At 31.7% G+C, this 57,026-nt stretch carries 48 protein-coding genes, 1 tRNA gene and 1 pseudogene; 16 read left to right on the forward strand and 34 right to left on the reverse strand.

Going from position 1 to position 57,026, the window contains the following annotated elements; all coding sequences use genetic code 11:
- The 5 genes from FLACHUCJ7_RS09055 to FLACHUCJ7_RS09075 all read right to left on the reverse strand — a co-directional run.
- Window positions 1-2,123, reverse strand: a 2,123-nt coding sequence (locus tag FLACHUCJ7_RS09055) for a PorP/SprF family type IX secretion system membrane protein (protein WP_180908678.1), incomplete at its 3' end; no start/stop codon positions are given.
- Window position 2,124: 1 nt separating this feature from the next.
- Window positions 2,125-3,594: a gliding motility protein SprC gene (gene sprC, locus FLACHUCJ7_RS09060; RefSeq protein WP_180908679.1), complete on the reverse strand. Its 1,470-nt coding sequence runs from the start codon at window positions 3,592-3,594 to the stop codon at window positions 2,125-2,127.
- Window positions 3,591-4,013, reverse strand: a complete 423-nt coding sequence (locus FLACHUCJ7_RS09065) for a hypothetical protein (RefSeq protein ID WP_180908680.1) — start codon at window positions 4,011-4,013, stop codon at window positions 3,591-3,593. Before FLACHUCJ7_RS09065 ends, sprC begins: the two co-directional genes overlap by 4 nt.
- A gap of 104 nt (window positions 4,014-4,117) precedes the next feature.
- Window positions 4,118-5,410, reverse strand: a complete 1,293-nt coding sequence (locus FLACHUCJ7_RS09070) for a hypothetical protein (protein WP_078226714.1) — start codon at window positions 5,408-5,410, stop codon at window positions 4,118-4,120.
- A 188-nt stretch (window positions 5,411-5,598) separates the two neighbouring features.
- The gene (locus tag FLACHUCJ7_RS09075; protein ID WP_180908681.1) at window positions 5,599-6,051 is read right to left on the reverse strand and encodes a hypothetical protein; all 453 of its coding nucleotides are present in this window, start codon (window positions 6,049-6,051) and stop codon (window positions 5,599-5,601) included.
- Window positions 6,052-6,499: 448 nt separating this feature from the next.
- On the opposite strand from FLACHUCJ7_RS09075, the gene FLACHUCJ7_RS09080 reads away from it, so the two are divergent.
- The 4 genes from FLACHUCJ7_RS09080 to recA all read left to right on the forward strand — a co-directional run bounded on the left by FLACHUCJ7_RS09080 (window position 6,500) and on the right by recA (window position 9,765).
- Window positions 6,500-7,648: a DNA polymerase III subunit gene (locus tag FLACHUCJ7_RS09080; protein ID WP_180908682.1), complete on the forward strand. Its 1,149-nt coding sequence runs from the start codon at window positions 6,500-6,502 to the stop codon at window positions 7,646-7,648.
- Between the two features lie 7 nt (window positions 7,649-7,655).
- On the forward strand, window positions 7,656-8,039 hold the full coding sequence (locus FLACHUCJ7_RS09085; RefSeq protein WP_031453803.1) for a hypothetical protein: 384 nt from the start codon (window positions 7,656-7,658) through the stop codon (window positions 8,037-8,039).
- 35 nt (window positions 8,040-8,074) lie between these two features.
- The gene (locus FLACHUCJ7_RS09090) at window positions 8,075-8,587 is read left to right on the forward strand and encodes an acyl-CoA thioesterase (protein ID WP_031453804.1); all 513 of its coding nucleotides are present in this window, start codon (window positions 8,075-8,077) and stop codon (window positions 8,585-8,587) included.
- 170 nt (window positions 8,588-8,757) lie between these two features.
- Window positions 8,758-9,765 carry a recombinase RecA gene (gene recA / locus FLACHUCJ7_RS09095; protein WP_031453805.1) on the forward strand — a complete coding sequence of 336 codons (1,008 nt, stop codon included), beginning with the start codon at window positions 8,758-8,760 and terminating at the stop codon, window positions 9,763-9,765.
- Between the two features lie 450 nt (window positions 9,766-10,215).
- Here recA and FLACHUCJ7_RS09100 read toward each other — a convergent pair whose 3' ends face one another.
- Window positions 10,216-10,968, reverse strand: coding sequence for a lysophospholipid acyltransferase family protein (locus tag FLACHUCJ7_RS09100; RefSeq protein ID WP_078226717.1), 753 nt, complete (start codon window positions 10,966-10,968; stop codon window positions 10,216-10,218).
- A 200-nt stretch (window positions 10,969-11,168) separates the two neighbouring features.
- Between FLACHUCJ7_RS09100 and trpS the strand changes: the two genes are divergently transcribed.
- Window positions 11,169-12,143, forward strand: a complete 975-nt coding sequence (gene trpS, locus FLACHUCJ7_RS09105) for a tryptophan--tRNA ligase (protein WP_078227928.1) — start codon at window positions 11,169-11,171, stop codon at window positions 12,141-12,143.
- Between the two features lie 476 nt (window positions 12,144-12,619).
- Here the strand turns inward: trpS and dprA are convergent, their stop codons facing one another.
- From dprA to FLACHUCJ7_RS09130, 5 genes are all read right to left on the reverse strand, one after another.
- Entirely contained in the window at window positions 12,620-13,720 is a 1,101-nt protein-coding gene (gene dprA, locus FLACHUCJ7_RS09110; RefSeq protein WP_078226719.1) for a DNA-processing protein DprA, read from the reverse strand.
- A gap of 204 nt (window positions 13,721-13,924) precedes the next feature.
- Window positions 13,925-14,947 (reverse strand): hypothetical protein, encoded by a 1,023-nt coding sequence (locus tag FLACHUCJ7_RS09115; RefSeq protein WP_078226720.1) that lies wholly within the window; start codon window positions 14,945-14,947, stop codon window positions 13,925-13,927.
- 172 nt (window positions 14,948-15,119) lie between these two features.
- Window positions 15,120-15,731, reverse strand: a complete 612-nt coding sequence (locus FLACHUCJ7_RS09120; protein WP_180908683.1) for a response regulator transcription factor — start codon at window positions 15,729-15,731, stop codon at window positions 15,120-15,122.
- Window positions 15,728-17,470 (reverse strand): tetratricopeptide repeat-containing sensor histidine kinase, encoded by a 1,743-nt coding sequence (locus FLACHUCJ7_RS09125; protein ID WP_078226722.1) that lies wholly within the window; start codon window positions 17,468-17,470, stop codon window positions 15,728-15,730. The genes FLACHUCJ7_RS09120 and FLACHUCJ7_RS09125 overlap by 4 nt, the downstream gene beginning before the upstream one ends.
- Window positions 17,471-17,516: 46 nt before the next feature.
- Window positions 17,517-17,912, reverse strand: coding sequence for a hypothetical protein (locus FLACHUCJ7_RS09130; protein WP_180908684.1), 396 nt, complete (start codon window positions 17,910-17,912; stop codon window positions 17,517-17,519).
- Between the two features lie 270 nt (window positions 17,913-18,182).
- Between FLACHUCJ7_RS09130 and FLACHUCJ7_RS09135 the strand changes: the two genes are divergently transcribed.
- Together FLACHUCJ7_RS09135 and FLACHUCJ7_RS09140 are read left to right on the forward strand one after the other, a co-directional pair.
- Window positions 18,183-19,145 (forward strand): HU domain-containing protein, encoded by a 963-nt coding sequence (locus FLACHUCJ7_RS09135; protein WP_078226724.1) that lies wholly within the window; start codon window positions 18,183-18,185, stop codon window positions 19,143-19,145.
- Between the two features lie 97 nt (window positions 19,146-19,242).
- Entirely contained in the window at window positions 19,243-19,602 is a 360-nt protein-coding gene (locus tag FLACHUCJ7_RS09140; RefSeq protein WP_078226725.1) for a hypothetical protein, read from the forward strand.
- 40 nt (window positions 19,603-19,642) lie between these two features.
- Here the strand turns inward: FLACHUCJ7_RS09140 and FLACHUCJ7_RS09145 are convergent, their stop codons facing one another.
- The 8 genes from FLACHUCJ7_RS09145 to FLACHUCJ7_RS09180 form a co-directional block, all read right to left on the reverse strand.
- Window positions 19,643-20,407, reverse strand: a complete 765-nt coding sequence (locus FLACHUCJ7_RS09145; protein WP_078226726.1) for a hypothetical protein — start codon at window positions 20,405-20,407, stop codon at window positions 19,643-19,645.
- Between the two features lie 47 nt (window positions 20,408-20,454).
- Entirely contained in the window at window positions 20,455-22,734 is a 2,280-nt protein-coding gene (locus tag FLACHUCJ7_RS09150; RefSeq protein WP_078226727.1) for a helix-turn-helix domain-containing protein, read from the reverse strand.
- Between the two features lie 102 nt (window positions 22,735-22,836).
- Window positions 22,837-23,412 (reverse strand): OmpH family outer membrane protein, encoded by a 576-nt coding sequence (locus FLACHUCJ7_RS09155; RefSeq protein ID WP_078226728.1) that lies wholly within the window; start codon window positions 23,410-23,412, stop codon window positions 22,837-22,839.
- Window positions 23,413-23,657: 245 nt separating this feature from the next.
- Window positions 23,658-24,506, reverse strand: a complete 849-nt coding sequence (locus tag FLACHUCJ7_RS09160; RefSeq protein ID WP_078227929.1) for a class I SAM-dependent methyltransferase — start codon at window positions 24,504-24,506, stop codon at window positions 23,658-23,660.
- A 98-nt stretch (window positions 24,507-24,604) separates the two neighbouring features.
- Window positions 24,605-24,985 carry a GNAT family N-acetyltransferase gene (locus FLACHUCJ7_RS09165; RefSeq protein WP_223255402.1) on the reverse strand — a complete coding sequence of 127 codons (381 nt, stop codon included), beginning with the start codon at window positions 24,983-24,985 and terminating at the stop codon, window positions 24,605-24,607.
- A gap of 177 nt (window positions 24,986-25,162) precedes the next feature.
- On the reverse strand, window positions 25,163-27,034 hold the full coding sequence (gene mnmG, locus FLACHUCJ7_RS09170; protein WP_180908685.1) for a tRNA uridine-5-carboxymethylaminomethyl(34) synthesis enzyme MnmG: 1,872 nt from the start codon (window positions 27,032-27,034) through the stop codon (window positions 25,163-25,165).
- A 409-nt stretch (window positions 27,035-27,443) separates the two neighbouring features.
- Complete coding sequence (gene ybeY / locus FLACHUCJ7_RS09175) at window positions 27,444-27,863, reverse strand: rRNA maturation RNase YbeY (protein WP_180908686.1); 420 nt, start codon at window positions 27,861-27,863, stop codon at window positions 27,444-27,446.
- The gene (locus FLACHUCJ7_RS09180; RefSeq protein WP_180908687.1) at window positions 27,860-31,255 is read right to left on the reverse strand and encodes a DUF4175 family protein; all 3,396 of its coding nucleotides are present in this window, start codon (window positions 31,253-31,255) and stop codon (window positions 27,860-27,862) included. Before FLACHUCJ7_RS09180 ends, ybeY begins: the two co-directional genes overlap by 4 nt.
- 162 nt (window positions 31,256-31,417) lie before the next feature.
- On the opposite strand from FLACHUCJ7_RS09180, the gene gltX reads away from it, so the two are divergent.
- The gene (gltX, locus tag FLACHUCJ7_RS09185) at window positions 31,418-32,923 is read left to right on the forward strand and encodes a glutamate--tRNA ligase (protein ID WP_180908688.1); all 1,506 of its coding nucleotides are present in this window, start codon (window positions 31,418-31,420) and stop codon (window positions 32,921-32,923) included.
- 124 nt (window positions 32,924-33,047) lie between these two features.
- Window positions 33,048-34,025, forward strand: a complete 978-nt coding sequence (locus FLACHUCJ7_RS09190) for an SPFH domain-containing protein (protein WP_180908689.1) — start codon at window positions 33,048-33,050, stop codon at window positions 34,023-34,025.
- Between the two features lie 25 nt (window positions 34,026-34,050).
- Here the strand turns inward: FLACHUCJ7_RS09190 and FLACHUCJ7_RS09195 are convergent, their stop codons facing one another.
- The 4 genes from FLACHUCJ7_RS09195 to FLACHUCJ7_RS09210 form a co-directional block, all read right to left on the reverse strand.
- The gene (locus tag FLACHUCJ7_RS09195) at window positions 34,051-34,305 is read right to left on the reverse strand and encodes a DUF6327 family protein (RefSeq protein ID WP_180908690.1); all 255 of its coding nucleotides are present in this window, start codon (window positions 34,303-34,305) and stop codon (window positions 34,051-34,053) included.
- A 3-nt stretch (window positions 34,306-34,308) separates the two neighbouring features.
- On the reverse strand, window positions 34,309-34,659 hold the full coding sequence (locus FLACHUCJ7_RS09200; RefSeq protein WP_078227931.1) for a competence protein: 351 nt from the start codon (window positions 34,657-34,659) through the stop codon (window positions 34,309-34,311).
- Between the two features lie 117 nt (window positions 34,660-34,776).
- Window positions 34,777-35,103, reverse strand: coding sequence for a YtxH domain-containing protein (locus FLACHUCJ7_RS09205; RefSeq protein WP_031453825.1), 327 nt, complete (start codon window positions 35,101-35,103; stop codon window positions 34,777-34,779).
- Window positions 35,104-36,042: 939 nt separating this feature from the next.
- Window positions 36,043-38,175, reverse strand: coding sequence for a glutamine--tRNA ligase/YqeY domain fusion protein (locus FLACHUCJ7_RS09210; RefSeq protein WP_078226734.1), 2,133 nt, complete (start codon window positions 38,173-38,175; stop codon window positions 36,043-36,045).
- 106 nt (window positions 38,176-38,281) lie between these two features.
- Between FLACHUCJ7_RS09210 and folB the strand changes: the two genes are divergently transcribed.
- The gene (gene folB / locus FLACHUCJ7_RS09215) at window positions 38,282-38,641 is read left to right on the forward strand and encodes a dihydroneopterin aldolase (RefSeq protein ID WP_031453827.1); all 360 of its coding nucleotides are present in this window, start codon (window positions 38,282-38,284) and stop codon (window positions 38,639-38,641) included.
- Window positions 38,642-38,735: 94 nt separating this feature from the next.
- Window positions 38,736-38,806: transfer RNA gene (locus FLACHUCJ7_RS09220), tRNA-Cys, on the forward strand.
- Between the two features lie 218 nt (window positions 38,807-39,024).
- Here the strand turns inward: FLACHUCJ7_RS09220 and FLACHUCJ7_RS09225 are convergent.
- Genes FLACHUCJ7_RS09225 through rnr form a run of 4 tightly spaced genes read right to left on the reverse strand, consistent with a single transcriptional unit; the run spans window position 39,025 to window position 43,369 of the window.
- Window positions 39,025-39,792 (reverse strand): GldM family protein, encoded by a 768-nt coding sequence (locus tag FLACHUCJ7_RS09225; RefSeq protein WP_180908691.1) that lies wholly within the window; start codon window positions 39,790-39,792, stop codon window positions 39,025-39,027.
- 10 nt (window positions 39,793-39,802) lie between these two features.
- Window positions 39,803-40,480, reverse strand: a complete 678-nt coding sequence (locus FLACHUCJ7_RS09230; protein WP_078226736.1) for a LysE family translocator — start codon at window positions 40,478-40,480, stop codon at window positions 39,803-39,805.
- Window positions 40,481-40,495: 15 nt separating this feature from the next.
- The gene (locus tag FLACHUCJ7_RS09235; protein WP_078227932.1) at window positions 40,496-41,164 is read right to left on the reverse strand and encodes a head GIN domain-containing protein; all 669 of its coding nucleotides are present in this window, start codon (window positions 41,162-41,164) and stop codon (window positions 40,496-40,498) included.
- 24 nt (window positions 41,165-41,188) lie between these two features.
- Window positions 41,189-43,369: a ribonuclease R gene (rnr, locus tag FLACHUCJ7_RS09240; RefSeq protein ID WP_180908692.1), complete on the reverse strand. Its 2,181-nt coding sequence runs from the start codon at window positions 43,367-43,369 to the stop codon at window positions 41,189-41,191.
- 196 nt (window positions 43,370-43,565) lie between these two features.
- Here rnr and FLACHUCJ7_RS09245 point away from each other — a divergent pair, with 196 nt between their 5' ends.
- Window positions 43,566-43,799, forward strand: a complete 234-nt coding sequence (locus tag FLACHUCJ7_RS09245; protein ID WP_180908693.1) for a putative signal transducing protein — start codon at window positions 43,566-43,568, stop codon at window positions 43,797-43,799.
- 56 nt (window positions 43,800-43,855) lie between these two features.
- Here the strand turns inward: FLACHUCJ7_RS09245 and FLACHUCJ7_RS09250 are convergent, their stop codons facing one another.
- Window positions 43,856-45,292: a T9SS type A sorting domain-containing protein gene (locus FLACHUCJ7_RS09250; protein ID WP_078226739.1), complete on the reverse strand. Its 1,437-nt coding sequence runs from the start codon at window positions 45,290-45,292 to the stop codon at window positions 43,856-43,858.
- Between the two features lie 956 nt (window positions 45,293-46,248).
- On the opposite strand from FLACHUCJ7_RS09250, the gene rpiB reads away from it, so the two are divergent.
- Entirely contained in the window at window positions 46,249-46,680 is a 432-nt protein-coding gene (gene rpiB, locus FLACHUCJ7_RS09255; protein WP_078226741.1) for a ribose 5-phosphate isomerase B, read from the forward strand.
- Between the two features lie 138 nt (window positions 46,681-46,818).
- Here the strand turns inward: rpiB and FLACHUCJ7_RS09260 are convergent, their stop codons facing one another.
- A complete protein-coding gene (locus tag FLACHUCJ7_RS09260; RefSeq protein ID WP_180908694.1) occupies window positions 46,819-47,088 on the reverse strand; it encodes a DUF1294 domain-containing protein in 270 nt (89 codons plus the stop codon).
- Between the two features lie 116 nt (window positions 47,089-47,204).
- Here FLACHUCJ7_RS09260 and FLACHUCJ7_RS09265 point away from each other — a divergent pair, with 116 nt between their 5' ends.
- The gene (locus FLACHUCJ7_RS09265) at window positions 47,205-49,328 is read left to right on the forward strand and encodes a Tex family protein (protein ID WP_180908695.1); all 2,124 of its coding nucleotides are present in this window, start codon (window positions 47,205-47,207) and stop codon (window positions 49,326-49,328) included.
- Window positions 49,329-49,365: 37 nt separating this feature from the next.
- Here the strand turns inward: FLACHUCJ7_RS09265 and FLACHUCJ7_RS09270 are convergent, their stop codons facing one another.
- From FLACHUCJ7_RS09270 to FLACHUCJ7_RS09280, 3 genes are all read right to left on the reverse strand, one after another.
- Complete coding sequence (locus tag FLACHUCJ7_RS09270) at window positions 49,366-50,709, reverse strand: alpha/beta hydrolase family protein (RefSeq protein WP_180908696.1); 1,344 nt, start codon at window positions 50,707-50,709, stop codon at window positions 49,366-49,368.
- Between the two features lie 105 nt (window positions 50,710-50,814).
- Window positions 50,815-51,402, reverse strand: coding sequence for a YIP1 family protein (locus FLACHUCJ7_RS09275; protein WP_180908697.1), 588 nt, complete (start codon window positions 51,400-51,402; stop codon window positions 50,815-50,817).
- Window positions 51,403-51,404: 2 nt separating this feature from the next.
- Window positions 51,405-51,671 carry a DUF2089 family protein gene (locus FLACHUCJ7_RS09280; protein WP_078226746.1) on the reverse strand — a complete coding sequence of 89 codons (267 nt, stop codon included), beginning with the start codon at window positions 51,669-51,671 and terminating at the stop codon, window positions 51,405-51,407.
- 115 nt (window positions 51,672-51,786) lie between these two features.
- Here FLACHUCJ7_RS09280 and FLACHUCJ7_RS09285 point away from each other — a divergent pair.
- Window positions 51,787-51,981, forward strand: a pseudogene (locus tag FLACHUCJ7_RS09285) (S1 RNA-binding domain-containing protein); the annotation flags it as partial.
- Window positions 51,982-52,075: 94 nt separating this feature from the next.
- Here the strand turns inward: FLACHUCJ7_RS09285 and FLACHUCJ7_RS09290 are convergent.
- On the reverse strand, window positions 52,076-54,595 hold the full coding sequence (locus FLACHUCJ7_RS09290) for a T9SS type A sorting domain-containing protein (RefSeq protein ID WP_180908698.1): 2,520 nt from the start codon (window positions 54,593-54,595) through the stop codon (window positions 52,076-52,078).
- Between the two features lie 163 nt (window positions 54,596-54,758).
- Here FLACHUCJ7_RS09290 and FLACHUCJ7_RS09295 point away from each other — a divergent pair, with 163 nt between their 5' ends.
- On the forward strand, window positions 54,759-55,403 hold the full coding sequence (locus tag FLACHUCJ7_RS09295; protein WP_078226748.1) for a hypothetical protein: 645 nt from the start codon (window positions 54,759-54,761) through the stop codon (window positions 55,401-55,403).
- A gap of 62 nt (window positions 55,404-55,465) precedes the next feature.
- On the opposite strand, the gene FLACHUCJ7_RS09300 is transcribed toward FLACHUCJ7_RS09295, so the two are convergent.
- Window positions 55,466-56,860, reverse strand: a complete 1,395-nt coding sequence (locus FLACHUCJ7_RS09300) for a glycosyl hydrolase family 8 (RefSeq protein ID WP_180908699.1) — start codon at window positions 56,858-56,860, stop codon at window positions 55,466-55,468.
- Between the last annotated feature and the right edge of the window lie 166 nt (window positions 56,861-57,026).

The raw sequence follows: 57,026 nt of genomic DNA on the forward strand, positions 1-57,026 counted from the left end.
TCTGCTGCTAATTTCGCTTTAAGAGCTTCTGCATCAGCTTTTGCTTTAGCGTCTGCTGCAAGTTTGGCCTGAAGGGCTTCTGCATCAGCTTTAGCTTTCGCATCTGCTGCAAGTTTGGCCTGAAGAGCTTCTGCATCAGCTTTTGCTTTAGCGTCTGCTGCTAATTTCGCTTTAAGAGCTTCTGCATCAGCTTTTGCTTTAGCGTCTGCTGCAAGTTTGGCCTGAAGGGCTTCTGCATCAGCTTTCGCTTTAGCTTTTGCTTCCTCAGCTAATTTTAACTGTTTTGCTTCTTGTTCTGCTTTTGCTTTATTAGTTGCTTCTGCATCAGCTTTAACTTTAGCATCAGCAAGTAATTTCGCTTGTAATGCTTCCATATCAGCTTTTGCTTTGGCATCAGCAACAAGTTTAGCCTGTAACGCTTCTGCATCGGCTTTCGCTTTAGCATCGGCTGCAAGTTTTATTTTAAGGGCTTCTGCATCAGCTTTTGCTTTAGCATCAGCAACAAGTTTGGCCTGTAACGCTTCAGCATCAGCCTTTGCCTTGGCTTCTGCAGCAATTCTGGCTTGTCTCTCTTCTGCATCTACTTTTAATTTAGCTTCAGCAGCTAATCTTTCCTTTTCTGCTAATAATGCAGCTGTTCTGGCTTTAGCATCAGCAGCAGCCTTAGCTTTGATTGCTGCATCTTTCGCAGCTTTTGTTTTAGCTTCAGCCGCAGCTTTAGCTTTTGATTCTGCAGCTATTCTGGCTTGTAATGCATCTGAATCGGCTTTTGCTTTAGCATCAGCAGCTATGATAGATTGCAAATCTGCAGCTTCTGTTTTTGCCTTGGCTTCTGCTTTACGTTTAGCCTCTTCTGCATCAGCTTTGGCTCTGGCTTCTGCTAATAATTTCGATTTAGTAGCCTCTGCATCGGCTTTAATTTTGTTTTCTGCTGCTAATTTGATTTTTAATGCTTCTGCATCGGCTTTAGCCTTATTATCAGCATCTAATTTTGCTTTTGCTGCTGCTTCTGCATCTGCCTTAACTTTTTCTGCAGCAGCTAATCTAACTTTCTGTGCCTCAGCATCAGCTTTTGCTTTTGCTTCTGCAGCTAATTTTGCTTTTGTAGCACCATCTACTCTTGTAACAGTAGGAGTCGATTTTTTTGCTATTACAGGTTTTGGTTTTGAAGTATCTATTAAAGAACCTTCTTCATCATCTCCATAATAGTATCTTGTATTTTTAAATTTGTACGCAATAACAAATTCATGAGAAGCTCCTAAATTTGTGAAATTACCTAAACCTCTTTCATAATTGTATTCAATTGCGATATTAGCTGTTATGTTAACTCCTAATCCACCGGAAAGACCATATAGAGTATTATAACCTACTTGTGCCCAAATTCCCTGAGGCATAGTAAGCATGGCAAGTCCAGAAATAATCGTATTGTCTTTTTTAATTTCTGTTTTTACAATTCCTGAAAATTTACTTTGATCAAAAAATCCGTAACTGTCTATGTAGCCTGTGTACATAGCATGCAGTTGAATGGCTTTTTCAGGATCGTCTTTTACCATTCCAGAACCAAAATTATACAGTACCAAATTATTCATGGATAATCCGAAATCAAGAAAAGCAGTTCCGTAATTAATACCTGGATTTATAGCAATTAAAGTATTTGATGGATAATCAGTATCTAATACTACATCATCAGATATTATTTTTCCTTTGTCTAAACCACTTTGATAAGCACCAACGTTTAATCCAAAAGTTAAATTACTGTCTTCCTGTAGAACAATATTATGGGCAAAATTGACAACTCCTCCAAAAACGGTCATTAAACCGTAATTTTGCTGAAACAAACCTATAGCATAACCATCATTTTCTTTTAAACGTCCTGAATAATTAAAAAGGTAAGTATTAGGTGCATCATCAAATTGTACGTATTGTCTTTTATTATAAAAACTTACCATTGGGTTTTGCTCACGAACAAAACTGAATGTTGGGTTGATTAAATATCTATTAAACTTTAATGAATTTCGGACAGGTAATGAAAACGAAACAACTCCATTCTCATTTGTATCCTGAGAATAGAGTAAATGTGATGTACCGCATAATAAAGTTAAGAATAGTAAAAATTTCTTCATATTATTTCAGCACCGTTATTGATCCTTTTTTTTCACCTGCATCGCCTTTAATAACATAGTAATATACCGGATTTACATTTTTAATATCTAATCCTGTCTGTGGCCAATCACCCTGATAATTGACAACGTCCAGAACCTTTTCGCCACTTGAGCTTATAATTATAACCTTTGTGCTTTCATTTCTATAAACATCAGGAATATTCCAATATGGAGAATCACTTAGCTTAATGATATTTGGAATTACTGTAGCATTACCCGCTGGTCCGTTAACTTTAAAACTAAATTCTTTTGTAGAAATACACCCACCTGCCTGAGAAACTTTTACTTTATATTTTCCTCTAAAAGATATTAAATAAGTATCAGTAGTTGCTCCTGCAATAAGATTACCATTCAAATACCATTCATAAGTTGGGTTTGAAGCATCATCTGTTACAGTGACACTTAAAGTTTCACCTTCGTCGATAGATGTTTCATCAGCAACATCAATACTAGCATCGAAACTATTCCGTATCAGATTTATACTTCCTGAACCCGAACAGCCGCCAAAATTAATATCTACTGTATAAACTCCTGATTCAATAGTACTGTATGTCCTGCTAGTTGCTCCTGCAATTACAGAACCATCTTTTTTCCATATATAGCTATTTCCACCACCAGTAGCAGTCAGGATAGTGTTACTTCCGTTTGCACAAAAAGGATTTCCTAAACTGGAGCTAATAGTTGTAGATGAACCTGATCCGGATGCGCTCGTTACAGTAACACGATTAGAACTAAAATTAACATCTGAGCATACTCCATAATCCAACTCCGCATAATAGCTTCCAGTAGCATTAACAGTCAAAATTTTATCACTTTGTCCTGAAATTAATACGTCATCTTTATACCATTTGTATTTAAGGTTTGGATAATTTGCCGGAGATGAATTAGTTGTATTTGGTGTCGGATTATCAACAGAAAGAGTCAGGCTTCCTCCTGAACAAAATGTTGCAGAAGTGCCTTGATTATTAATTGTAAATGCTTTTACATAATCTTTGTAGTATACTGCAAAAGAAGTTGCGTTAGCAAAATTTCTAATTCTTGTACTATTTATTCCTTTGTTACTTCTAACTCTTATGCTATAATTATTAGATCCTTTGATTCCGGCAGGAATAGCAAATTTTATTGTTTGCTGAGTTACAGAAGGATTAGTTACATCTAATTTTGTAGCAAGAATTGGAGTCGAAGTTACAAATACTCCGTTCTCATCACTTAATTCTACATCAAAAACGACATCTGAAGAGAAATCGCTATATGTTAAGGTCACATTATACTCATTAAAGGGTATGCCGCTTACTATATCTCCTGCGCAAATATTTACAAAATCAAACTTACTGGCTGAAATTGTTTGCGCATTAGAATGGTAAACGGTAAATAAAAATACTCCTGAAAAAAGTAATGTTTTTATCAGAGAAAGAGTAGTTTTTTGCATCATATAGTACGAATTCTTGCTAAGTCTATATCTTCAAAAAACAAAATGTCTATAAAAGTTTCAGAAAAGTCATATTTATAATTCTCAATAATATCTTTTGCAAGAACAGAATAAGATGAGATTTTTTTTGATTCTTTTTCTGAATTGACAGCTCTATTTGTTTTGTCAATTCTTTCAGCTTCTACAGCAAAGCTACCCTTGGGGATGGATAGCTCTACTATAAACTGTTTAGAATACTCTAAATCAATTACAGATGTAATTTCCGTTATTTGGTTTAAATTTTTTAAAGTATGATCTTGTTGACCAACAGCAACATTTGAATTTATAGGTTTTTCAATTTTGCATTGGGCATATAAACTTAACGATAAAGGGGAAACCAAAAATATTGTATATATAAAATACTTTTTAATACTTGGGGCCATATTCTATTTGATCTTTATTTGGGTCCTGTCTTAAGACATATACATAAATTGTCTGGGGACTTTTATTAATAAAATTTACGCTTTGAAATAAAAATCTAAATCTATTATCTATTACCGCTTGAAGCAGTAATTTTTCCTAATTGAAGTCTGAAATCTGGTTTTTTTGGATTAAAAATATCTATAAAAGTTTCTTTGTTATCACTTTGAGAGTATACGTTAAAAAACACACTGTTACCATACCAACTCTCTAAATCTTCATTGTTAGAATTGAATTCTGTAAATATATTACCTTTACATAGGTTGAAAAACATTTCTTCAAATTTAATTTTCTTGAGATTAGCATCGTTAATTTCTGTTTTACTATCTAATAAAACTGCAGGATTAAAACCTGAAATTACACTACGTTTTATTTCCAATGAAGCATTTTCAGCAATATATACAGCTTCTTTTACTAAACCTGACTGAATATCTGCATTTATATTTTCACTATCATTAAGCATTGTAATGTTTGATGCTACAACTAAAGTTTGTTTTTTAGTAAAATCTGTTTCACTCTTTTTCTCATATGAAGCAACTTCTAAACAACGGGATCCATCTTTGTTACTTGATAAGTAAGAAGATCTTACTGCAAGTGAGTTATGCAAACGACATTGAACTCCTTGAGTAAACTTATAATCATCATTGATAGATTTATAAGAAACTAATTTAGTAGCATTAAGATCTCCTCCAAAAAATCCAAATGAATCTCCTGCAGAATAACTTACCATTACATTTTCTAAGATTGTTTTATTTCCAACACCAGCAAGTGTTAGACCATTGAAAGTTCCTGAACCTTTTACTTTTTTACCGGCAAATTCAATTCTTACAAATCTTAATATCCCTGAGTTTCCTGCAACATTATCACCACCATAAGTAGTTTTTGTAGGATCAAGATCTAAATTATAAGAACCAACATTTCCAAATTTATTAATCGGAGCATCGCCAAGAATCACAATACCTCCCCAGTCACCAGCTTTTTTCTGACTTCTGTTAGAAGTAAATACAATTGGGTCAGTCTCTAAACCGTCTGCAATAATTGATGCACCTTTTGTGACTACCAATGTTCCTTTTGTTTCGAAATCACCGATAATTAATGTTCCCGGCTCAATTGATAAAACAGCATTGTTAGTAATATAAACATTTCCCTGCAAAACATAAATGTTTTTCTTAAGCAGTTTTGTGTTTGTTGAAATGTTTCCAGCTAAAATTTGGTTGGCTTCACCGTATTCAACTTTGTTAGGCTTAAATTCGGTCCAGTTATTCAACCAATTGTTGTAGCCCATAATTCCTTTTTCTTGTTGAGCACTCATACTTGCAACTGTCAAAAGAACGCAGATAATTTGAGTAAATTTTTTCATGATAAGGGGGTATTAGGGTTAATAATAAATTTGGGTATGCGTAAATTATAAAAACTCATCCCGCGTTTTCCAAAAAAATCAGAATACATCGAGAACGAGCTGTTTTTAATACCCTTTTTAAAATGCTAAATGAAATTTAATCCATTTACGTAAACATTTTAAAAAGGGTTTCAAAAATATTTAAAAAATTACATTTCGTTCAATTCGTTGAATTCATGTAAAGATTTCAATGTTCCTTCGTAAAATAAAATTGCTGCTATTAAATTTGCCTTGTCTGAATAAGGCATCATTTTTCTTTGAAAATCTACAGTAGTATCTAAAAATGCACTAGTTCCTAAAGCTTGATTTTCTAAAGATTTTTTGTGTTCATTATCGTCTGGTATACCTAAGTCTGCCATAGTAACACCAGGTTTGGTAACCAAAGCAATGTAAGGAAGTGTTTTTACTAAAACTTTAATACGCTCAATATACAACTCTAATAATTCTCCTTTTTGCATTCCACTCAATTCCTTTTGATCGTGATATTTACGAATAAGAGCTGTAGTACTAATGATACTGCGAGGAGCATTTTTAGCCTGGGCATTTATAGCCCCTGTAGTAAATAAAAAAAATGCACTTAAAAAAATAATTTTCCCTTTCATAGATTCTTATTAAAAGTTCGTTGTTGATGAAAACAAAAATATATAAATTAACTTAATCTGCAACTTTAATATTTTTTTTTTTAAAAAAAAGACTTAAAAAAAACTTAAAATCATGTTTTTATATCAGTAAAATATGCCCTTAACGTCTATTACTGTTTCATTATATCAAGGCCTTTTTATGTAAGATTTTTATTTGGATTTAGAAAAAAATGATGTTTGTATGTTGAACAAAATATCAAAAAAAAACATGATTTGATCTTGGATCTGAAAAAACTATTAACAAAAAATTCTTAATATCTCTTCGAAATAACATCAATGTTAACAAAACTTAAGAGAATAAAAATTAACAATTAAGTTAAAAACAAATTACACAACTAGAAATTAAATGAATAAATAAAGTTTAATTTATAATTTTTTTGACTCTCTCATTTTCTTATATCTTTGCTCTATGCAATTTTCAGAAATTTTAGGTCAGGATTATATCAAAAGCCACTTAATAAAAAGTGCTTCTTCAGGGAGAATTCCTCATGCACAACTCTTCATTGGGCCAGAAGGAAGTGGTACATTATCGACTGCTATTGCTTATGCCCAATACATTTTATGCAATAACAAAGGGAATGAAAATTCAAATGGGAATGATTCCTGCAATCTAAAATTTCAAAACATTTCTCATCCCGATTTACATTTTATCTATCCAACAGTAACAACTGAAGATGTTAAAACAAAACCCAAAAGTTTAGATTTCATTCAGGATTGGAGAAATTTTATTCAGGAAATGCCATATGGTGGCTTATTTGACTGGTATAAAATTTTGGGTGTACAAAACAAACAAGGTGAGATACGTGTAGAAGATGCTCAGGAAGTTTTAAAATCACTTTCGTTAAAATCATACGAAGGAGGATACAAAATCATGATTATCTGGATGGCCGATAAAATGAATATTGCAGCATCAAATAAACTTTTGAAACTGCTGGAAGAACCATCTGATAAGACCATTTTTATTCTCATTTCTGAAAATGAAGAAGATATAATACAAACCATTCGATCACGTTGTCAGGTAATTCACTTTAATGGCTTGCCTGAAAGAGTAATTTCTGAAGCGTTAATTTCTCAGGAAAATATAGATCAGAACTTAGCTAAAAAAATTGCACATCAGGCTCAGGGAAATTTCAATAAAGCTATTTCTATCTTAAAAGAAGATGATTCCGAATATCCTTTTGAGCAATGGTTTGTCAATTGGGTCCGTGCTGCGTTCAGAGCTAAAGGAAATGCTGCCGCTATTCAGGACTTAATTTCCTGGAGTGAAGAAATTGCAGCTTTAGGTCGTGAAAGCCAGAAAAAATTCATTCATTTTTGTATTGAAATGTTTCGTCAGGCTCTTTTATTGAATTATGAAGCTCCGGATTTAGTTTATATTGAACCAAAAGTGGACAAATTTAAACTGGAAAATTTTGCTCCTTTTGTAAACGGAAACAACATCCACGATATTTTCAAAGAACTTTCAGATGCGATGTATCACATTGAAAGAAACGGAAATTCAAAAATAATTTTAACTGATTTATCTATAAAACTGACTCGTTTAATTCATAAAAAATAATTTCCGTATGAATAATGTTGCATCCATTTTACTATTAGCCTTTTTAGCCTTAACTTTTTTACAATCAGGTTATGAGAAAATTTTTTACTGGAAAGATAATGTTAGCTGGCTCACAGAGCATTTTGCAAAAACAATATTAAAAAAACAAGTACCACTCGCCTTACTTCATCTTTTAGTTTTAGAATTAATTTCCGGTGTTCTATGCGTGGTTGGTGCTATACAATTGTTAACAAACAGTGGTCGGGAATTTGGTTTTTATGGAGCTATCTTTTCCTGTATTTGTTTATTAATGATGCTTTTCGGACAACGATTAGCAAAAGATTATGATGGTGCAAGAACTATTGTAATCTATTTTATTCCAGCCGTTATGGCTGTTTATTGGTTGAACTAAATCAACACAATTATTTTAAATTTTATATCAAAAAAATGAATCCAAAACATCCTTCAGAATCTTTGACAATATTAACCGACTTAGTTTTACCTAGCGAAACAAATCCTTTAAATAATCTTTTTGGAGGTGAATTATTAGCACGTATGGATCGTGCTGCCAGTATTGCCGCAAGAAGACATTCACGAAGGATTACTGTTACCGCATCTGTGAACCATGTAGCTTTTAATAGAGCAATTCCATTAGGAAGTGTTGTAACTGTTGAAGCTAAAGTGTCCAGATCATTCAAAAGTTCTATGGAAATTTTTATTGATGTCTGGGTAGAAGATCGAGAATCCGGACTTAGAACAAAAGCCAACGAAGCCATATATACTTTTGTCGCTGTTGATGATACCGGCAGACCTGTAGAAGTAGCACCAATTGAACCAGAAACAGAAATTGAAAAACAACGTTTTGATGCTGCATTACGTCGCAAGCAATTAAGTTTATTATTAGCAGGAAAAATAAAACCCGAAGATGCTACAGAATTGAAGGCTTTATTTATATCTTAAAAATCTTACTTTTTAAGGTGTCATATTTGATTGCTACTTCAAAAAAAAGAAGTATTTTTACAAAATTACAAGCCATATAAATATAAATCAGAAGGTTATTGATTTTCTGATAGTATGTTTGAAAGAGAAGAATTATAAAAATTTAGATGAAAGAAAAAGAAAAAAAAGAGATGAGTTCAGAGAAAGATGCCAAATTAAAAGCGCTACAACTTACGCTTGATAAATTAGATAAAACTTACGGAAAAGGAACCGTAATGAAAATGGGGGACAAAGCCATTGTAGAAGTTGAAACAATTTCTTCAGGTTCTCTGGGTGTTGATTTAGCACTTGGAGTAAATGGCTATCCAAAAGGAAGAATAATTGAAATATACGGTCCGGAATCTTCAGGTAAAACTACATTAACTCTACATGCGATTGCAGAAGCTCAAAAAGCTGGAGGAATTGCAGCTTTTATAGATGCTGAGCATGCTTTTGACAGAAATTATGCTGAAAAATTAGGTGTTGATATAGAAAACCTGATCATTTCTCAGCCAGATAATGGTGAACAAGCTTTAGAAATCGCAGAAAACCTTATTCGCTCAGGAGCAATTGATATAGTTGTAATTGACTCTGTTGCAGCCTTAACTCCAAAAAGTGAAATTGAAGGTGAAATGGGAGATTCTAAAATGGGTCTTCACGCACGTTTGATGTCTCAGGCTTTAAGAAAACTTACCGGGACTATCAGTAAGACAAACTGTACTGTATTCTTTATCAACCAATTGAGAGAAAAAATTGGTGTTATGTTTGGTAACCCTGAAACTACAACTGGTGGTAATGCATTGAAATTTTACGCTTCTGTTCGTTTAGATATTCGCCGTTCTTCACAAATAAAAGATGGAGAAAATGTGATTGGAAACAGAACGAAAGTTAAGATTGTAAAAAATAAAGTGGCTCCGCCTTTTAAGACTGCAGAATTCGACATCATGTATGGGGAAGGAGTTTCTAAAACAGGAGAAATTTTAGACTTAGCGGTAGAATTCGAAATAGTTAAAAAAGCGGGATCATGGTTTAGTTATGGAGAAACAAAATTAGGACAAGGACGCGATGCTGTTAAATCATTAATCAAAGACAATCCTGAATTAGCTGATGAATTAGAAGTAAAAATTAAAGCACATATTAAAGAATCTGCTAATGCTTAATCTTTAAAAATCTGCAAATTACATACTTTATAAAACCCGACAAATTTAACTTGTCGGGTTTTTTATTTAAAAGTAAAACTAAAGACGCAACCTTTTATAAATTTTACCATCTTATTAGTAACGTACAATTTCGAATGGTGTTTGTTAAAATACTTTCGAAACTTTTTAGAATAAATTGGGTTGGTTATTTCAATAAAAATCCGTTAGTTTTTTTGTTTTGGTTACTAGCGGGTTTTTATTATTTTGAAGATTTTTATCGATTTTTAATTTTTAATCATCTAAAAATCGGTCAATATTTGTAATCGAAAAAGAAAAACATTCCTAAAATTAAAAAGACATACGCTTTATTTCTTAGAAATAAATTTACAGATAAAATTTTTGAATATAAAAGGGGTTTTAATTCAAAAAGAAAACCCGACAGAAACTAAAAATTTTGTCGGGTTTATTAATTTATTTAAATTCTTCTTTCTTAAATTCAAGTAAACCTTTATAAATCAATTGTCTGGTCTGATCCCTCAGGTCTTTTCTATTGTCACTTGTTAAAGATTTTGTTTCGATAAAAGGAAGTATTTTGACTCTCATTTTTCCGGGACTTCCACTTAAAAAAGTATAAGAAAACCGTTCTTTATTATCGGCAAAAACAATTGGCACAATTGGAATTTGATGGTCTATTGCCAATCGAAAGGCTCCATCTTTAAACTCATCGAGTAAAATTGATTCATCGTCAGGAACTCCTCCCTCGGGAAAAATACAAATACTAAGTCCCTGATTCAATCTGTCCTGAGCTCTTTTGAAAACTTCATTTTTGCTTTTTGAAGAATTTCTATCGACTAAAATACAAGTTCTTTTATAGAAAAACCCAAATAAAGGTATCTTGGCCAACTCTTTTTTACCAACAAAAACAAATGGATTACGTACCACTGCCAACATCAGCATAATGTCTGTCATTGAAGTATGATTAGCAACAATCATATAGCTTTTTCCTTTTTCAAGCTTTTGAAGACGTTCAATTTTATAATAAAAACCCATCCCAAAAAGAATGAACTTTGCCCAAATACGAGCCATTTTAAAGAAATAGGGATAACCTTTTTCAGTTATAATTGAAGCCAACAAAAACGGCAGCATGATTAATATTGGAATCGCCATTACAATATAAAACCAAATACGCCAAATAATCCAAAAAACAATTTTAATTCCTTTCATAGCTTCAAATGTAAGAAAACCGATGTAAATTTAGATTTTAGACCATTAGATTTTTAGAATATTTAAATTTTTCTGAAAATAAAAGCTGAAATCTCAGAGAACTTTTAGAAAACTTTTTTAATTTTTGCAGAAGAAAAAAATAAACCTTGCATCCTTTGCAAAAAAGTTTGCGAACTTTGCAATTAGAAATAAGAACCAGAATGGCAAAAATACTTACCGGTGTTCAGAGTACCGGAACCCCACACTTAGGCAATTTATTGGGAGCAATTATTCCCGCAATCGAATTATCAAATAATCCGGCAAACGAATCTTATTTGTTTATAGCCGATTTACATTCGATTACTCAAATAAAAGACGGGAAAACATTAAGAGAAAACACCTATAGTACTGCAGCAGCATGGCTTGCATGTGGTTTAAACCCCGATAAAGTTACATTCTACAGACAATCTGATGTGGCGCAGACAGCTGAATTGACGTGGTATTTAAGTTGCTTTTTTCCATACCAGCGTTTGACTTTAGCACATTCATTTAAAGATAAATCTGATCGTTTAAGTGATGTCAATGCCGGGCTTTTTACCTACCCGATGTTAATGGCTGCAGATATTTTATTATATGATGCTGAATTTGTTCCAGTTGGAAAAGATCAAAAACAACATATAGAAATCACGCGTGATGTCGCTTCAAGCTTTAATCGTCAAATGGGAGAAACATTCGTACTTCCGGAAGCTATAATTCAGGAAGAAGGCAAATTGATTCCAGGAACTAATGGCGGGAAAATGAGTAAATCTGCAAATAATATTATCAATATTTTCCTTGATGATAAAGTTTTGCGTAAACAAATTATGAGTATCGAAACTGACAGTACTCCGCTTGAAGATCCTAAAAATCCAGATACCTGTAATGCGTTTGCTATTTATTCTTTATTGGCAAATGAAACTCAAATAGCCGAAATGAGAGCCAATTATCTTGGAGGAAATTATGGTTATGGTCATGCCAAACAAGCGCTGTTTGAATTGATTACCGAAAAATTTAAAACTGAAAGAGAAAAATACAATTACTACATAAACAACCTTGAGGAAGTAGATGCGCTTTTGAAAAAAGGTGCTGAAAAAGCTTCTGTTGTTGCTGATGGCGTTTTGGCCAGAGTTCGTGAAGTGCTCGGATTTGAAAAATAATTAAAATATTAAAACCCGGCAGGATTGTGAAAACTTGTTGGGTAATATTGAAAATTTTAACTCATTGGGTCAAATTTATTAAGCAAAATGCTGAAAAAAATATTTACAAAATACCTGTTTTTTCTCTTAATATTGCTTTTCGGATTTGGATTTATACTGGCTTATCTATTTGGATATGAGCAATCTTATGGAATAAATAAAACCGTGGGATGGGCATATGATATATCCAATCAGGTTTTCTTCACTTCATTAATTTTTACCCTTTCTCAAATTCTTTTTATCATTGGATATTTGATCATTTTCCTTATTCGGCGAAAGACTAACTATTATCTTTCTATTGTTCATTTCGAGATTATTATCCTCACATTAGTATTTTTAGAAAATTTTATAGTGAATGCAATTTTTTCTCTTCTCTCAATGATCCTATTTTTTACAAATGCTTTCAAGTCACATAAATAAATTATGATCTTTTAAAATCAAATCGCCTCAAACAACTTTCCTGGCAAAGGTCTAATAACGCCTTTTAGCTCCATATTCAATAACATCCCGGAAATTTTATAGATTGGAAATTCACAGTGAAGCGCAATTATATCCAACAATTCTTTTCCATTTTTAAGCAGGTAATCGTAAATTTTTTGCTCGTCTGATTCTAAATCTACAAACAATTGTTTTTGTACCGGTTTTGACTTGTTTTCGATATCCCAGTTGAGCATATAAACCAAATCGGCAGCATTAGTGAGTACATTTGCTTTTTGTGTTTTAATCAATTGATTACAGCCCTGACTATATTTATCTGTGACACGGCCAGGAACAGCAAAAACATCCCGATTGTAGTCATTGGCCAGATTTGCTGTGATAAGCGAACCACCCCTATCAGCAGACTCTATAACGATTGTTGCTTCGCTCATGCCTGCAACTATTCGATTGCGTCGTACAAAATTTTCTTTATCAGGATTGGTAGAACTCCAAAATTCGGTAATGAAACCGCCATTTTGTTCCATCTTTGTCATGTATTTTTTATGCGTTTTCGGGTAAATTTGATTTAATCCATGCGCCAGAACTCCAATAGTTTGTAACTCATTTTCCATCGCTAACTGATGTGCCACGATATCAACTCCATACGCAAAACCACTAACAATTATAGGATCAAGCGGAGCCAAATCTTCTATCAGTTTTTTACAGAATTCCGTTCCGTAAGAGGTTATTTGGCGTGTACCCACAATACTTATTATTCGTTTGTTTTCTAAATTGATATTTCCTGCCGAAAAAATTAAAACCGGGGCATCAATGCAATGCTTCAACCTTTCCGGATATTTATCGTCCTTAAAAAAAGAAGTTTGAATGTTATTTTCCTTAATAAATTCCAGTTCCTGATTCGCCTTTTCAAAAACAGATTTATCTTTTAAATTTTTTAGTAATGCTGATCCAACACCATCAATAGCTACAATTTTATTGGATTTTGTTTTGAAAATTTCTTCAGCGCTTCCAAAATTTGATAGTAATTTTTTAGCCATAATATCTCCTACACCTTCAACCCTGAGTAAGGCTAATAAATAAAATAAATCTTGTTCTGTCATGGCTTGTATAATTTTAGAAGGATGGATAATTTGAAAAACAGGTTTAGTTTTTCAAGATGGCAAATATATGAATTAGAAGTAAATTCTTTCAAAAATAAAATACAAATAAAAACAGTTACAAGAAGTTCCTGTAACTGTTATCATGATAATTTAGATTGATAATCTAGCAAACTTAAATGTTGCTAAACAGCAGTTATATAAATTTTAGACGGCTAAATATTCATTCAGAGTTTTCTTTTCTGTTACATTTAATTCATTAATTGCATTATCGATACTGATTAAAGCCTCTTTTTCCTTGTCTACTAATTGCCTTTTTAACTCTAGAAGATTAACTGTTTGACCATCAGATGACTTCAGATTTGAGGGATCAAAACCATTCGTATTTAATTGTTCTATGTTCAAATCAATTTCCTTAATTGAATTTAAAAAACTATTCGTTAACTCATCTCTTTTTATTAAAAGATTATTTCGTTGGCATTGAAAATTTCCTGAAATTGCAGTAGCAAAATCTTTTTTTTGTTCCCCTATCAAATCTTGGCTGTAATTCTTCAATTCTTCAGTTTCTTTTTCCATTTGTTTGGTTTCTGCCTTCACATTTTTTATGGTTATGCTAGGTAAATTCATTTTAATATCCTGTCTTACCATCTTAAACTCAGGAATAGCGGTAATAAATTCAGTTATTGCCATTTTAAATTTTGGTAAATTTGTTTTTATTTCGACCGTTCTTGTGTGAACTTCTGGAACCTCAGTCAAAATATCTTTCCAAATAGTTGTACACTTTGGAACCCCTTTAGTTTTACCGCCAAATGGGAGGTGTATCCACGTGTCTTTACAATGGATTTGAGGATATTGCCCTGTTTTTTTTAAAACCATTTTTGTATAAACCTCATCGAATTTTATAGATTTCATTTCCATTGTAATTTGAGGTATTCCAAAAGATATTTTCTTGTCTTTCATTGTAATTGAAACTAAATCTAGGGCAAAATGCTGTTCTTTCATTTCAACTACAAAATCAGTTTGAATTGATTGTTCTGCGATATTAGGACTTGGTGCATCATCCTTAATATCTTCAGCTTTTTTTTCAACATCTTTGTACTTAGATTCATATTTAAGTTTAATTGCATCTAATTCAACTTGGTTTCCTTCGCATTGGCTAAATGAAAATTCTGTATTTATTAATGAAAAAAATGTCATTAATGCTGCTAAGTAAGTAATTTTTGTTTTCATAATTTTCTATAATTTTGGTTCGCCTACTCTAATTCCCCTTTTCGGCTAACTGGTTGATTATTAAATCAAAATTCCAAATTACAGCGCACAAAAAAATCCCTACAAATGGGGATTATTTGGAAAAAACTATTTTGATTTAATTTACAAATGGAAAGCTGAGTAAAAATAAAACTCAAAAATCATACTTGCGTTCTACTGCAAAACGTATTAAGTCTGTTTTGCCATAGAGATTCATTTTTTTGAGGATGTTTTTGCGGTGGGTATCAACAGTGCTTTTACTGATAAAAAGTAGATCGGCAATTTCGTTAGATGTTTTTCCTTCACCAATAAGTCTAAGGATTTCTTTCTCACGATTGCTTAAAAGGATGTTTTGTTTAGTTAATTCATCTTTTACAATAATAGCGTCGTCAAAAAAAGTTTCGTTGCTTAAAATAGCTCTAATAGCTTCAATCAATTTCTTGAGCGGGGAGTTTTTCATAATATACCCTGATGCCCCTGCTTCTTTCATTTGCTGAATAGCTTCAGACTGGTCAAACATACTAAAAGCGATGACCTTAATCTCGGGAAATTCTTTCTTAATAATTTTGGTAGCAGAAATTCCATCACATTTTGGCATTCGAATGTCTGTAATAACAACCTGTGGTCTTTTTTTTCGAACCAATTGTATTAGCTCATCCCCATCATTGGCTTCTCCTACAACGGTAATGTCACCTTCAAATTCCAAAGAAAGTTTGATACCGTCAATAAGAGACTGATGGTCTTCGGCAATGATTATTGTGATCATAATGGTAAGTCTATAATGATGGATGTTCCTTTGGTCAAAATTGAATCTATCGTAAATGTCCCGCCCATTTGTTCTACTTTTTTCTCCATATTTTTGAGACCAATTCCCGATTTACTCACAATGATTTTCGGATCAAAACCTTTACCGTTATCTTCTATAATAATATTAATTTCAGCAGGTGCCCCCTGAGTTAAATAGATATTAACTTCGGTTGCTTCAGAATGTTTTATGATGTTAGTGCACAGTTCCTGAATCATTCGGAATAAAGTAACTTCTATAGTATTTTCTAATCTTTCTGTTAGACCAAACGGAATAACATTAATTTTTAAATGTTCTAAAACACTCATTTTATCCGCCATTTTATTAACCGCAACCAACAATCCCTCACTACCAATAACACCCAGATTTTTAAGGTGTGCAATATTGCGTACTTTTTGATATGCTTCTTCTAATAAAGCATCAGTTTTATCGTAAAGCTTATTTTCTTGTTGATTTGTAGTCGCATTTTGATGTTTCAGATTTTGAAAATTTAGTTTTAATGTGGCCAGCATACTCCCCAAATTATCATGTAATTCGTTAGCTATATTTTGACGTTCCTTTTCCTGGCTTTCAAGCATTAAATCAATTTCATTAAGCTCTTGATCTTTAAGCATTTTTTCGATTTTTTGTATCCCGATTAGTTTTTCCTGTTCAGCAATTTTTTTCTTTTTAGTAATGTTTTTATATCCTAAAACACTTACTACCAATACAATAATCAATATGCTTAAAATCAGATATAAAATAATATTATTTATTTTAATGTTTGTTTTTAATTCAAGATTTTCGAGTTCTTTTTCCTGAGTTTTGTATTTGGTATCAAAATTATTGATGGCAATATTTTGCTGTTCCGTATTTAGAGAGTCGTGATATTTATTTGCAATTTCTAGATGGAGCAATGCCTTATCCATGTTTTTAGCATCTTTGTAATTTAAGTAAAGGAAATTATTGATGTTCTCTTTATTAACCTTCTTGTACTCAATTAGTTTTATTTTATCAGCCTGATGTAATAAAGCAATTGCCTTATCATATTGACGAAGCTGTGAATAGTTAGAAGCCTGATTCATCAAATTATAACAGATGTAGTTTGAATTTGGTGTTTTTTCCTGATGCAAAAGCAAATTATCTTTATGGAGATAATACAAACTGGAATCTGGTTTATATAATACATCACTAAAAAGAACTGCAAGATTATTATAGATTTTACTTTCCAGTTTTTTATCCTTGACGATTTTGTTTAAAGCTATTGCCTTTCTAAAATAAAGCAAACTTTCCTCAGCTTCTTTTTTATTTATTTTTAAAGAAGCTATTTGAACATATCCCTTAAGAATTTTAGCATCATTGTTTGTTGCTACGGCATAATCCATATATTCTTTGAGATAGAACTGGTGCTTTTGTGTATTGTCTTTGTAACTAACTAATAATGAAGCAATATTGAGATTAATTTCCATTGCTTTCTCTACAACTTTGGCTTTTAAATATTGCTTTTTAGCTGTTAAATAATTTTCAATCGCTTTTACATCGTTGTTTTCTTTACTATAACTTTTTGCTGTCAGAAAATAATAATACCCCAAATCTTCCGGTAAAAAAGCAGTTGTGTTTATTAGAGAAAGTTGTTTTAGTGCCTCTTTTGATTTCCCTTTTTCAATATTCTTATCGATCGTACTGAGGACTTTATTTTGCCCAAAACAAATGCTCACCATACAAAGTAAAATGAGCAGAAAACTAATGGTTTTATGTAATCTTTTTTTATACACTTTCACGAATTGTTCCTCTTCCTGTAGTGTCTGGAATAAATGGACCACTATATTTATCCGTATATATTCTTTGAGGAGTTCTCGTTAATTCATTATTTTGATGATGAAAAGCAACTTTAATTTGTTTAGTAAAATCAATTTCTAAAATTCCGTTTTTTTCAGTTTCATTCAAATCAATTATAAACGATACAAAATCACCGCCATCCCCTGTAAAATCTTTTCCTAAAAAATCTTTAAAATGAATTACAATTTTATTTCCTTCCTCATCCGAAATATTATAGATTTTGTATATTCCATACATATTATTCCTTGCCGGTTCAGGTAATGCTACTGCTATAACTGCTTTTTTACCTTCTAAAAGAATACCTTTTACATCATAATTTTTCATAATTTTATTTTATTGGTTTGTAATATTCAAATCTATGGATTTATGAAAGAAAAAGAATACCTACAAATGGGTATTTATTAGAATATCATTAAATTAGATTTAATAATCATACGTTCAAAAGTAACTCAAAAATAAATTTTTAAAGATATTTTATAATATTATAAAAACAAAAAAAATACTTAATCCTTTAAAAATCAAATACATACAGATTGTTAATAAAAATTGTGAATAAAATTTTGATAACTATATTGGAGTTATAACTTTGTTACTATGAAAATCGAAACTTACATCGCGCAGTTATTATATCGTTATCAGTGTGTAACGGTTCCAGGATTCGGAGCTTTTTTAACCGAAATTCAGTCGGCACAGCTTAATGAAAGCACAAATTCGTTTTTTCCACCGAAGAAAATGGTCTCTTTTAACAGTCAAATCAAAAACAATGATGGTTTACTGGCAAATCATATAGCTAATTCAGAAAAAACATCTTATGGTTTTGCTGTTAGTGCCATTGCTTTTGAAATTTTAAATTGGAAAAAAACCTTAGAAGAGGATGGAATTTTACATTTAAAAAATATTGGTGAAATTCGTCTCAATAGTGATAACAACTTCGTTTTCAGTCCAAACCAAGAAAATAATTATTTAACAAGTTCATTTGGATTGAGCCCTTTTGTTTCACCTTTGGTAAAAAGAGAAAATTTCGAGAAAGAAATTCAAAGAATCGAGAAAAAAGAACCTGCAACTCTATACGCAGACGAAGAAAGAAAATCTTCAAATTCGTATTTAAAATATGCGGCCATATTTGTGTTGGGTCTTGGAATTACAGGAAGTATTGGCTATCCGCTGTATGAACAAGAAATTGCAACACAAACCCTAGTTGTTGAAAGTACTGTTCAGAAAAAGGTGCAGAACAAAATTCAGGAAGCTACCTTTATGATTCAAAATCCTTTACCTGCAGTAACGCTATCTATAGATACTTCAAAAACAGAAGCAGTAGATAAAACAATGCCATATCACATTATTGCAGGGGCTTTTAGAAGTGAGCAAAACGCTAAAAAAGCATATAACCAATTAATAAAAAATGGCTACGAAGCCAGAATGCTTGGCGAAAATAAACACGGATTATTCCCTGTGTTATATGGAAGTTACGCTACCATGTCTGAAGCTGAAAAAGCACAAAGAGAAATTCGTAAAGCTGAAAATCCTGACGCCTGGATTTTAATCGAAAATTTATAAAGCTTAGAGAGAAAAATTCATTTGTTTTATTATTCACTTTAGAACTACAAAGATTATGAAGTTTACCATTAGACTATTTATTATTATATGCCTTCTTATGACGTCACAATCTTTTTTTGCACAGGAGACCAGCGTTCCTTCAGAAAAAGCGATTCAGGAGGCTAAAACAGCGGAAGAGCATCAAAATAAAATAAATAAAGAGCAGAAAAAAATTGAGAAGCATCAGCGGGAGGTTAATAGCGCAGAAAAATCTATTAAGAAAACACAAAAGAAAATAGAAAAACAAAAAGCTGCAAATCAAAAAACTGACAGTCAAATTGCAAGCAGCAAAAATTCTGAAGAAGAAATTCAGAAATTAAAAATAAAGTCAACTAAGCAAAAACTTGAAATTGATAAACTGGAGCTCAAACTATTACAACAGAAAAAAGAATTAGACGAAATTAGAGCCTCTTTTTAATATATAAAAAATCCTATTCTGAACGAATAGGATTTTTTGTTTAACGTGGAACAATTTCAGCGTCCTGAGAAAGAATTATTTTTTTGTTTTGGTAAATAGTCAATCCTGCCGGAGCAGTGCCATTTTCTCGTAGAGGTGATATATGACATTCGTAAATATATTGTCCTTTTTTAAATTCAAATCGATGATTTCCACCATTTCCATCCAAAATCACTTTTCCTTTAGAAATCACCAGATCAGGTTCTTCAGTCATTTTCTTTTTCAAAGACCAGGAAGCATAACGATAGTTATTATTTCCTAAATCATCTATTCTAATCCTGAATTTACTAGTTTCTAATATACATTCAGGCACTTTAAACTTAGCTATTGAAGTATGTAATTTCGTTTTCTCTTTAGCGATTATATTATTTTTAAGATCCTTTTCGAATTTGGACTGATAATTTATCGAAATCAGGCGACCGTCAGTATCAATCCATATTGTACCCTGATTGAGCATAATACCTCTCCAGCCCATTTCTGACCAGTCTTTAGCAGGATCCGATTTTATGATTTCATTCTTCAAAGTAGCATCAAAAATTTCAGAATATCGTTTTACAAACTCTTCTTTACTTTTAATTTCCGGAATTGGATATTCTCTTTTGAACGGATACGAAATCATAGCAGCAAGAGCTTGCTTTTTATCATTTTTTACATTCGAAATAAAGGTTTTAATAAACTTTTGATATTCCGGTTTCAAATCCTGGCTTTTAACTAAATTAATTGTAAGTACTGATAGAAACAGGCATATAATTTTTATCTTTTTCATAATCTGTATTGTCTATGTTTTACGTGGAACATTAATTTTAAAGATACTTAATTAATACTGGCTTTAAACATTTTTAACTCATCCCAGGTGAATTCATCACCGTGTTTTTCTTTTAATCCGTTAAGAGATTCCTCCTGATAAAATTCGAAAGCATCTCGCAGTGCCAATATCTTATCATAGGGTAAAACATCCGAGATTTCGATTTTTTTTGCCTGAATCAATTTAACTAAATGCATTTCAATAGTCTGTATCGTAAGTTTTCGAAGTCGGGCAATATCAGCAATTGAATTTTTCTCAATCCACAAATCATATGTCTCTTCAACGGTGGTTTTCTTAATTGCTTTTGGCTCGTTCTTATCTAATTTTTTCGAGGTATAGCGTACAATTGGCTCATCTAACTTGAAAATATCGGTATTGCTCATTTTAAACTCGTCACGAATTTTCGAAATCTTATCTGATTTGTAATTTTTAATCGTTGAGGACGTTAATTTTTCCTTACAAATGGTTTCACCCGCAACAACTATTTCGATCAATAATTTGGCCTTCATTAAGCGTAAAACAGTCTTTGTTTGCAGATCGTCCAATAAAGCTAATTCTTCATAAAATTCTTTTACTTTTTTGAATTTCTGAATTTCGGCCATTTTCTGCAGAAGATCTGTAACCAGTTTATCCATCGGTTTAAAAAAATACTCATAGGCAGCCACTACCCTTTCCTGGACGAAAAATAAATCAACAGTTTCTTTACTAAAAATTTTATTGAGCTGATGCACAAACTTTTGCGAAGGATCTATTAGCAATTCAATTGTTTCAAGACGCTTATGTGCCCAAACAGAATGTTTTGATTTTTCGGAATTAGCAGCATTTTCGTTGTAACTAAATCTGTGATTGCGCCATTCCTGAGCTAAATCTATCCAGTTAAAACTGTTAATCAAATAGTTATGAATAAAATTTTTGGTTTCAAAATGCAAATGTTTTTCCAGAACGTCTTCGGTTGCTTTATTCAAAGCATAATCCATTACCTCCTGATCGTTTGAAATACCATTCATTTGAAGCGGAGAAAGCAAAATAAGCCCTTTTAAGGAAGTTAAACGTGATAATGCAACATACGCTTGTCCTGGCAAAAAAACTTGCGATACATCAAGCGCAGCTTTCTCAAAAGTTAGACCCTGACTTTTATGTACTGTAATTGCCCACGCCAATTTTAGCGGATAATGCGCAAAAGTCCCTAAAACCTCCTCTTCTATTTCTTTCGTAAGCTCATTTATCTTATACCGGATGTTTTTCCACTCGTATTTTTCAACCTCAATCGTTTTGTTCTCTTCCGGAAAATGCACAAAGATTTCTTCTGGTGAAAGTGATTTTACAACACCCATTTTTCCGTTAAAATACCTTTTATCAAAAGATAAATCGTTTTTAACAAACATCACCTGTGCTCCTACCTTTAGTTTCAGATTTTCTTCAACCGGAAATATTTTTTCGGGAAAATCGCCAACAATAAAAGGCTGATAGGTATATTCATTTCCTGCCAAATCACCAATTGCCTGTTCATTGATCGAATCAGCCTTTGCATTGTGTGTTGTGAGCGTAATATAGCCGGGATTATTTTTCAAATCAAAATCAGGTTTAACATATTCGTTTAAAATCTGAATATCCTGAGGCGTAATCTGATTGTTTCGAAGATTGTTCAAAACCGAGATAAAAGAATCATCAGTCTGTCGATAAATCTTAGATAATTCAATGTAAAGCGGTGGATTTTGCTGAATTACATGCGAATGAAAAAAGAATTTTCCTTTGTAATAATTGCGTAAAGTTCGCCATTCTTCATCCCGAATGACTGGCGGTAATTGCAGTAAATCTCCAATAAAAAGTACCTGAACACCACCAAAAGCCTGAGAATTTTTGCGAACCGTCTGCATCATAAAATCTATGGCGTCCAGCAAATCAGAACGTAACATACTTACTTCATCAATAATCAGCAATTCCATGTTACGGATCACATTACGTTTTACATTATTCATTTTGAAATGCCTTCGTAAAGTTTCCTTATTTTCAAATTTTACAGTCTCAGTGAATTGGGAATTGTCATCATACGAAGGAATAAAAGCCGAAAATGGCAATTGAAACATCGAATGAATGGTTACTCCGCCAGCATTCAAGGCGGCGATTCCTGTTGGTGCCACAACCACCGTATTTTTATGTGTAGTAGCGATAATTTCACGTAAAAGTGTAGTCTTTCCTGTTCCGGCTTTGCCTGTCAGGAATATCGATTTTTGCGTTTGATTGATAAATTGTAAAGTATAAGCAGCTGCTTCTGAAACGTTTTGCATTGGGCGTATATTGAAGACTAAAAGTATCGCATTTTTATAAAATAAAAAAACCTAAATCTGTTAATTAGATTTAGGTTTTAGAATAGTTAGTTATTTTAGTTGTTATTTCTTTGCCTCTTCTTTAGTTGGAGCTTTTTCATCTGTTTTTGGCTCCGCTTTGTATTTATCGTTCAAAGCTTTAATAATTTCTTTTGTAATGTCGTATTTATCTTGTGCATATAAAACAGTTGCAGCATCACCTGTACCGTAGATATAGGAATATCCGTTTTTCTTTCCGTAATCTTTAATGAATTTTTTCACACCGCTTACAAGAGAATCCATTTCAACTCCGCTTTCTTGTTGCAATTGCTGCGCTAATTGTTGTTGAGCATAACCCAATTGTTGTTCTCTTTTTTGTAATTCAGCACCTCTTTGTTGTGCCCAGGCCTGACCGTTTGCCTGTGCCTGACTTTGAAAATTAGCAGCATCTTGTTTGAAACGATTTATCTCAGCTTGAAGTTGTCTTCCTTTTTCTTCTGATTGTGCTTTGTATTTTGCTTCAAGGTCTTTTGCTTCAGTGTACTCTTTCATTAAAACCGAAGTATCTACGTAAGCTGTTTTTACTTCCTTTACTTCAGCCGCTTTCTCACATGAAACAACTAAAACCGAAAGCGCGATAATTACTAATGCTTTTTTCATTTTCTGAATTTTCTATTTTTTATGTATGAAAGACAAAAATATAAAAAAATAAATAGCATCGACATAAAGTTCAAAAAATGCTATAATTTTATCATATTAGTTTTATTTATGGACAAAAAATCAACGATAAGATATCACTATTAAAAGTGGCTTTCATATCTTTTATTAGAGCTGTTTTCTTAAAAAAGACAACACAAACCCTCGTTTTACTTAAAAACATGCCGTAAATAAGCTTATTTTACGTTTTAGCTGTTTTTTAAGACATAAATGTGCGATGAATACTCTTTTGTTGAAGACGCTTTTAAATTTGATCGTAAACCGATAAAAAAAGCACGAATAAAATTCATTTTTCCGGTTTTATATTTTTCGGACAAAAGACTCACATAAAAAGAATCAAATTTCATCGGAAGAACTTTTTCCAATTTCATGTCTACTTTTTCGAACAGCGATTTTATTGCTTTTTTCGAGAAATGCCAAAAATGAATCGGTACATCAAAAGCTGCCCAAAATTCTCCGTAATGTTTTGCATCGAAAGATTTGAAATTTGGAACCGCAACAATTAATGTTCCAGTTGGCTTTAATAAACGCTTCAATTCCTGGATTTGTAATTCTAAATTTGGAACGTGTTCCAAAACGTGCCACATTGTAATTACGTCAAAAAAATTATTTTCCAATTCGCTGATTTGCTCCACAAATGAAATTCCTTTTTTCTTTGCAATTTCTTTTGCTCTTTCGCTTGGTTCTACTCCAAAAGTTTCCCAACCGTCATTTTTTGCCGTTAATAAAAAATCTCCGGTTCCGGCACCAATGTCTAAAATTTTCCCTTTTTGAGTTTGTTCTGAATTGATCAGATTCAGTTTGTTTTTTAAAGCAATATTTTTTACAAAATGATACGCTTTTTCAAAAACGGAACGTTTATTATCTGTGTGCGAGATATAATCTTCGCTTTCGTAATATCTTCCAAGATTTTCTAAATCCGGTTGGGGAGATGTAATTAGCATATCTAGATTTTCATCATAATACAAATCGAAAATTTCTTTTGAAACTGAATGGTCTTTTACAGTCAGAAAATGTTTTTTGTTTAAAACGTCCATTTTTAAATTATAGGTATTTTGGTTTAATTTCATAGTAAACCCTAAAAGTGGAATTTTTACTTTTAGGGTTTGTCTCTTTTAATATTTATATTTTGAATTCAGCCCTTCCAATTAATTTTAACAGCTGATAATTTTTCATTTTCAATTCGTATTTCCGGGATAATTGTAAAACCATTTTTGAGATAAAACTGCATTGGAGATTTATAAAAAGACTCGTTTTGTTTAACTTCTTTTTCGCCATCACTTGCCCATCCATTCAAGCTATTATTTTTGCTTTTAATTAAATTAATCAAAAGAGAACCGTTTCCTTTCCCCTGAAATTTATGATTCAAAATTAATCTAAACCAATCTTCATTTTCTCTTAAAAAAGTATAAGCCCAACCATTGATTTTGTTTTCATCATCAAGCAGCAAATAATGTTTTGTATTTAAAAGTCCGTTTAAATAAATATCAAATTCTTCGGCTGTTTTATATATCAATCTTACTGATATTCTACATTCCAAATCTCTCGTAAAACTTCTTTTTCCTCAAAAGATAAAATTTCTTTTTCAACTATTTTAATAAATTTTGAGAATACGTTTCACGTGGAACAATTTTTAAATTTGTTTCAGGTTTCAAGTTTCAAATTGCAACAAAAGTTGAAACCTAAAAAAAAATTATCTACCCATATAAATCAAAAGCACAGAAATATCACTCGGAGAAACTCCGCTGATTCTTGATGCCTGTGAAATTGTTACAGGACGAATTTTACCTAATTTTTGTTTCGCTTCAATAGACATTGATTTAATCTTATTATAATCAAAATTCTCAGGGATTTTTACTTCCTCGAGTCTAGTCAATTTATCTGCGTTATTTCTTTCCTTTTCGATATATCCGGAATATTTAACCTGGATTTCTGCCTGCTCCAAAATTTCCTGATCAAGATCATTTTCTTCAGCGTAAGCTTTCACTTTTTCAAATTTCATCATATCCTCCAAATCTAATTGCGGACGTGAAAAAACTTTAAACATTTTATCACCCTGAGAAATTGGTGCACTTTCTTTCGCTTCCAAAATCGGATTCGTTTCTGCAACCGAAACACTAGTTTCTTTAAAAAACTGAACCATTTTTTCAGACTCGTTTAATTTACGTTCCATTCTACGCAAACGAGCTTCAGAAGCTAAACCAATTTCATATGACATTGGGGTCAATCTGAAATCGGCATTATCTTGTCGCAACAATGTTCTGTATTCTGCTCTTGACGTAAACATACGATAAGGTTCTTCTGTTCCTTTCGTAATTAAGTCGTCAATCAAAACTCCAATATAAGCTTCATCACGTTTCAAAATTAAAGGCGCTTTTTCGTGCACTTTTAAATGTGCATTTATTCCTGCCATTAAACCTTGAGATGCTGCTTCTTCATATCCTGTTGTTCCGTTTATTTGTCCGGCAAAATATAACCCTTCAACTAACTTTGTTTCTAAAGTATGTTTCAACTGTGTCGGTGGAAAATAATCATATTCGATTGCATAGCCCGGGCGAAGAAATTTTACATTCTTAAAACCAGCAACAGAACGCAACGCTTTAAATTGAATATCTTCGGGAAGCGAAGTTGAAAATCCATTAACGTAAACCTCACAAGTTTTCCATCCTTCCGGTTCAACAAATAATTGATGTCTTTCTTTATCTGCAAAACGATTTATCTTATCCTCAATCGAAGGACAATATCTCGGACCGATACTTTTTATTCTTCCGTTGAACATTGGCGAACGATCAAAACCTGATCTCAAAATATCATGCACATCCAAAGAAGTATACGTCATGTGACACGATCTTTGTTCGGTCAATGGAAAGGTTAAATCAGAATACGAAAATTTATCCGGTTTCGCATCTCCTTTTTCTTCGTTCATTTTAGAATAATCCAAAGAACGTCCATCGACTCTCGGCGGCGTTCCTGTTTTCATTCTTCCAGATTCAAAACCTACTGCAACCAAATCTTCGGTAATACCAAAAGCGGCACTTTCGCCCGCTCTTCCTCCACCGAATTGTTTGTCTCCGATATGAATCAATCCATTCAAAAAAGTTCCGTTTGTCAGGACAACAGATTTCGAACGAATCTCAACTCCAAGCGAAGTTCTGATTCCTTTTATCTTTCCGTTCTCGATAATCAAACCTTTTACCATCTCTTGGTAGAAATCCAAATTTGGAGTTCCCTCCAACATCATTCTCCATTCTTCAGCAAAACGCATTCGATCACTTTGAACTCTTGGCGACCACATTGCTGGTCCTTTCGATTTATTTAACATCTTAAACTGAATTGCTGTTCTGTCTGAAACAATTCCGGAGTAACCTCCAAGCGCATCAATCTCACGAACGATCTGTCCTTTTGCAATTCCTCCCATCGCTGGGTTACAAGACATCTGTGCAATGTTCTGCAAACTCATTGTAACCAATAAAGTTTTTGACCCCAAATTTGCAGCCGCAGCTGCAGCTTCAGATCCTGCATGGCCAGCACCGACCACAATAACATCGTATTCTTCTAAAAACATTTTGTTTTATTATTCTCTGGAAACCGGTTAAGTCAGTTCTCAGAATTAACATTCTTTATTTTTGATTCAGGTTTCAAAATTACCCCTGAATTATGTTCGACGTGAAACATATATTTTATTTCCATTATTCATCTTTCATGTTTCCGGTAAACCTAAGACATGTTCCACGTGAAACATTTTTATTATTTTCTGATTTACTAGATTCGAATTTAAACTGTTTTACGTCGAACAATTAACTAATTAAACCTTAAACTTAAAACAAAGATTTTCATGTTCCACGTGGAACGAATTCAATAAAAACCTAAAACTTAAAAAACGTTCCACGTGGAACGTTTATTTGTTTATATAAAATTTAGAACAATGTTTCACGTGGAACATAAATTTTAAACTTTAAAAAAAGATATTTAAGTTAAAGTTTCACGTGGAACATCGCTATTTTTTCATCTTCTTTGGAACGCATTAACTCTGCATCCTTTTCTGTTTTATCTTTATATCCGCAGTAATGTAATATACCGTGAGCTAAAACTCGTTTTAATTCTTCATCAAAAGAAACATTGAAATCGTTTGCATTATCTTCTACTCTTTCAACAGAAACAAAAATATCACCGTTTAATTCGTTTCCAACTGTATAATCAAAACTGATGATATCTGTTAATGTATCGTGATCCAGATATTCAACATTAATCTTGTGAAGATATTCATCATCACAAAAAATGTAATTTATCTCTCCTTCGTTTTTCTTTTCAGAAACAATTACAGCGCTCAACCAATCAGTAAAGACTTCTTCGTTTTCTAAATTAAAATCTGTTTCGTAATTAAAATTGATCATTTGGTATTAAAATATTCTTGAACCTTTTGGTTAAAATTTGAGCGCAAAGGTAGCGATTGTCTATTTAAAATCTCTACACTATTTAAATAATCCAATAATGAGCTTGGCAACGCATTACTTCTATTAGTAAATTCAGCCTTATTTGTTTCTGATTGACGCTTCGTATCCTGACCTTGTTGCTGAACTGCATTATTTAATTTTAATAATTCTTGTTGGATATTTAAGATTCTTTGCAAGTTCTCATTCTTAAATCCTTTATTCAAAAGTTGCTTTTCAGATTGTTTCATTTGTTCAATAACAGATCTTCCCTGAGAATCTAATCCTTTTCTAGCTAACTCTTTTTGCAACTCTTCACGAAGTTTTACCTGCTCTTTGTAAATCTCCATTATTTTTTCAGCGTCCCCTTCTCCATCATCACCCTCTTTTCCTTCTTTTTCTCCTTTACCACTTTTACCCTCTTTTCCAGAAGAGCCATTATTACCACTATTTCCCTGACCTTCTTTTCCATCTTTTCCCTGACCACTTTTTCCTTGTCCTGGTTTTTGACCTTGACCTTGTCCTGGTTTATCTCCTGGTTTATCACCCGGTTTCATTCCGTCTTTCATTTTATCGGCAAGACCTTTTTGCTTTTGAATAATATCCGGCAATTGCATTCCTTGTCCGTCTCCTGGTTTTGGTTTTCCTGCGCCCGGTTTAGACATAGACATCTGCATGTTATTTAATAAATCACTCAAAAAGTCAGCTAACTTATTGGCAGAGGAAACTGCATATTGTTGGTGCGAAACTCCTTTTGGAACCTGAACGTCTGTCAAAGATTCGATCGCTTTGTCTATATTATATTGTACATTTCCAATTTCCTTAGTTACATCTTCTGCTACTTTTGGGTTACGTAAAGACAAAGCAAACAAACTATCATCGACATGTTTAAACTGTTGTTTTAAATTCTGTTGTACTTTAATGTTCTTCGTATATATAGAAGAACCCAATTTCATAGACTTAAATTGTTTCATTACATTTTCCTGTGATAAGGAATAAGCCAGCAAATTATCCAGAATCTGGCGAAGCATTGCAACATCTTCTTCAAGCTGTTCTTGTTCTCCACCTTCCATACTGGAGTCCATTTGTTGTGCCATACTCTTCATTTTCTTTGCTGCACTTTTCTGTTTTGGTTTAGCCGAAGATGATTTTTTTTTGTTCAATTCTTCTGATGCTTTCTGCAAATCATCTTTCACATCTTTTTCTTTTGATACATCAGAAGGAATATCAAGAGGAGATTTTAATGTTTTATTTTCTTCTTTTAAGTCTTTTAAATCTTCCTGAATTTTATCAAATGCTTTATTGATTTCTTCCTGCTTCTCAGATGTGTTTTCTTTATCTTTATTAGAAAGCTGTTCTTGTTTTTCTGCAAGCTTATCTAATTTTTCTGCAACTTGTCCTGCTTTCTTTTCTACGTAAAATCTTTTGGTTAATTCAACTAATTGTTCTAAATTTCTAGATTGATTTTTACTGATTTGTTTGAACTTTTCCATTTTATCAAACAGTTCTTCGCTGTTTAATTTATCATTTAGGTTCTTCAATTCATCCAATAATTTCTGATTTTTCTCTAAATCTTTATCTGCATCCTCTAAACGCTTTTGTAAATCTTCTGAAGTTTTGTCCTTTTTATCGTCTTTGAATTTATCTAAATCCTTATTCATTTTTTCAGCAAATTGTTTCATCATTTCGTCTTGTTGTTTTTGACGTTTAATAAAATCATTAATTTTTTGCTGATCTTTAAATTCTAAATTATCTTTTTCTTTTCCTGTATTCTGGATTTTATCCATTTCGGAAATTTGCTTAGTTTGATTTTTTAATGATTTAGATAAACTATTAATGTTTTGATTTTGCTGTTGCAATTCCAGATCGTGAATTTCATCTGTAGTAGATACTCTGTCTGAAAAAACAGAAGACTTTGTACTCTTAAAATGATGTGGTGCATCGTTATCAAAAACTTCAAAATAGTATTCATAAGATACTCCTTCTTCAACTGTCAAGTTGCTTGGAAAAGAAAAAACGAACTGATCAAATACAGCTTGCTTTACCGGAATAGTTCCACGCTTTGCTGTTTGAGGTTTGTTACGTTCGTAGTAAACTATCTGCAATTTTGATAATCCGTAATCATCTCCAAGTCTTCCTAAAACATAATTCTTATCCAGCTTTAAACTATCCGGCGCAGGAGAAACAGTAATTGTTGGGTGCTGATCCTTGATAACTGACAAGTGATAATCTAATTTCTCATAGTTTTTAACCTTATTATTAGAAGTAAGAATTTGATATTCTGTGTTTTGACCAATATTTTTACTTAATTTAAACTCATTTTCAGCCTTGTTAAACTTAAAAGTTGCGTTTTCATCCTTCCAAACAATCTCCTGAGTCGACTGTGTATTCATTTTCCAGGTTACCAAAGTACCTTCAGGAACGATAGCATTTCCGGTTCCCTGAATGGTTTCTGATTTCTTTTTTAAGTAAGATGGAAAATTCAGAACCATTTCGAAGTTGGCGATTGATGGAACTGTGATTACTTTTAATTCGTATTCTTCAGATGAAACTGAATTTCCTTCAAAAGAAAAAGAAACATTGTCAACTGGTTTTTCAAACTTGAATTCAAACTTTCCTGGCTGAGAAGATTCCATAAAATAACTTTCATCACCAATATGAATCATCACATTTTCGGGAACGATGTTTCCAACAGATTCCATTTTTACAACAAAATCTTTGTTCTGTTCTGTTTGCAAATTTTGATTTAGCACCACAAATTTGAAAAGCGCCGGAGGTAAAAATGTAGCATTAAAATGCACTACTCTATTTAAACTTTGAGAAATAATATTGCTGTTTCCTGAAATATAAAACACTACAAAAAGTAAAATTGGAATAAGTGCTAATGGCAAATACTTTCTGTTTGAATTAAAATTGATTGCATTTCCAAACGGAATTGGTTGTAGCGAATTTGCTTTTTGCTCTATCGAAGCCAACATCAACTCTGAACTTTCTGCTGAATTCTCATAAGCCGAAAGCTGTAAAAAGTTTGTCAGCTTATCACTCACTTCAGTAAAATGATTTCCAATAATGGCAGAAGCCTGATTATAATCTATTCCTTTTTGAAGTTTGAATAACTTAAATACTGGAAACAGAATAAAACGAAACAAAAGATAAACTTCTACTCCTATAAAAAGCCAAAATAAAAGTGTTCTTCCGAGGGGTTTTAACCAAAGGAAATACTCAATAAAAAGCGTAAATAAAAAATACAAAAGTCCAAAACCGGTAAAAAGAAGTATTCCTTTTATCAATTCATTCGTATAATATTTTTTAATAAAAGCTTCCAGCTTTTGATATATGGCAGATGATGTTTTCAAAATGAATCTGTTTAATTTATAACCCATAAAAGTAGTAATTTTAATTAGAAAATGACCCATTAGAAAATTAGTCAATTAAGCTACAAACAAGACATTATCTCATTATACACATTTTCTAATTTTCTAATTCAGAGTTGTATCTTTGCATCAAAATTTATACAAATGTTAAAGCAAGTTCGTGTGCGTTTTGCACCAAGTCCAACAGGACCTCTACATATTGGCGGAGTTCGTACTGCCCTATTTAATTATTTATTTGCCAAAAAACATAACGGTGTTTTTTATCTGAGGATTGAAGATACAGATCAGACTCGTTTTGTTCCGGGAGCTGAGGCTTATATTATGGAAGCTTTAGAATGGTTAGGAATTTCGCCTGATGAAACCGTTGCAAAAAATGAAAAATTTGGTCCGTACAGACAAAGTGATCGTAAAGATTTATACCAACAATATGCTGATCAATTGATCAATTCTGGTTGGGCGTATTATGCTTTTGATACTCCCGAAGCTTTAGATGCACATAGAAAACAACACGAAGCCGAAGGAAAAACATTTATTTACAATCATCATAATCGTGAAAAGTTAGATACGTCTTTGGTAATTTCTGCAGAAGAAGTTTCTAAAAGAATTACAAATGGAGAACATTATGTGATCCGTTTTAAAACTCCGGTTGATGAAACTTTACACTTGAAAGATATCATTCGTGGTGATGTAAAATTCGAAACGAATCTTCTTGATGATAAAGTATTATTTAAAAGTGACGGAATGCCAACTTATCATTTAGCTAATATTGTTGATGATCATTTAATGGAAACTTCACATGTAATTCGTGGAGAAGAATGGTTGCCGTCTATGCCACTACACGTTTTATTATACAGAGCTTTTGGTTGGGATGCTCCGGAATTTGCACATTTACCTTTGATTTTAAAACCTGTTGGAAACGGAAAATTATCTAAAAGAGATGGTGACAAATTAGGATTTCCTGTGTTTCCATTAGAATGGAAAACGGAAGAAGGCATTTCATCAGGTTACAGAGAGAAAGGATTTTTCCCGGAAGCAGTTATAAATTTTCTTGCTCTTTTAGGATGGAATGACGGAACTGATAAGGAATTATTTTCTTTAGAGGAATTAGTAGAGTCGTTTGACTTAAACCGAGTTCACAAATCGGGAGCAAAATTTGATCCGGAGAAAAACAAATGGTTCAATCACCAATATTTAATTAAACAAAATGATGCAGATTTAGCGAAAAGCTTCACTCCTATTTTAGTAGAAAAAGGAATTGATATTTCTAAATTTGATATTACAAGAATTGTTTCTTTGATAAAAGAACGTGCTCATTTTGTTTCTGAATTTTGGGATTTAACAGATTTCTTTTTCCACGCACCAACATCATACGATGAAAAAGCAAGCAAAAACTGGAAAGAAGAAACACCGGCTTTAATGCAGGAATTGATTTCAACTCTAGAATATATTGATGGTTTTGATTCAGCAAATATTGAAGCAATTGTAAAAGACTGGTTAACTAAAAACGAAATTGGAATGGGCAAAGTGATGCAGCCTTTTCGTTTAAGTTTGGTTGGAGCTTTAAAAGGCCCTCACCTATTTGACATTGTTGAAATCATCGGAAAAGAAGAAACTATATCTAGGATTCAGAAGGCAATAAGTTCTTTGTAAAAAAATATACTTTCAAAATGCAAACGCTAAGTAACATTAATAAAATGTTCTTAGCGTTTTTTTATATTCAAACCCGAAGAAATTTCGTAATTTACCGCACCTAAAAACTTAAATCAATATCACTATGAGTATCCCATTCATTATCATTTTTGTAATTGCATTCTTTATTTTCCTATCGTTATTCTTTACAGTAAAACAACAATCCTCTGTAATTATCGAAAGATTTGGAAAATTTCAGAGTGTTAGAAATTCAGGTTTGCAACTTAAAATTCCGGTTGTTGACAGAATTGCCGGAAGAGTAAATCTAAAAATTCAACAGTTAGATGTTATTATTGAAACCAAAACCAAAGACAACGTTTTTATCAAAATGAAAGTTTCGGTACAGTTTAAAGTTATTCAGGAAAAAGTATACGATGCTTTTTATAAACTCGAATATCCTCACGATCAGATCACGGCGTATGTTTTTGATGTCGTTCGTGCCGAAGTTCCAAAACTAAAACTGGATGATGTTTTTGAAAGAAAAGATGATATCGCCATAGCTGTAAAAAGAGAATTGAACGAAGCTATGACTACATATGGTTATGATATCATCAATACTTTGGTTACGGATATTGATCCGGATATCCAGGTAAAAAATGCAATGAACAGAATCAACGCTGCCGATAGAGAAAAAACAGCTGCAGAATTTGAAGCTGAAAGTTCAAGAATCAGAATCGTTGCTAAAGCAAAAGCCGAAGCAGAAAGTAAACGTTTACAAGGTCAGGGTATTGCAGATCAGCGTCGTGAAATTGCAAGAGGTTTAGTAGAAAGTGTTGAAGTTTTGAATAATGTTGGAATAAATTCCCAGGAAGCTTCTGCCCTAATTGTTGTCACTCAACATTATGATACGCTTCAGGCAATTGGAGCTGATGCTAATTCTAATTTAATTTTGTTGCCTAATTCACCACAAGCAGGAAGTGATATGTTGAATAATATGGTAGCTTCATTCTCAGCATCTAACCAAGTTGGGGAAATGATGAAGAAAAACAATAAAAAAGTGGAGAAACCAAAACCAATACAGCCACAAAGCGGTTATGAAGATGATATAACTCCAGAAAATTAATAAATATCAAAAACGAAAAAGAGGCTCAATTGCCTCTTTTTTTATTTATAAACCAACCGATTATATAAGGTAAAATCGATTGAAAAATACTTCCATAAGAATTTGAAAGGTAATCTTTGAATGAAGAAAAAATGCCATTCATAACATTTTCTGGTGTAATATTTTCTCTAGTTTTTTGAAAACTTAAAACCAATTTCTGATAACTGATTTCTTTTTCGAGTTTTAAAATTTCAAGATCTTTTTCTATTTCAGCATACGATGAGTATTTTTTTACTTCCATAAATTAATCGTTAAAAAAGATTTCTGAAAATTTCTCTAAAATCGGACCTTCAACAAACTTGTCTTTTATAAAAAAAAGTAAAATTGTAAACACAAAATAGATCCCTCCTACTGCTAAAAATCCGAGTGCATTACTTTCAAATAAAGAACCAAAAGCATACGCTGCGGCAAAAGATCCAAAAATAAGAACCATACTAAAACACAATAAAATCAAAGTAAATTTAAAAATTAAAGTTGTTGATTTCATCGCAACCTTAAATCCCCAGAGTTTATAATACGCTAAATTACTGTCAATATAAGCTTTGGTACTTTCCTGAATATTCTCTGTATTTTCTTTTAATTCTTCAAAAGCCATAATTTTAAATTTCATTAAAAAAGAAACACAAAACAAACTGATTACAAACTGAATATCAAATATTATAAAAAAATTATATCAACTATAAATCAGGTAAGTTTTGTGTTGCCTGGATTATTACTTTTGATATTTAGCGTTTTGCGTCTTCAAATCAGCTAGTTTAGATTCTAAAAAAGAAATAACTTCTTCTGTTTTATGGCTTACATTTGAAAGTAATTCATCAAAAGTTCCATCAAGATTCTCTGTAGCACTTGCAAATTTTTCACGCAAAACTTCTGAACTTGCTTCTAAGGAGTCTTTTAAATTGTTGGCAGTATCTCCCAGATTTTCTTTAATTTTTGCTCTTGTGTTTGAGCCTTTATCAGGAGCTAACAAAATTCCTATAGCTGCTCCTACTGCTGCTCCGGCCAAAATTGCTGCAATAGTATTTGAATTGTTTGACATAATATTTAATTTAAATGATTAATAAAGATACTAATTTTTGATATTCTAAAATATTGTCTAAAAGTAATTTACATAAAGTTAATAAACATAAGCAATAGCCTCTAATACTTTTCAATAATACACGCAAAAAACTTAAAGCTTATTTCAGCCGTATATACTTCTGAAAAATACATACTTCATTCCAATTAAATTTGAGGAATAAAAAATGATAAAAATAAAAATTTATAAATGATAAAACCAATTTCAGAAATCAGCATTGAATAAATTATAAAAACAAAAAAGTAAATTTTTCAATTTTTTAAAAAACCAGATTCGATTCCTAAAGTGCTTTTTTTAATTATAAATTTCAGATTTGATCTTTGGATAAAAATAGCAACTTTATAAACAATTGTATGTTAACAACCCGTTAAACCGACAAAAACGATGGCGAAAATTAAAATAAAGCTCAAAAATCAACAATTATTCAAAAGATGAGTTAAGAGATGAAATAAGTAAAAAAAGGTCTTAAAATTAAATTATGAAGGTCATTTTTAGTTTAAATAATCTATTAAAATTAAAAAAACAATAGATTTAATATATAATAAATATAATCTTTAAAATATACAAAATTATAAATAAAATTGATTTAATATAATTTCATCATTTATTTTGAAGAAATCCATACATTTTTTAAAACTAAATCTTAGATAGCAACTTTATAAACATTCCATTGTTAATAAGCTGTAAAGATGGCTAAAAGAAGAGCTAAAATTAAAATAAAGCGTTTATTTTAACTATTTTAAAAAAGATGAATTCTATATCGGAAGAAATAAAAAAACCTTTTAAAATCAATTTATGAAGGCTACTTTTAATATAAAATATTTATTAAAAATATATTTTATATAGAAAAAATAAATAATAAAAAAGCGCTTATAAAAAGCGCTTTTCAATAGATTATATTTATTTGTAAATATTAGTAATTTCAGATATAACTAAGATTTCACTTTCCGAAGCATTTTTAGGAATATTTTCTTTTAATTTTAAAAAATCACTATAAAAACTATTTCTTAATTCAATTTCTTTCAAATCTCTTGATTTCCAAAGTGCTTCTCTACGTACATATGTAGACTCACTTCTCAATGACATTGAAAATAATTTTTTAATATCTTCTTCTTCAAAATCATAATAATCTAAATGAGAATACTTTAAAATGAAATGAGCAAATAAGAGTGAGCCTTTATTATTGTTGATATTTCTCTTAAATGAATTTTGTAATAAAGAAAAACTAGATACATTTTGTATACTTAAACCTATTGTATTTGCAATTTCCTCACGTTCTTCATCCGTTTCAACTTTAAAATATTTGTTGATGTCTTTTAAAGAATTATTGATACTGTTCTCTTCTTTTTTACCTTTTTCTTCCCAGGCATCTTTTAATCCAACAGTTTTGTTAAATACTAATTTTGAAGGAGTTGAGTCTTTATCAACAGTAAAATAACCCAAACGTTGAAACTGAAATTTATCTTCATTTTGAGCTGTAGCCAAACTTGGTTCAACGAATCCTTTTACAATTTCTAATGAATTTGGATTTACAAAATCTAAGAAATTTTTATCCTTATAACTGTCTGGTGCTTCATCTGTAAACAAACGATCATATAGTCGAACTTCAGCTTCAACTGCATGCTGAATAGAAACCCAGTGCAATGTTCCGGAAACTTTTCTTTGGCTTGCTTCTGTCCCACTTCCACTCAAAGAATCAGTATCATAAGTAACATGAATTTCTGTAATATTTCCATTATTATCTTTTTTAACATCTTGAGCTGCCTCACATTTAATGATATACGCATTTTTAAGACGCACTTCTTTTCCTAAAGTCAAACGGAAAAACTTCGCCGGAGCTTCTTCTAAAAAGTCTTCTCTTTCGATATATAATTCACGAGAAAAAGGCACTTTTCTGAAACCAGCATTTTCATCTTCCTGATTATTTTCAGCTTCCAGCCACTCTTCTTTTCCTTCAGGATAATTTGTAATTACCAATTTTACAGGATCTAAAACGGCCATTACACGAGGTGCGATTTTGTTCAAATCTTCACGAATACAAAATTCTAAAACGGATACATTGATCAAATTATCACGTTTTGCAATACCAATTGTATTAGCAAAATTACGCAATGAAGCAGCTGTATAACCTCGTCTTCTTAATCCGGAAATAGTTGACATTCTTGGATCATCCCAACCGTTAACATGCTTTTCTTTAACTAGTTGCTGTAATTTTCTTTTACTAACAACGGTATGTGATAAGTTACGTCTTGCAAATTCTCTTTGCTTTGGACGAATCTGATTTTCATCAATGATCTGATCTAAAAACCAATCGTATAATTCACGATGAGGCAAGAATTCCAGTGTGCAAAATGAATGTGAAATGGCTTCTAAATAATCGCTTTGACCGTGTGCCCAATCGTACATTGGGTAAATTTTCCAGGTATCCCCTGTTCTATGATGATGCTTATGCAAGATCCTGTACATGATAGGATCACGCATTAACATATTGGTAGATTTCATGTCAATTTTGGCACGAAGAATATGAGTACCTGCTTCAAATTCACCGCTTTTCATTCTTTCGAATAACTCTAAATTTTCTTCTACAGAACGATTTCTATAAGGGCTATTAACACCTTCAGTTGATGGTGTTCCTTTTTGAATCGCCATATCTTCAGAAGACTGGCTGTCAACATAGGCTTTATCTTTTTTAATTAGTAAAACTGCCCAGTCATATAGTTGCTGAAAATAATCAGAAGCATAACGCTCTTCTGTCCACTTATAGCCTAACCATTCTACATCTTTTTTAATGGCATCAACAAATTCCTGTTCTTCTTTTTCAGGATTGGTATCATCAAAACGCAAATTTACAGGTGACTGATAATCAATTCCTAAACCAAAATTTAATGCAATAGAACTTGCGTGTCCAATGTGTAAATAACCATTTGGTTCGGGTGGAAAACGAAAACGTAATTTAGAATTTGACAGACCTAATTTCAGATCTTCTTCTATGATTTGTTCAATAAAATTGAGTGATTTCTCTTCTGATGCCATTATTTATAGTAATTTTAGCAAAGATAAAAAAAAGGTTTCAGGTTTCAGATTTAAAGTTATTTAAGTGGCGCAAAACCTGAAACTTTAAACGTGAAACAATACAAAAATGGGAGTTATTAAACTAAAAAACATCCGAACTTTTTCCTACCACGGATGTATGATTGAAGAAGGAAAAATTGGATCTGACTACACAGTCGATCTAAAAGTGAAAACTAATCTTCAAAAATCGGCTGAAACAGATCATCTTTTGGATACTGTTGACTATGTTCATTTGAATAAAATTGTGACTGAAGAAATGGCAATTCGTTCGCATTTACTAGAACATGTGGCCAAAAGAATCAATATTCGTGTACTTGCTGAAATAGAAACTGCAGAAAAAACAACAGTTTGGGTTTCAAAAATAAATCCTCCTATTGGTGGTGATGTTGAATCAGTTACTATAAAAATGACGGAAATTAGAAAGTAATTTTTGAATACATTTCAGTAAATTTTTAAAATACTTTACTTTAAACTTTTGAATTTTAAAGATTTTGGTTACTTTTGCCATCCGTTCAAGCAATGGCGTCGTGGCCGAGCGGCTAGGCTGGGCTCTGCAAAAGCTCCTACTCCGGTTCGAATCCGGACGATGCCTCTAAAACCTCTAAAGCAATTTAGAGGTTTTTTTATGTCTAATTTTTAAAAAAATTAATTAAAAATATTGCTTCGAATTCGGACGATACCTCAAAACCTCTAAAGCAATTTGAAGTTTTTTTTATATTTAATTTTTTTGCATCTGTGTCATTTCTAATCAGGCAGATGATAAAATTACTGATTAAGCACAAAAAATCCTCTGAAAATCAGAGGATTTAATTATCTTTTTAAAAGTTTCTTTTCATTTTTTATTCTTCGAATACTATCTCTGATAAACTCTTTACTTTCATAATAATTTTCTTTTATTTCTTCTTCTACAACCATAATTTTGATTGGAAGAAGTCTTGGTAAAAGATAATTTTCAGATCCAGGGAAAGAATATCCGATATCAGTAATTGAAAAAATTGATCCTTTTTTCAATTTTTTAATTTTATCTAAAACTTCCTTACTTACCTGATTACCAGAAATAAATATCTTTACATTGTGAGGTAATTTTACAATAAAGCTGTTTATTTTATAATTAGAAAGATCCATATCAAAAAGCAAATCTTGTGGTAAACTAAAACCAATTGTAGCATTAGAAAGTTCATTTCTTGTCATTTCTAAAATACATTTTTGATAACAGCTTTTTTCGTTAATAGTTGCTAAAGGATTATTAATTTGTTTTATCTTAAATTTATGCTCTTCACTAATTATTGAATTATCATTTAATATAATATCAACTTTAATTATGGAGTAAAGTCCCTGACCAGGAGAAAGATAATATTTTCCTTCCTTATTTTTATTTAACCCTGAACCAGAAGCAGTAAAAGATTTACAATTTGGAACCGCAATAGAAATTGGATTTAAAACTCCTCTGTAAACAACATTTAATTTATCAGCAGAAACTACAGCTATACTGGGTTTATCAACAACTACAGAATCTTTTTGTGCTATACTATTTAACGAGAAAGAAAAAAAGAAGAATAAAAGTAGTTTTTTAATCATAATAATTCGTCTACTTCTCAATCTTCTCAAAAGCATTTTTAACCATTTCTTTTTCTTTCGGAAACCAGCCTTGAATCATCAAAACAAATCCAAAAATCATTAGAACTATACTGATACCTTTTTTAATCTTTAAGATATTGGTTGGTGTCATTTTAGATTTTAATTGTTTGGCTAGTAAAATTTTAAGACAATCAACCAATAAATAAGTGATAATAACAGAAGTAAAAAAAGTAAACATTCTGGAGTTTTGCATTTCTAATTTTGGTCCGACAGAAATAATTACCGCTAACCAAAAACCTAGTACTCCAATGTTGATAACGTTTAGTAAAAAGCCTTTTATGAACAAACTTCCGTAATTTCTTTTAATGATATCCCTATCTATTTCTTCATCGTCAATTTTTTCTTCATTCTTTAATCTTACAAAAGAAATTATACCGTATGCTAACATAATTATACCTCCAAAGATAAAAAGAGCTGGCTTGTCTTTTAAACTCTGAATTAATCTGTAGCTTCCTAAATATGCAATTGCTATAAAAAATACATCACCCAGTACTACACCAAAATCAAAGACTATAGCAGCTCTGAAGCCTTTGGTAATACTGGTTTCTAATAGTATAAAAAATACCGGGCCTACCATAAAACTTAAAAAAAGTCCCCATGGCAGCCCAGCTACAATATCATTTATCATTAAAATATAATTAGTTTACTTTACTTCTTCAATTTTTCCGCCAAAAACAGTCTTCTGATTAATTTGTTTTGGCTTTCCATAAATGTAAATAGAGCCTCCTGCGCTAACTTTTGCATCAACTAATGTAGAAGCATTTACATCTGCTTTTCCTCCGGCAGAAACGCTTACAGTAGTTTGAGATGTATTTAATTTACTTGCTAATAAATATCCTCCAGCTCCCAGTTTTGCGACCTGATTTGAAGCTTTACCAGATAAAGTAATTTCTCCACCGGAAACTGAACTTACATTTAGTTTATCTACATCCAAATCTACATTAATTTTGCCACCTTCCTGGGCACTTACTTTAAATGAAGTTGCTTTTATAACTTTACCACTGGAAACCAAAGCCCCTTCATTAACATCAATAAGCTCAATATGTTTGTAATATAATGTAATATCTAAATCGTCTCCTGATAATAATTTTGGAAAAGGCATTCTTAATTTTAATAAACCTGACTTGTTAACAACTTCAAGTTCTGATTCTCTTGCTCCTTTTATTACAATTTTATTTTCAGAGGACTGAACTAATTTTACATGTAATTTATCAAATACTTTTACCGAATCAAAATCTCCTAATTCTTTGGTAACCTGACTAAAAGACAATTGCACAATTAAAATTGCAACGACTATAATTAATTTTTTCATTTTATAAATTTTTAAATTTAACAACTATTCAGCTCTTCGTAAAAAATGAAAATCTAATTGTTTTTTAACTAAATCTGCATTTTTTACTTTAACGTAAATTTCATCTCCTAATTGCAATATACTGTTTGAAGTTGCTCCAACCAAGGCATATTGCTTTTCATCAAAAGTATAATAATCATCTTTTATTTCTCTGATTCTTACCATACCTTCACATTTATTTGAAATAATTTCAACATAAATTCCCCATTCTGTAACTCCTGAAATAACGCCCAAAAATTCTTCGTCCTGATGATCCTGCATGTATTTCACCTGCATATATTTGATACTGTCTCTTTCAGCATTAGTCGCTAAACTTTCCATATTCGAACAATGCAGACATTTTGTTTCGTAAATTTCTTCATCTACAGATTTTCCTGCATCAAGATAAAACTGTAATAATCGATGTACCATAACGTCAGGATATCTACGAATTGGCGAAGTAAAATGACTGTAATAATCAAAAGCCAAACCATAATGACCAATATTATCTGTCGAATATTTGGCTTTACTCATACTTCTAATAGCAAGGGTATCAATAAGATTTTGCTCTTTTTTACCGTTAACTTCTTCCATCAATGCATTCAAAGACTTCGAAATATCCCCTTTGTTACGAAAATCAATTTTATAACCAAATTTAGCAATTACACCTGCCATCGCAATTAATTTGTCTTCGTTTGGTTCGTCGTGGATTCTATAAATAAATGTTTTCTTTTGTTTTCCAATATATTCCGCCACTTTTCTGTTGGCTAAAAGCATGAACTCTTCAATCAAGTGATTGGCATCTTTAGAAACTTTAAAATAAACACCTTCTGGTTCTCCTTGAGCATCAAGATTGAATTTTACTTCTACTTTGTCAAAAGAAATTGCGCCATTCTGCATTCTTTTCTTTCTTAAAATCTTAGCTAATTCATCTAATTTTAAAGTTGCTTCAACAATTTCATCCGGAACAACATACGATTCTCCTGTAATCGAAATATCAATTGGAATTGTCTTGTCTTTTGTTTCAATAATATATTGTGCTTCTTCATAAGCAAAACGCTGATCAGAATAAATTACCGTTCTGCCAAACCATTGATTGATAACCTGCGCTGTTGGAGAAACTTCGAATACTGCAGAGAACGTATATTTCTCTTCATTTGGACGAAGTGAACAGGCAAAATTAGACAAAACTTCAGGAAGCATTGGCACTACTCTATCTACCAAATATACCGAAGTTGCTCTTTGATAAGCTTCATCATCCAAAATTGTTCCTTCTTCTAAATAATACGAAACATCAGCAATATGAACTCCAATTTCGTAATTTCCGTTTTCTAACTTTTTGAAAGACAAGGCATCATCAAAATCTTTGGCATCTTTGGGATCAATCGTAAACGTAAGCGTGTCACGCATGTCACGACGTTTTGCAATCTCAGATTCCTGAATTGAAGTGTCTATTTTTTGTGCATAAACCTCTACTTCTACCGGAAAATCAGATGGTAAACCATATTCTGCTAAAATCGCATGAATTTCTGTATTATGTTCTCCAGGTTTTCCTAAAACTTTAATTACAGATCCAAAAGGACTATCGGCTCTTTTTGGCCAATCTTCAATATTCACTAAAACAACATCACCATTTTCTGCTTCTCCTATTTTATCTTTAGGAATAAAAATATCGGTATACATTTTTGGATTTGCCGTTGATACAAAAGCAAAATTGGGCTGAATATCAATTACTCCAACGAATTCTGTTTTGTTTCTTTCAACAACTTCAATTACTTCACCTTCGGGTCTTTTTCCTTTTCTTCGGTTGTAAACGTAAACTTTAACTTTGTCTTTGTCTAATGCGCGATTCAGATTATTGGTCGGAATAAAAACATCTTCGGTAAAATCTTCACAAATAAAATAAGCTGTTTTACGGCTTGTCATATCTATTGTTCCTTCGTAATAATCCTGACTCTCCGCTTTCACCAAATAGTTCCCAGGCTCAGATTCAATAATTTTTTTGGAACCAGCCATTATTTTTAAGTCTTTTATGATCTGGTTTCTGCTTTTTGTATCATCAAGTTCAAGCTTTGCAGCTATTTGTTTGTAATTAAATGCTTTATTAGGGCTTTTCGATAAAATCTTCAGTATTTTTCCTGAGAAATCTTTCTCATTTTTTATCGGTTTTCTAATTTTCTTACTCATATATCTTTTCTTATAAAGTTTAAAATTACAAATAAGATACCAGATAACAGATTTTAAGAATTAGAATTATTAAAATTATAACTTTAGTAGGTAGTTATTTAATTTTATTTAAAGGTCATTTTTAGTTGATATATTTAATTAACGCTTATACCAGATTTTAATAATGCTTATTTCGTATCTTTATAAAAAGACCTTTATGGAAAGCTTTAAAACTATTGCTATATTCAATTATGACTATGAAACGGTCATTCTTAAACACTTATTAGAGCAGCAAGGAATTCCATATTTTTTTGAAAACGAAATGACTTTGTCGGTTGTTCCAATGTATACTAGCGCATTGGGTGGAATCAAACTCAAAGTTCATCCTGAAGATTTCGAAGAAGTTCAGCAGATTCTGGATAATCTTAATAGTCCTCTTAAAATCGTTTAAAATTATTTAAACAAAAAAAGCTACCATTATGGCAGCTTTCAAACTTTTATTTATTTCTATTTTACTAAAACAGTCTTAGTTCCTTTTCCTTTATCGGTAATAATTTCAAAGTAATAAGTTCCGTTTGATAAAGAACTTACTGAAACAGCATTACTTTTTTCTGTTTTTACCAATTGACCTAAAGTGTTATAAATATTTACTTTTTCTAAGGTTAAAATTTCACTTAAGTTAATATTTACTACTTCTGATGCTGGATTAGGATATATACTAAAGTTATCCATAACAAATTTATCTGTACTTAACATACCTGTTAAACTAAACACCCTAACCTGACCTGTATAGGGACCTTTTAGTGCATTAGCTACAGCTCCTATTACTAAAACTTTGCCATTTGAAGAAAGAGCAACACTTCCTCCACTATTATCATCTACAGCTGTTCCATCAATATCAGCTCCAAACTTTTTCCAGACGCCTGCTACATTTTGATAGGTTCTAACATGTCCGGTATTTTTTCCGGCTTTTCCATAATTATAAATGGCACCAACAGCTAAAATTTTTCCATCAGAAGAAAGAGAAACATCTTGACCACTATAATCCCTATATTCTTCTCCATTGATATCACTTCCTATTTGTTTCCAGGTACCTGCATTATTAAAATAAACCCTAACGTGACCTGAATCTGATCCATTACCATCATTTCTGGGAGCTCCAATTGCTAGAATAGTTCCATCTGAAGATAGTGCTAAATTATTACCACTCAAATCACCGGCACCTTCTCCATTAATATCATTTCCTATTTGTATCCAACTGCCTGAAATATTCTGAAATACTCTTACCTGTCCTGAATCTTCCCCATTACCATCACTTTCAGGAGCACCAACTGCTAAAATAGAACCATCAGCCGATATTTTAAGCTTTTTTCCAAATCGATCTGAGGCTAATTTACCGTTAATTGCATTTCCTATTTGTGTCCAGCTGCCTGAAATATTTTGAAAAACAGTTACTTGTCCTGATTTTACTGCGCTTCCATTTTTATTATAAGCGCCAATACCTAAAATTGAACCATCGGAAGAAATTGAAACACTAGTTCCAAAAAAATCTCCCGCTGTTAAACCATACAAATTTCCTATTGTCGTCCAGGTACCACTTACATTTTTATATACATCAACACTTCCTGCATTATTTCCATTATTTGAATTTTCCGGGTTACCAACTGCTATAATAGTGCCATCACTAGAAAGTGAAATACTAGTACCTGATAACCAGCTGCTTTTAAGATCTGCACCAAGCTGTATCCAACTACCATCTACATTTTTATATACTCTTACTGTATTAAAACCTATACCACCGCTTGCTATAATGGTTCCATCTGCTGAAATAGCAACGCTGCTACCAAATTGATTATTTTCTGCATCTCCGTATATGTCGTTACCAATTTGAGCTTGGCTAAAACTGAATAAAGGAAATAAAATTAAGAGTAAAGTTTTTTTCATAAAAGATATTGATTTAAAAAATTTAGCTGTAAATATAAAAATTATAATAAGCAATCACGGAAAAGCAAACATTGATCAGTTTAAAAAAAATTCACCAATTTTTAAATAATATCAAAATTGTCTGAATCAAACTAAATTTCAATTCAAAATTTTTTTTTCTCTTTTAAATTTCAAAGTTGTCAACATATATTAAATACAACAAAAAGAAAATTTTAAATTTAATTAATTTTTGATGGTTATTATAGTGTGTTAATATGTGCAATAATTTTATTTTTAAAAGTATTGAAATGAAGTTACTCTTAGTTATATAGAGTTATCAACATACTTATATTTTGTTAAATGATTAATTTATAAGACTTTTTGTATTTTAATTAACAACGGTTCACAACCAAATTTTAATTCATTTTGTAAATAAGTTGATATGTGGATTATTGTTGAAAATGGCAATTTTGATATTGATAACTTTTCTAAAAATTCATGAAACTTTTCTTGCATTTTAAATTTCAGTTTTGGATTACGTATTTTTTTTAAACATCCAAAAAAAACTTCTAATTTTCTATCTGAACTTATTAACATTTTCTGTTAATTTAAAGTTAACTGAATATCAACGAATTACAAACTCATATTAACATCACAAAATTTTAACAAATATTTTATTTATTTCTTACTGATTATGAAATACTTACACCAAAGTTAAAATTGTTAATAACCGATAATGTTTTGATATAAAGTGATTTATATTTATAGTATATTTTAACTTAAAATGAGTATTTGTAATATGATGCAAAGTTATAAGAGAAAGTCTATTTTAATCACTGATGAAAAATACAATCTGAAATTTCTGGATGTAATAATAGTTGAAATTTATGTAATCGCAGCTAACTTTTCTTTTTCAAATAGAATTACTTCTGGATTCTTTGGTTAAATTTGCAGGACACAACTTAATAGTATTTAAAATGAAAATTTCGATAGGAAACGATCACGCAGGACCGGAGTATAAAAAAGCAATTGTAGCTATGCTTAAAGCAAAAGGATATGAAGTAACCAATTACGGAACAGATTCTGAGGATTCTGTAGATTATCCTGATTTTGGTCATCCGGTTGCGACTGATGTATCTGAAGGAAAAGCTGATTTTGGAATCGTTATCTGCGGAAGCGGAAACGGAATAGCCATGACAGTGAACAAACATCCAAAAGTAAGAGCCGGTTTATGCTGGAGTAAAGAAATTGCCGTTTTAGTCCGTTTGCATAATGATGCTAACATTATCAGCATTCCGGCGCGTTTTACATCAATTCCACAAGCAGTAGAAATGGTTGAAACTTTTTTGAATACTGAATTTGAAGGAGGAAGACATCAAAATAGGGTAAATAAAATTGCCTGTTCATAAAAAGTCAAAAAAATTCGGTGCTTCGCACCTATTGAAAGAAACACCGGGCGGATTTTTAAATTTGTCCGGCGTTTTTATTTAAAACATTGTATATCAGTAATTATAAAGTTCTTTTTTAGATATTAACATTGTTAATATCTACTTTTTGTAATTTAAGAAGACAATTATAAGAGTAATCTGTATACCCAAAATTCCGCAAAACTTCACGATAAAGGATGATTTACTCGTTTTATGTCTGAACAATAACATTGCTAATAATAAACCAATAGAACCTCCAAAAAAAGCCAGTGAAAAAAGTGTATTTTCAGGAATTCTGCGTTTATTTTTCTGTGCTTGATATTTGTCATATCCTGCTATAATAAAGACAGTAAAATTTATAATTAAAAAATACAGTAATAAAACTTTCATAGGCTTAAAATTAAAAACAAAGATATTATTTTAGCCAAGTGAATGATAAATCATCCAAAAAGTTTAATTGGCAGATTCTATCATTTTGTAATTAAGAAATATATTTCATTAAAAGTATGACTAATATTCAATTCATTGCGAAATCTGTTCAGACAGCAGCAATTAACATTCAAAAAACCGTTCAATTATTAGAAGAAGATTGCACGATTCCGTTTATTTCCCGTTACCGAAAAGATACAACCGGAAATCTGGATGAAGTTGTAATTGAACAGATTGCAAAGCTTCAAAAAGAATACGAAACACTTATAAAACGTAAAGAAGCGGTTTTAAAATCTATCGAAGAACAAAAGGCCCTTACGCCGGAATTAAAGAAAAAGATTGAAGATAGTTTTGATTTGCAGGAGATAGAAGATTTTTACCTTCCGTACAAAAAGAAGAAAAAAACAAAAGCCGATGTGGCCCGCGAATTCGGTTTGGAACCTTTGGCAAAAATCATTATCTCAGAAAGTAATGTCGATGTTGATTTTATTTCAACGCAATATATTAATGAAAATGTAATTAATGAAGAAGCTGCGATGCAAGGCGCGAGAGATATTGTAGCCGAATGGATCAATGAAAATATTTATGTACGTAAGCAGCTGCGAAGATTGTTTCAGCGAAAAGCAACCATTGCTACTAAAGTCGTTAAAAAGAAAGCAGAGGAAGAGGGCGCACAAAAATTCAGTCAGTATTTTGATTGGGAAGAGCCTTTGACAAAAGCTCCTTCACACCGTTTATTAGCTATGCTTCGTGCAGAAAATGAAGGTTTTGTAAAGATGAAAATTGATGTTGATCTGGATGAAGCCTACGATATTATTGATGAAATCATCATTAAAAAACAAAATAGTACTACGGCTCATTTACAACTGGCAATTGAAGATAGTTACAAACGTTTATTGAATCCGGCTATTGGAAATGAAACTTTGCAGGAAGCAAAAGCAAAGGCAGATGCAAATTCTATTCAGGTTTTTGCTAACAATTTAGGTCAGTTGTTATTGGCTCCGCCGTTGGGAGAAAAAAGAATTTTGGCGATTGACCCAGGATTCAGAAGCGGTTGTAAAGTAGTTTGTCTGGACGAGAAAGGAGATTTATTGTATAACGAAACCATTTATCCGCACGCGCCTCAAAATGAGGAAGCAATGGCGATCAAAAAAATCCGTTCTATGGTAAATGCCTATCAGATTGATGCAATTTCTATTGGAAATGGAACGGCTTCGAGAGAAACAGAGTTCTTTATCAAAAAAATCGCGTTTGACAAACCACTGCAGGTTTTTATAGTTTCAGAAGCTGGGGCTTCGGTTTACTCAGCATCAAAAATTGCGAGAGAAGAATTTCCTAATTATGATGTTACGGTTCGTGGTTCTGTTTCTATCGGAAGACGACTTTCAGATCCTTTGGCAGAGTTGGTAAAAATCGACCCAAAAGCAATTGGAGTAGGGCAGTACCAGCATGATGTGGACCAGACGAAATTAAAAGAAGAGCTTGATAATACAGTAATAAGATGTGTGAATTCAGTTGGAATCAATATCAACACTGCCAGTAAACATTTGCTAAGTTATGTGAGTGGAATAGGAGAGAAGCTTGCTGAAAACATTGTACAATACCGTTCTGAAAACGGGCCTTTTGAAGACAGAAAACAGCTAAAAAAAGTGCCTCGTTTAGGAGATAAGGCGTATCAGCAAGGTGCAGCATTTATCAGAATTTCGAATGCAAAAAATCCATTGGACAATTCGGCAGTGCATCCTGAAGCGTATCCTGTTGTAGAGAAAATGGCAAAAGATTTGAAACTTTCGGTAAACGATTTAATTGCCAACAAAGATAAAACAGCGCTTATTAAGGCCGAAAACTACATTACACCAGAAATTGGTTTACTAACTTTAAAAGACATCATAAAAGAGCTTGAAAAGCCCGGATTAGATCCAAGAAAGTCAGCTAAGGTTTTTGAATTTGATGCAAACGTAAAATCAATTAAAGATTTAAAAACCGGAATGATCTTGCCGGGAATTGTGAACAACATTACCAATTTTGGCTGTTTTGTAGATATCGGAATAAAAGAAAGCGGACTGGTCCATATTTCGCAATTGAAAGCCGGTTTTGTGAGTGATGTAAATGAGGTTGTAAAATTACATCAGCATGTTGATGTGAAAGTTACTGAGGTTGATGAGGATAGAAAGAGGATTCAGTTGACGATGATACTATAAAAGACTAAAGCCCCGATTTTTTTAGGGGCTTTTTATTCTATTTGTCTAAAATCCAAGTACTCATTTTATCAAGTACTTTAGGAGAGATAGTTTGTTCTATTTCGGCATATTCAGCGAGTGCACCAGTTTTACATTCTTGAAACAGGTGATTCATTCCTTCGAATTCATAAGTTTCAAAATTTTTATTTTTGGCTTTTTTTAATAATTTTTCAATTGCGGCTAAGTTATCTTTTGCGGGAACTTGAAAATCTAAACTTCCGTTGATTGCTAGCACAGGTATTTTTATTTGTGAAACATAATTATCAGGATTAAAACTAATAAAGTATCTAAACCAAGTATTTTTTAACTGTTTCATATTCTCTTCGTTTATTTCTTCCCCATCTTTGGTTAGAAAATTTTTTAAATCTTTTTCGTAATCATTTCCAGCGTAATTTTTTATAAAGGCAAATGTTTTTTGGTTTGATTGTAGTTCTTTTTGCAAATTTTCTTCATTCATACCTGTTAATTTCGATGATAAATAAATTTGTTTAGCTAACAATTCATCGATAGGTATTCCAGGACCAGCCATTAAAATCATAAAAGATACCTTTTTATTCAATGATGCTACTATTGGAGCAATCATTCCGCCTTCGCTATGTCCTATTAATCCAATGTTTTGATACCCTTTTTTTATCAAGAAGTCTACAGCAGCACTAATATCGGTAGCATAATTATAGGTCGTTTCACTTTTGCTAGCTTGTGAGGAGCCACCTACCCCGCGGTCATCCATTCTAAGAGTTGCAATTCCCTTTTTGGCAAAATCATCAGCAATAACAGCAAAAGGTTTGTGCCCAAAAAGCTCTTCATCACGATTTTGCCTACCAGAACCTGTTATCATGACTAAAATGGGTCTTTTTTTATCAAAATTTTTCGGTTCAGAGATTGTTCCTGCCAACGTATTTTTATCAGTTGGGTTTACAAAACTTATCTCTTCGGTAACATAATTAAAAGGTGCTTTAGGAGTTTGAGGCCTATTTATTTTCTTTACAGTTTCACCATCCTTTAGTTTTGTAAAAATCAAAGGCATCTCCATACCACCTTGTTTAAAAACACCATCAATTGTTTCATTACTATATTTTCCTGAATAGCTAAGACCTAGAGAAGCAGCATCAAATAAGAGTTGATTTTCAATAAAGCTTATCGTAGAAATTGGAATATTAGTAGCGCCTTGTTTTGGACTTTCTAGACTTGAAATGAGTTTATTACCATCTTTTTTGATATGAATAATCAATGGAAGTTTCATTCCTTGAACGTCTAATTCGCCTTGCCAAGAGCCTGTTATTTCTTGCGCGAAAATAAATTGAATGCTTAATAGCATTAGGGTTAAAATTTTTGTTTTCATGGTTTTCAATTTTTTATTTTAGACAATAGATTGTTAGCCTTTTACAAATTATTTAAATTTGAAAGGGATGTTAATAAGAATAGAATTTTGATTTTAAAGGTTATATCAAAGATTCAAATTTTGAATATAAACCTGATGAAAAAGTATAAAAACGAATAATAATACTGCAAATAAGGCAATGTGCTGCCATTTTTTAAAGTTAGTAGCAGTTTTAAAACCGTTATAAATCAAAACAAAACCGTAAATAATAATGGCAAGTAGTATCAACATGCAAAATACGAATGGTACTAACTCTAGGGGATTTATTTTTAAAGTATTTACTGCTTCGGCATTTGTTTTTAGATTTTTAGCCAAACTATTCATGCTAATAATTTTTATACATAGTAAGACAAGAAAGTTAGGTGCTTGCGAAATTAAAACGGTATTTGCAATATCAATAAATCGTGTTTTTTTATTAATTATTAGTGCCAATAAAAAAAGAAAAATGATGGCAGAAACGTTGCTAATAGTAACCAACAAAAAGGCAGAGGTTAGGCTTAGGTTTTCATTTTCAGTAAAATGAAAGAGGCTATCCATTTGGATTTTTGTAAAAAAGCAAGTAAAGAAGTTGATAATGAAATACAAAACACCAGTAATAAACAATTGTTTTTCTGAAAATTTTGAAAACGGATTTAATAGAAATTTCCAATTCATGGTTATGATTTTAATTTTTTAATTTTTTCAATGAGGTCATCCATTTTATTCCGCATAGTAGGATAAGAGTTTCCTGCTTGTTTAGCCATTTCTTTGATACTTCCACTTGAAAGAAAAAATTCCAGAATAAAATCTTGATCCTCTCTGCTTAATTTTAAATACAGTGGCAAATCATAAGTACCACTTACTTCGGTTTGACACTGATCGCATTTCATCATGCTTACTCGTAAAGCATTTTCGCAACTTGGGCAATTAACAGGTAGTTTCATTTTAACAAAGTTAAATATATTTTTAACAAAGTTAAAAATATTTTTGATATTATATCATTTTTTTTTAAAAATGAAGTATAATTAAAAAAACAGATAAAGATTTAAACCATGAAATGTGAAGAACATTACCAATTTTGGCTGTTTTGTAGATATCGGAATAAAAGAAAGCGGACTGGTTCATATTTCGCAATTGAAAGTAGGTTTTGTTAGTGATGTAAATGAGGTGGTTAAACTTCACCAGCATGTTGATGTTAAAGTTACTGAGGTTGATGAGGATAGAAAGAGGATTCAGCTGACGATGATATTATAGAAATTCCAATTTTAAAATTCTTAAAATTTTCACATAAAAAAAACTCCCAAATTACAATGTAGTTTGGGAGTTTTGTTTTTATAAAATGTGGAAATTATAATTTTATGAATTTTTGAGAAGTTTCTCTGGTTTCTGTTTTAATTTTAATCAAATACAAACCAGGAGTAAATGAACTTACATCTATTGATGAATTTACATTTTCGTTGGTATAAATTAACCTTCCTATTAAATTATAAATTTTTACAGAATAATTATTTGTTTCGTTTAAGGAGTTTATGTTTAATATACTCTTGGTTGGATTTGGCGATAAAGAAAATTGTTTGTTTTCTTGAATGAAATCTTCGTTAGATAAGGTAACTTCATTTCCTTTTATGCCAATTAAATGAGCAGATCTATGATCTTTTTTATAAGTAGTAAAATTGCCCCCTACCAGAAGTTCTCCATTATCTTGCTGAAGTATAGCATTGACAGCGTAATTTAACCCTGTTCCAATATCAAAGGAATCATCTTTGGACCCATCAGAATTTAAGCAAATAAGATTATTTTGATTGTTTTGCTGATAAGAATTAAAAGTACCTCCTACAAGAATTTTTCCATTGGGTTTTATTGATGTAGTAATAACTCCACTTGGTGTAGTACTGGCATCATAGCTAAATCCTGTTCCAATATCGAAAGAATTATCTTTGCTACCATCGCTATTTAAACGAATTAAATTTCTTTGAGAGACTCCCTGATAATTTGTAAACTCACCTCCCACAATTATTTTTCCGTCATTTTGCAAAACTAAAGATAAAATCTGACTATCAAATCCGGTTCCTATATTAAAGGAATCATCTTTGGTACCATCGCTGTTTAAACGAATTAAATACTTTTGGTTTTTTCCATTAAAGGCGTAAAAGTCTCCGCCGGCAAGTATTTTTCCGTCTGGTTGTAAAACGATAGATTTGATGCCAATTGTGTAGAGATATACATCAAATTTTGTTTTAAAAGAAGTATCGCGAGAACCGTCTGTATTTAAACGAACCAAATAAAAATCTGAAGAATTTTGTTCAAAACCTCTTCCAAAAATTATTTTTCCATCAGGCTGTAATACTACACTATTAATAATACCCAATTTAGATGAATACTTAAAGGAATTATCAATACTACCATCTGAATTTAAACGAATGATATACCAAAAACCTTCTATTCCCTGATATTCAGTAAACTTCCCTGTTACAAGAATTTTTCCATCCGTTTGTAGTACTATTGTGTTAACACTATTGTCAAATCCGGTACCAATATTAAAAGATTCATCTTTAGTACCATCAGGATTTAATCGAATTAAATATTTTTGAGCAATTCCATTATAGGATGTAAATTCTCCTCCTACAAGAATTTTTCCATCATCCTGTTTGGTTATAGCATATATGTTATCATTGAATCCTATCTTTATTCCAAAATCTGTATTTCGATTACCATCTGGATTCAGACAAGTAAAACTATTTTGAGTAAATGCATTATAGCTGGTATAAAGACCACTTACAAGAATATTTTCATTGGCTTTGAGTGTAATCGAATATACGGTACATCCATAAACAATATTAGGAAGTTTCTCAGAAGAAAAGCCTTCACCAATATTAAAAGAATTGTCAATAGTTAAGTTAGTATTAAAACGACGAATTTTTTTTGAAAAATCTCCCCCAGCCAATATTTTTCCATCATTTTGAATGGCTACCGTATATACAGTACCATCAAATCCAGAAGCGTTATTAAAGCTGCCACTAGAAACATTTCCCTTAGTATCCAGACGGATTAAACGATTGTAGGTATTTCTTTGATAGACGGTAAAACTTCCACCAACAACTATTTTTCCATCTGTCTGTATTGCTATGGATTGAACACTCCCGTTAAATCCTGTTCCTGTAACAAAAGAAGTATCATAATTTCCATTATCATTTAACCGAATAAGACTATTTGAAGTTAAATTTTTATATTGAGTAAAGCTTCCTCCCACAATTATTTTACTATCATTTTGCAAAATAATTGAATTAACGTTACCATTAAATCCTGTTTCAATATTAAATGTGTCATCATTGGTTCCATCACTATTTAACCGAATTATTTTTCTCTGACTTTTATCCTGGTAAGAATTAAAATTACCTCCGACAAGAATTTTACCATCTGTCTGAATAACTACAGATCTTACAATATTATCAAATCCAGTTCCAACATCAAAAGAATTATCTTTACTTCCGTCCGTATTCAAACGAGCTAAACGATTGCATTCAAATCCCTGATAAGAAGTAAACGCACCACCGATAATTATTTTTCCATCGTTTTGAAGAGCTATAGTTAAAATCGAATTATTAGGTCCGGTTCCTATTTCAAATGATTCATCTTTACTTCCGTCTGAGTTTAAACGAATCAAAAAATTTTGTTTAAGGCCTAAATAAGTTGAAAAGTAGCCCCCAACAAGTATTTTCCCATCAGATTGAATAATACTTTTATAAACAGTACCGGTTGCATTAAAACCTGGACTTATACCCAATGGCAATGTTATGTCTCCAATATTTTGTGAAAAAGCTATTAAAAACTGTAAAAATAAAATTAAAAAGAGTAAAGTTTTTTTCATAAATATAAATTTCATCAAATATATAAAGATTTCCCTGCAAATTTTTTAAACTAGATTATTAAATAAAAACGTCAAATTACAATCACAGTTTTTGGAGTTTTCTTTTTAAAAAATATTCTTCCCAATACTATATATTTGTAAGAAATCATTAAATCCCCAAATCATGAAAAAAATTATCTTAATTGTAATCGCAGTTTTGTTCTCGACTATTGGTCACGCTAAATTTATTCAGGCAGTTTTGTATATGGAAGACGGAACTAAAAAAGCAGGTTTGGCCGAAATGGTCGAAAATGGCGATTCTAAAGTAATTTTCAAAACAGATGAAAAAGCAAAAAAGGAAAAAATTGCAAGTGATGTTATCAAAAAAATAGAATATACAGATGGTGAGAATGAGTTTTTAGCCGAAAGATTCTATTTAACCTCTGCAGGTGCATTTTCCGGAAAGTTTTCTAAATCAAAAGAGAAAAAATGGTTTTATATTCTCTATGACAGAGATATCAAAATTGGATGTGTTGATTTTGCAGGAACGATGCAATATAATGCTGTAAAAGGTAAAACTTCAGGTCAGTCAGGAGATACTACCTATTTTTTTGGTAAGAAAAAAAGCGATGAATTGTATTTTGGGTTTTTAAAATCAAATGCCGGCATCGCTGTTCATACGGAAACCGGTTCAAATATCAAAAAAATGTCTAAAGAGGCGTTTGCAGGATGTCCAAAACTCATTGCTGCTATTGAAAAAGAAGATTTTAAAACTAAAACAGCATTAGAGCAGCTGATTCGTATTTTTGAAAGAAATAAGTGTAAGTAAGAATCTTAACAATAAAAAAACTCCCAAATTACAATGTAGTTTGGGAGTTTTTAGTTTATAAGTTATTTTATGATGACTTTTTTGGTGATACTTTTAGCACCGTTTGTAATTTTTATCAGATACAAACCAGAGGATTGGTTAGCTAAATTAATATCAGTATTTTCAGAAGTTGTTTTTTGTTCTGAAATAAGGTTTCCCTGCGGAGTGAAAACTGTAATCAATGAATTTTCAGGCGCCAGAACAGTAAATTTATCTGCACTCGGATTTGGGTAAAGCGAAACTGTAGATTCTTCAATATCAAAATCATTATTGGATAAAGTTGCGCTCGGAGGCAAATAAAAATTACCGGTTAATAAAAACGAATACAATGTTTTCATTGTGTGATTAAAGTAGTTGCCTGGCTCGTTTGTACTTTTTAAATCAGCATAAGAAGCATCTAAATGGCCTTGATTTTCTCCAGCCATTGCTGCACAAGCAAAAGCACCCACAAAAGGAGCGTTGTGCCATTGTCCAATTAGCGTTCCATTTTGATTGTAACCATCTTTGATATTTGCCGTTCCACCAAGAGTTATTCTAACAAAATCTGAGGATTTTTTAGAATACGTTTTAGCATCCGGAGTTCCATACCATAAATAATCAACAGCAATTCTCCAAGGCGTTCTGCATGCATCATAAGTATACAATTTACCTTGATTAGCATATCCGTTAGCTTCAGATGAGTAAGCGCCTGATGCCGTACACCAGTCAGATACTAAACCGCCAACAGCATTGTTTACAGTTAAATTATTATTGATTATAGTATAAGCTTTGGAAGCAACAGCATTCCAAAAAGTGGTATCATTCGTAAAAACACCAAAAGCTCTGTAATAAGCAGGAGAAAAATAGGAAGGATTGGTAATTGAGCTTCCGCCAAAAGCATCTCCAGGTTTTAGCACAAAAGTGTTGGCTTCTATTTCATGGGTTTTGATGGCAGTAATTAAAGTTTTAGCATCATTTTTATAATTTATTGTTCCGATGCTTCCCCATTGATAATCGGCAACGATTAATGCAAATGCAGCGTCTAATTCGGCATCTGTAGCACCGTTGGAACCATTGATTCCTGAACATCCATTGATTTTCCAATTCATTACACCATTGGCATTAACATTATCTTTATAGTACAGCCAGAGACCGTCAAAAAGATCTTTATCGCCTTTGTAAACACTAAGCAGCATTCCATAGGCAATTCCTTCTGAAACGGTTTCTGAGGAATTAAATTTTACCCTGTATCTTCCATTCGTACAGGACTCCGTAAAGTTGGATTTCCAGGTATCATAATTGGCTTTGGCATCCTGGCTATCTTTTGTCGTTGCCATTAAGCCATTATTAAAAGTAATATTGGCAGGAAAAGGTTTTGTTGCTTGTGAATAATTTTCTACACATAGAAAAAAACTCACCAATAAAAATAGGTTTTTCATATTTATATAAATTTAGGGACGATAAAAGTAAGATTTTTTATATAAATAAAAAAACCCGAAATCATAATTAATTCAAGTTGCTAGTTAATTGATTTGTTTAATTGTAGTGCGAATACAAAGAGTGTAAGCTTTATAATAAACCCATCGAGTGTCACCGCGTGTATTG

It is taken from the genome of Flavobacterium salmonis (assembly GCF_903819435.1).
GTDB lineage: Bacteria > Bacteroidota > Bacteroidia > Flavobacteriales > Flavobacteriaceae > Flavobacterium > Flavobacterium chungangense.

Excerpts from the sequence above, each read along its gene's own strand:
- FLACHUCJ7_RS09065 (WP_180908680.1), bottom strand. The coding sequence starts at position 4,013 with ATGGCCCCAAGTATTAAAAAGTATTTTATATATACAATATTTTTGGTT.
- FLACHUCJ7_RS09190 (WP_180908689.1), top strand. The coding sequence starts at position 33,048 with ATGAGTATCCCATTCATTATCATTTTTGTAATTGCATTCTTTATTTTC.
- rpiB (WP_078226741.1), top strand. The coding sequence starts at position 46,249 with ATGAAAATTTCGATAGGAAACGATCACGCAGGACCGGAGTATAAAAAA.
- FLACHUCJ7_RS09070 (WP_078226714.1), bottom strand. The coding sequence starts at position 5,410 with ATGAAAAAATTTACTCAAATTATCTGCGTTCTTTTGACAGTTGCAAGT.
- FLACHUCJ7_RS09290 (WP_180908698.1), bottom strand. The coding sequence starts at position 54,595 with ATGAAAAAAACTTTACTCTTTTTAATTTTATTTTTACAGTTTTTAATA.
- sprC (WP_180908679.1), bottom strand. The coding sequence starts at position 3,594 with ATGATGCAAAAAACTACTCTTTCTCTGATAAAAACATTACTTTTTTCA.
- mnmG (WP_180908685.1), bottom strand. The coding sequence starts at position 27,034 with ATGTTTTTAGAAGAATACGATGTTATTGTGGTCGGTGCTGGCCATGCA.
- gltX (WP_180908688.1), top strand. The coding sequence starts at position 31,418 with ATGTTAAAGCAAGTTCGTGTGCGTTTTGCACCAAGTCCAACAGGACCT.
- FLACHUCJ7_RS09080 (WP_180908682.1), top strand. The coding sequence starts at position 6,500 with ATGCAATTTTCAGAAATTTTAGGTCAGGATTATATCAAAAGCCACTTA.
- FLACHUCJ7_RS09135 (WP_078226724.1), top strand. The coding sequence starts at position 18,183 with ATGAAAATCGAAACTTACATCGCGCAGTTATTATATCGTTATCAGTGT.
- FLACHUCJ7_RS09270 (WP_180908696.1), bottom strand. The coding sequence starts at position 50,709 with ATGAAAACAAAAATTTTAACCCTAATGCTATTAAGCATTCAATTTATT.
- trpS (WP_078227928.1), top strand. The coding sequence starts at position 11,169 with ATGGCAAAAATACTTACCGGTGTTCAGAGTACCGGAACCCCACACTTA.
- FLACHUCJ7_RS09200 (WP_078227931.1), bottom strand. The coding sequence starts at position 34,659 with ATGGCTTTTGAAGAATTAAAAGAAAATACAGAGAATATTCAGGAAAGT.
- FLACHUCJ7_RS09085 (WP_031453803.1), top strand. The coding sequence starts at position 7,656 with ATGAATAATGTTGCATCCATTTTACTATTAGCCTTTTTAGCCTTAACT.
- FLACHUCJ7_RS09265 (WP_180908695.1), top strand. The coding sequence starts at position 47,205 with ATGACTAATATTCAATTCATTGCGAAATCTGTTCAGACAGCAGCAATT.
- FLACHUCJ7_RS09130 (WP_180908684.1), bottom strand. The coding sequence starts at position 17,912 with ATGAAAAATTATGATGTAAAAGGTATTCTTTTAGAAGGTAAAAAAGCA.
- FLACHUCJ7_RS09295 (WP_078226748.1), top strand. The coding sequence starts at position 54,759 with ATGAAAAAAATTATCTTAATTGTAATCGCAGTTTTGTTCTCGACTATT.
- FLACHUCJ7_RS09195 (WP_180908690.1), bottom strand. The coding sequence starts at position 34,305 with ATGGAAGTAAAAAAATACTCATCGTATGCTGAAATAGAAAAAGATCTT.
- FLACHUCJ7_RS09115 (WP_078226720.1), bottom strand. The coding sequence starts at position 14,947 with ATGAAAACAAAAATTACTTACTTAGCAGCATTAATGACATTTTTTTCA.
- FLACHUCJ7_RS09125 (WP_078226722.1), bottom strand. The coding sequence starts at position 17,470 with ATGGTGAGCATTTGTTTTGGGCAAAATAAAGTCCTCAGTACGATCGAT.
- FLACHUCJ7_RS09230 (WP_078226736.1), bottom strand. The coding sequence starts at position 40,480 with ATGATAAATGATATTGTAGCTGGGCTGCCATGGGGACTTTTTTTAAGT.
- rnr (WP_180908692.1), bottom strand. The coding sequence starts at position 43,369 with ATGAGTAAGAAAATTAGAAAACCGATAAAAAATGAGAAAGATTTCTCA.
- FLACHUCJ7_RS09160 (WP_078227929.1), bottom strand. The coding sequence starts at position 24,506 with ATGGACGTTTTAAACAAAAAACATTTTCTGACTGTAAAAGACCATTCA.
- FLACHUCJ7_RS09090 (WP_031453804.1), top strand. The coding sequence starts at position 8,075 with ATGAATCCAAAACATCCTTCAGAATCTTTGACAATATTAACCGACTTA.
- FLACHUCJ7_RS09300 (WP_180908699.1), bottom strand. The coding sequence starts at position 56,860 with ATGAAAAACCTATTTTTATTGGTGAGTTTTTTTCTATGTGTAGAAAAT.
- FLACHUCJ7_RS09145 (WP_078226726.1), bottom strand. The coding sequence starts at position 20,407 with ATGAAAAAGATAAAAATTATATGCCTGTTTCTATCAGTACTTACAATT.
- FLACHUCJ7_RS09150 (WP_078226727.1), bottom strand. The coding sequence starts at position 22,734 with ATGCAAAACGTTTCAGAAGCAGCTGCTTATACTTTACAATTTATCAAT.
- dprA (WP_078226719.1), bottom strand. The coding sequence starts at position 13,720 with ATGACAGAACAAGATTTATTTTATTTATTAGCCTTACTCAGGGTTGAA.
- FLACHUCJ7_RS09245 (WP_180908693.1), top strand. The coding sequence starts at position 43,566 with ATGGAAAGCTTTAAAACTATTGCTATATTCAATTATGACTATGAAACG.
- FLACHUCJ7_RS09235 (WP_078227932.1), bottom strand. The coding sequence starts at position 41,164 with ATGAAAAAATTAATTATAGTCGTTGCAATTTTAATTGTGCAATTGTCT.
- FLACHUCJ7_RS09120 (WP_180908683.1), bottom strand. The coding sequence starts at position 15,731 with ATGATCACAATAATCATTGCCGAAGACCATCAGTCTCTTATTGACGGT.
- recA (WP_031453805.1), top strand. The coding sequence starts at position 8,758 with ATGAGTTCAGAGAAAGATGCCAAATTAAAAGCGCTACAACTTACGCTT.
- FLACHUCJ7_RS09205 (WP_031453825.1), bottom strand. The coding sequence starts at position 35,103 with ATGTCAAACAATTCAAATACTATTGCAGCAATTTTGGCCGGAGCAGCA.
- FLACHUCJ7_RS09280 (WP_078226746.1), bottom strand. The coding sequence starts at position 51,671 with ATGAAACTACCTGTTAATTGCCCAAGTTGCGAAAATGCTTTACGAGTA.
- FLACHUCJ7_RS09260 (WP_180908694.1), bottom strand. The coding sequence starts at position 47,088 with ATGAAAGTTTTATTACTGTATTTTTTAATTATAAATTTTACTGTCTTT.
- FLACHUCJ7_RS09225 (WP_180908691.1), bottom strand. The coding sequence starts at position 39,792 with ATGATTAAAAAACTACTTTTATTCTTCTTTTTTTCTTTCTCGTTAAAT.
- folB (WP_031453827.1), top strand. The coding sequence starts at position 38,282 with ATGGGAGTTATTAAACTAAAAAACATCCGAACTTTTTCCTACCACGGA.
- ybeY (WP_180908686.1), bottom strand. The coding sequence starts at position 27,863 with ATGATCAATTTTAATTACGAAACAGATTTTAATTTAGAAAACGAAGAA.
- FLACHUCJ7_RS09100 (WP_078226717.1), bottom strand. The coding sequence starts at position 10,968 with ATGAAAGGAATTAAAATTGTTTTTTGGATTATTTGGCGTATTTGGTTT.
- FLACHUCJ7_RS09140 (WP_078226725.1), top strand. The coding sequence starts at position 19,243 with ATGACGTCACAATCTTTTTTTGCACAGGAGACCAGCGTTCCTTCAGAA.
- FLACHUCJ7_RS09075 (WP_180908681.1), bottom strand. The coding sequence starts at position 6,051 with ATGAAAGGGAAAATTATTTTTTTAAGTGCATTTTTTTTATTTACTACA.
- FLACHUCJ7_RS09210 (WP_078226734.1), bottom strand. The coding sequence starts at position 38,175 with ATGGCATCAGAAGAGAAATCACTCAATTTTATTGAACAAATCATAGAA.
- FLACHUCJ7_RS09275 (WP_180908697.1), bottom strand. The coding sequence starts at position 51,402 with ATGAATTGGAAATTTCTATTAAATCCGTTTTCAAAATTTTCAGAAAAA.
- FLACHUCJ7_RS09250 (WP_078226739.1), bottom strand. The coding sequence starts at position 45,292 with ATGAAAAAAACTTTACTCTTAATTTTATTTCCTTTATTCAGTTTTAGC.
- FLACHUCJ7_RS09155 (WP_078226728.1), bottom strand. The coding sequence starts at position 23,412 with ATGAAAAAAGCATTAGTAATTATCGCGCTTTCGGTTTTAGTTGTTTCA.